The organism is Mesorhizobium sp. M0676, from assembly GCF_040320535.1.
GTDB lineage: Bacteria > Pseudomonadota > Alphaproteobacteria > Rhizobiales > Rhizobiaceae > Mesorhizobium.
The window spans coordinates 228,386-286,056 of sequence record NZ_JAMYPU010000003.1 but is presented as its reverse complement, the minus strand read 5'-3'; the positions used below and the strand labels follow the sequence as shown (position 1 = coordinate 286,056).

At 64.0% G+C, this 57,671-nt stretch carries 50 protein-coding genes and 2 pseudogenes (1 of these 52 cut by a window edge); 30 read left to right on the top strand and 22 right to left on the bottom strand.

Annotated elements, in window-relative coordinates; genetic code table 11:
- Positions 1-114 precede the first annotated feature (114 nt).
- From NKI35_RS05270 to NKI35_RS05245, 6 genes are all read left to right on the top strand, one after another.
- The gene (locus NKI35_RS05270) at positions 115-537 is read left to right on the top strand and encodes a PqqD family protein (protein ID WP_023725910.1); all 423 of its coding nucleotides are present in this window, start codon (positions 115-117) and stop codon (positions 535-537) included.
- 153 nt (positions 538-690) lie between these two features.
- Positions 691-1,740, top strand: coding sequence for a hypothetical protein (locus NKI35_RS05265; RefSeq protein WP_023703624.1), 1,050 nt, complete (start codon positions 691-693; stop codon positions 1,738-1,740).
- On the top strand, positions 1,737-2,480 hold the full coding sequence (locus tag NKI35_RS05260; RefSeq protein WP_023831249.1) for a glycosyltransferase family 2 protein: 744 nt from the start codon (positions 1,737-1,739) through the stop codon (positions 2,478-2,480). Before NKI35_RS05265 ends, NKI35_RS05260 begins: the two co-directional genes overlap by 4 nt.
- Before the next feature lie 33 nt (positions 2,481-2,513).
- On the top strand, positions 2,514-3,266 hold the full coding sequence (locus tag NKI35_RS05255; RefSeq protein WP_352738934.1) for a glycosyltransferase family 2 protein: 753 nt from the start codon (positions 2,514-2,516) through the stop codon (positions 3,264-3,266).
- Positions 3,251-3,943: a glycosyltransferase family 2 protein gene (locus tag NKI35_RS05250; protein WP_352738932.1), complete on the top strand. Its 693-nt coding sequence runs from the start codon at positions 3,251-3,253 to the stop codon at positions 3,941-3,943. Before NKI35_RS05255 ends, NKI35_RS05250 begins: the two co-directional genes overlap by 16 nt.
- Positions 3,943-5,409, top strand: coding sequence for a nucleotidyltransferase family protein (locus NKI35_RS05245; RefSeq protein WP_352738929.1), 1,467 nt, complete (start codon positions 3,943-3,945; stop codon positions 5,407-5,409). Before NKI35_RS05250 ends, NKI35_RS05245 begins: the two co-directional genes overlap by 1 nt.
- Positions 5,410-5,454: 45 nt before the next feature.
- Here NKI35_RS05245 and NKI35_RS05240 read toward each other — a convergent pair whose 3' ends face one another.
- The 6 genes and pseudogenes from NKI35_RS05240 to NKI35_RS05215 form a co-directional block, all read right to left on the bottom strand.
- Positions 5,455-6,195 carry an FAD-binding oxidoreductase gene (locus NKI35_RS05240; protein ID WP_352738927.1) on the bottom strand — a complete coding sequence of 247 codons (741 nt, stop codon included), beginning with the start codon at positions 6,193-6,195 and terminating at the stop codon, positions 5,455-5,457.
- A complete protein-coding gene (locus tag NKI35_RS05235) occupies positions 6,192-6,803 on the bottom strand; it encodes a sulfite oxidase-like oxidoreductase (RefSeq protein WP_023684287.1) in 612 nt (203 codons plus the stop codon). Before NKI35_RS05235 ends, NKI35_RS05240 begins: the two co-directional genes overlap by 4 nt.
- A gap of 130 nt (positions 6,804-6,933) precedes the next feature.
- Positions 6,934-7,152: pseudogene (locus tag NKI35_RS05230) on the bottom strand (PDZ domain-containing protein); the annotation flags it as partial.
- A 27-nt stretch (positions 7,153-7,179) separates the two neighbouring features.
- Entirely contained in the window at positions 7,180-7,944 is a 765-nt protein-coding gene (locus NKI35_RS05225; protein WP_352738925.1) for an MBL fold metallo-hydrolase, read from the bottom strand.
- Positions 7,944-9,110: a diphosphate--fructose-6-phosphate 1-phosphotransferase gene (locus NKI35_RS05220; protein WP_023756519.1), complete on the bottom strand. Its 1,167-nt coding sequence runs from the start codon at positions 9,108-9,110 to the stop codon at positions 7,944-7,946. Before NKI35_RS05220 ends, NKI35_RS05225 begins: the two co-directional genes overlap by 1 nt.
- Before the next feature lie 99 nt (positions 9,111-9,209).
- On the bottom strand, positions 9,210-9,977 hold the full coding sequence (locus tag NKI35_RS05215; protein WP_023668871.1) for a L,D-transpeptidase: 768 nt from the start codon (positions 9,975-9,977) through the stop codon (positions 9,210-9,212).
- A gap of 227 nt (positions 9,978-10,204) precedes the next feature.
- On the opposite strand from NKI35_RS05215, the gene NKI35_RS05210 reads away from it, so the two are divergent.
- From NKI35_RS05210 to xylB, 3 genes are all read left to right on the top strand, one after another.
- Positions 10,205-10,828, top strand: coding sequence for a LysE family translocator (locus NKI35_RS05210; RefSeq protein WP_352461847.1), 624 nt, complete (start codon positions 10,205-10,207; stop codon positions 10,826-10,828).
- A gap of 24 nt (positions 10,829-10,852) precedes the next feature.
- Complete coding sequence (locus NKI35_RS05205) at positions 10,853-12,178, top strand: tetratricopeptide repeat protein (protein ID WP_352738922.1); 1,326 nt, start codon at positions 10,853-10,855, stop codon at positions 12,176-12,178.
- A gap of 81 nt (positions 12,179-12,259) precedes the next feature.
- Positions 12,260-13,714, top strand: a complete 1,455-nt coding sequence (xylB, locus tag NKI35_RS05200; RefSeq protein WP_352461845.1) for a xylulokinase — start codon at positions 12,260-12,262, stop codon at positions 13,712-13,714.
- 221 nt (positions 13,715-13,935) lie between these two features.
- Here xylB and NKI35_RS05195 read toward each other — a convergent pair whose 3' ends face one another.
- Complete coding sequence (locus tag NKI35_RS05195; protein ID WP_023689938.1) at positions 13,936-14,298, bottom strand: nuclear transport factor 2 family protein; 363 nt, start codon at positions 14,296-14,298, stop codon at positions 13,936-13,938.
- A 112-nt stretch (positions 14,299-14,410) separates the two neighbouring features.
- Between NKI35_RS05195 and xylA the strand changes: the two genes are divergently transcribed.
- Together xylA and NKI35_RS05185 are read left to right on the top strand one after the other, a co-directional pair.
- Complete coding sequence (gene xylA, locus NKI35_RS05190; RefSeq protein ID WP_023684279.1) at positions 14,411-15,736, top strand: xylose isomerase; 1,326 nt, start codon at positions 14,411-14,413, stop codon at positions 15,734-15,736.
- A gap of 173 nt (positions 15,737-15,909) precedes the next feature.
- Positions 15,910-16,146: a hypothetical protein gene (locus NKI35_RS05185; RefSeq protein ID WP_352738918.1), complete on the top strand. Its 237-nt coding sequence runs from the start codon at positions 15,910-15,912 to the stop codon at positions 16,144-16,146.
- Positions 16,147-16,207: 61 nt separating this feature from the next.
- Here the strand turns inward: NKI35_RS05185 and NKI35_RS05180 are convergent, their stop codons facing one another.
- Positions 16,208-17,188 carry a GlxA family transcriptional regulator gene (locus NKI35_RS05180; RefSeq protein ID WP_023668864.1) on the bottom strand — a complete coding sequence of 327 codons (981 nt, stop codon included), beginning with the start codon at positions 17,186-17,188 and terminating at the stop codon, positions 16,208-16,210.
- A 78-nt stretch (positions 17,189-17,266) separates the two neighbouring features.
- Between NKI35_RS05180 and bcoG the strand changes: the two genes are divergently transcribed.
- The 7 genes from bcoG (at position 17,267) to NKI35_RS05145 (ending at position 25,121) form a co-directional block, all read left to right on the top strand.
- Positions 17,267-18,190, top strand: a complete 924-nt coding sequence (gene bcoG, locus NKI35_RS05175; RefSeq protein ID WP_023668863.1) for a 3-dehydrocarnitine:acetyl-CoA trimethylamine transferase BcoG — start codon at positions 17,267-17,269, stop codon at positions 18,188-18,190.
- Positions 18,191-18,203: 13 nt separating this feature from the next.
- Positions 18,204-18,827: an HD domain-containing protein gene (locus NKI35_RS05170; RefSeq protein ID WP_023831233.1), complete on the top strand. Its 624-nt coding sequence runs from the start codon at positions 18,204-18,206 to the stop codon at positions 18,825-18,827.
- Positions 18,828-18,829: 2 nt separating this feature from the next.
- Positions 18,830-19,924: a carnitine 3-dehydrogenase gene (locus NKI35_RS05165; protein WP_023831232.1), complete on the top strand. Its 1,095-nt coding sequence runs from the start codon at positions 18,830-18,832 to the stop codon at positions 19,922-19,924.
- 5 nt (positions 19,925-19,929) lie between these two features.
- A complete protein-coding gene (locus NKI35_RS05160; RefSeq protein ID WP_023684275.1) occupies positions 19,930-21,093 on the top strand; it encodes an acyl-CoA dehydrogenase family protein in 1,164 nt (387 codons plus the stop codon).
- Between the two features lie 18 nt (positions 21,094-21,111).
- On the top strand, positions 21,112-23,190 hold the full coding sequence (locus tag NKI35_RS05155) for an acetate--CoA ligase family protein (RefSeq protein ID WP_352738915.1): 2,079 nt from the start codon (positions 21,112-21,114) through the stop codon (positions 23,188-23,190).
- The gene (locus NKI35_RS05150; protein ID WP_352738913.1) at positions 23,183-23,965 is read left to right on the top strand and encodes a carnitinyl-CoA dehydratase; all 783 of its coding nucleotides are present in this window, start codon (positions 23,183-23,185) and stop codon (positions 23,963-23,965) included. The genes NKI35_RS05155 and NKI35_RS05150 overlap by 8 nt, the downstream gene beginning before the upstream one ends.
- Positions 23,966-24,179: 214 nt before the next feature.
- The gene (locus tag NKI35_RS05145) at positions 24,180-25,121 is read left to right on the top strand and encodes an alpha/beta hydrolase (protein WP_352738911.1); all 942 of its coding nucleotides are present in this window, start codon (positions 24,180-24,182) and stop codon (positions 25,119-25,121) included.
- 6 nt (positions 25,122-25,127) lie between these two features.
- Here NKI35_RS05145 and NKI35_RS05140 read toward each other — a convergent pair whose 3' ends face one another.
- Together NKI35_RS05140 and NKI35_RS05135 are read right to left on the bottom strand one after the other, a co-directional pair.
- On the bottom strand, positions 25,128-25,991 hold the full coding sequence (locus NKI35_RS05140; RefSeq protein WP_352738908.1) for a hypothetical protein: 864 nt from the start codon (positions 25,989-25,991) through the stop codon (positions 25,128-25,130).
- 6 nt (positions 25,992-25,997) lie between these two features.
- Entirely contained in the window at positions 25,998-27,590 is a 1,593-nt protein-coding gene (locus NKI35_RS05135) for an ABC transporter substrate-binding protein (RefSeq protein ID WP_352738906.1), read from the bottom strand.
- A 202-nt stretch (positions 27,591-27,792) separates the two neighbouring features.
- On the opposite strand from NKI35_RS05135, the gene NKI35_RS05130 reads away from it, so the two are divergent.
- The 5 genes from NKI35_RS05130 to NKI35_RS05110 all read left to right on the top strand — a co-directional run bounded on the left by NKI35_RS05130 (position 27,793) and on the right by NKI35_RS05110 (position 37,954).
- Positions 27,793-30,048: an NHL repeat-containing protein gene (locus NKI35_RS05130; protein WP_352738903.1), complete on the top strand. Its 2,256-nt coding sequence runs from the start codon at positions 27,793-27,795 to the stop codon at positions 30,046-30,048.
- Between the two features lie 10 nt (positions 30,049-30,058).
- Positions 30,059-33,916, top strand: coding sequence for a DUF7929 domain-containing protein (locus NKI35_RS05125; RefSeq protein WP_352738901.1), 3,858 nt, complete (start codon positions 30,059-30,061; stop codon positions 33,914-33,916).
- Positions 33,917-34,280: 364 nt separating this feature from the next.
- Entirely contained in the window at positions 34,281-34,958 is a 678-nt protein-coding gene (gene rpe / locus NKI35_RS05120; protein WP_023729671.1) for a ribulose-phosphate 3-epimerase, read from the top strand.
- Positions 34,959-35,452: 494 nt separating this feature from the next.
- Positions 35,453-36,190, top strand: a complete 738-nt coding sequence (locus tag NKI35_RS05115) for a GntR family transcriptional regulator (protein ID WP_023694237.1) — start codon at positions 35,453-35,455, stop codon at positions 36,188-36,190.
- Between the two features lie 252 nt (positions 36,191-36,442).
- Positions 36,443-37,954, top strand: coding sequence for a malonate--CoA ligase (locus NKI35_RS05110; RefSeq protein ID WP_352738899.1), 1,512 nt, complete (start codon positions 36,443-36,445; stop codon positions 37,952-37,954).
- A 74-nt stretch (positions 37,955-38,028) separates the two neighbouring features.
- On the opposite strand, the gene NKI35_RS05105 is transcribed toward NKI35_RS05110, so the two are convergent.
- From NKI35_RS05105 to NKI35_RS05080, 6 genes are all read right to left on the bottom strand, one after another.
- Positions 38,029-40,083 carry an ABC transporter ATP-binding protein/permease gene (locus NKI35_RS05105; protein ID WP_352738897.1) on the bottom strand — a complete coding sequence of 685 codons (2,055 nt, stop codon included), beginning with the start codon at positions 40,081-40,083 and terminating at the stop codon, positions 38,029-38,031.
- 72 nt (positions 40,084-40,155) lie between these two features.
- The gene (locus tag NKI35_RS05100; RefSeq protein WP_352738895.1) at positions 40,156-41,268 is read right to left on the bottom strand and encodes an NAD(P)/FAD-dependent oxidoreductase; all 1,113 of its coding nucleotides are present in this window, start codon (positions 41,266-41,268) and stop codon (positions 40,156-40,158) included.
- A 9-nt stretch (positions 41,269-41,277) separates the two neighbouring features.
- Positions 41,278-42,453 carry an N-acetylglucosamine-6-phosphate deacetylase gene (gene nagA, locus NKI35_RS05095; protein WP_352738893.1) on the bottom strand — a complete coding sequence of 392 codons (1,176 nt, stop codon included), beginning with the start codon at positions 42,451-42,453 and terminating at the stop codon, positions 41,278-41,280.
- Complete coding sequence (locus NKI35_RS05090; RefSeq protein ID WP_023668848.1) at positions 42,450-43,481, bottom strand: SIS domain-containing protein; 1,032 nt, start codon at positions 43,479-43,481, stop codon at positions 42,450-42,452. Before NKI35_RS05090 ends, nagA begins: the two co-directional genes overlap by 4 nt.
- A complete protein-coding gene (locus NKI35_RS05085) occupies positions 43,478-44,260 on the bottom strand; it encodes a GntR family transcriptional regulator (RefSeq protein WP_023668847.1) in 783 nt (260 codons plus the stop codon). Before NKI35_RS05085 ends, NKI35_RS05090 begins: the two co-directional genes overlap by 4 nt.
- The gene (locus NKI35_RS05080) at positions 44,257-45,135 is read right to left on the bottom strand and encodes a glucosamine kinase nucleotide-binding domain-containing protein (RefSeq protein ID WP_023668846.1); all 879 of its coding nucleotides are present in this window, start codon (positions 45,133-45,135) and stop codon (positions 44,257-44,259) included. The genes NKI35_RS05085 and NKI35_RS05080 overlap by 4 nt, the downstream gene beginning before the upstream one ends.
- A gap of 198 nt (positions 45,136-45,333) precedes the next feature.
- Between NKI35_RS05080 and NKI35_RS05075 the strand changes: the two genes are divergently transcribed.
- From NKI35_RS05075 to NKI35_RS05050, 6 genes are all read left to right on the top strand, one after another.
- Positions 45,334-46,290, top strand: coding sequence for an N-acetylmuramic acid 6-phosphate etherase (locus NKI35_RS05075; RefSeq protein ID WP_352738890.1), 957 nt, complete (start codon positions 45,334-45,336; stop codon positions 46,288-46,290).
- Between the two features lies 1 nt (position 46,291).
- A complete protein-coding gene (locus tag NKI35_RS05070) occupies positions 46,292-47,551 on the top strand; it encodes an ABC transporter substrate-binding protein (RefSeq protein ID WP_023715540.1) in 1,260 nt (419 codons plus the stop codon).
- Between the two features lie 238 nt (positions 47,552-47,789).
- Positions 47,790-48,719, top strand: a complete 930-nt coding sequence (locus NKI35_RS05065; RefSeq protein ID WP_023696936.1) for a carbohydrate ABC transporter permease — start codon at positions 47,790-47,792, stop codon at positions 48,717-48,719.
- Positions 48,720-48,946: 227 nt separating this feature from the next.
- Positions 48,947-49,786 (top strand): carbohydrate ABC transporter permease, encoded by an 840-nt coding sequence (locus NKI35_RS05060; protein WP_352738888.1) that lies wholly within the window; start codon positions 48,947-48,949, stop codon positions 49,784-49,786.
- Between the two features lie 250 nt (positions 49,787-50,036).
- On the top strand, positions 50,037-51,098 hold the full coding sequence (locus tag NKI35_RS05055; RefSeq protein ID WP_352738886.1) for a Gfo/Idh/MocA family protein: 1,062 nt from the start codon (positions 50,037-50,039) through the stop codon (positions 51,096-51,098).
- Positions 51,099-51,128: 30 nt separating this feature from the next.
- On the top strand, positions 51,129-52,127 hold the full coding sequence (locus NKI35_RS05050; RefSeq protein WP_352738884.1) for an ABC transporter ATP-binding protein: 999 nt from the start codon (positions 51,129-51,131) through the stop codon (positions 52,125-52,127).
- A gap of 26 nt (positions 52,128-52,153) precedes the next feature.
- On the opposite strand, the gene NKI35_RS05045 is transcribed toward NKI35_RS05050, so the two are convergent.
- The 5 genes from NKI35_RS05045 to NKI35_RS05025 are packed head-to-tail and all read right to left on the bottom strand — an operon-like array spanning position 52,154 to position 57,009.
- Positions 52,154-53,047, bottom strand: coding sequence for an ROK family protein (locus NKI35_RS05045; RefSeq protein WP_352738881.1), 894 nt, complete (start codon positions 53,045-53,047; stop codon positions 52,154-52,156).
- Positions 53,044-53,847, bottom strand: a complete 804-nt coding sequence (locus NKI35_RS05040; protein WP_023668838.1) for an alpha/beta fold hydrolase — start codon at positions 53,845-53,847, stop codon at positions 53,044-53,046. The genes NKI35_RS05045 and NKI35_RS05040 overlap by 4 nt, the downstream gene beginning before the upstream one ends.
- Complete coding sequence (locus NKI35_RS05035) at positions 53,844-54,680, bottom strand: sugar phosphate isomerase/epimerase family protein (RefSeq protein WP_352738878.1); 837 nt, start codon at positions 54,678-54,680, stop codon at positions 53,844-53,846. Before NKI35_RS05035 ends, NKI35_RS05040 begins: the two co-directional genes overlap by 4 nt.
- Complete coding sequence (locus NKI35_RS05030; protein ID WP_352738876.1) at positions 54,680-55,759, bottom strand: Gfo/Idh/MocA family protein; 1,080 nt, start codon at positions 55,757-55,759, stop codon at positions 54,680-54,682. Before NKI35_RS05030 ends, NKI35_RS05035 begins: the two co-directional genes overlap by 1 nt.
- A 14-nt stretch (positions 55,760-55,773) precedes the next feature.
- Positions 55,774-57,009 (bottom strand): ROK family transcriptional regulator, encoded by a 1,236-nt coding sequence (locus NKI35_RS05025; RefSeq protein ID WP_352738873.1) that lies wholly within the window; start codon positions 57,007-57,009, stop codon positions 55,774-55,776.
- 139 nt (positions 57,010-57,148) lie between these two features.
- On the opposite strand from NKI35_RS05025, the pseudogene NKI35_RS05020 reads away from it, so the two are divergent.
- A pseudogene (locus tag NKI35_RS05020) lies at positions 57,149-57,328 on the top strand (ATP-binding cassette domain-containing protein); the annotation flags it as partial.
- An 82-nt stretch (positions 57,329-57,410) separates the two neighbouring features.
- Here NKI35_RS05020 and NKI35_RS05015 read toward each other — a convergent pair.
- A protein-coding gene (locus NKI35_RS05015; protein WP_352738871.1) for a dipeptide ABC transporter ATP-binding protein crosses the window boundary here: on the bottom strand, positions 57,411-57,671 show its 3' end. The gene runs 1,542 nt beyond the window's last position; the window shows 261 of its 1,803 coding nt (coding positions 1,543-1,803); its start codon lies beyond the right edge, outside the window; the stop codon is at positions 57,411-57,413.

Below are 57,671 nucleotides of genomic sequence, written 5' to 3'. Positions count from 1 at the left end.
CGGGTCTTTGTCTTGCCAAGCATAGGCCGAGTGATTTAGACGCACTTAGGAAGGGCTGGCAGACCGTGAAACCGGCGCATCCCTTCATGGGCGCATGGAACGGGGGACAGAGCGATGCAACAGCGGGTCTACGCGGTCGCAAGCAAGGACATCGTTTTCGAATCATTCGATGGCGAAGCCGTCGTTCTCGATCTTTCGAACGGTAAGTATTTCGGCTTTTCCGATTCCGGCAGCCGGGTCTGGCAGGCTTTGTCGTCCGGCGTCGCCACTGAAGCGCTGGTCGGAGCTGCCGCGGCCGCCGCAAAAATAAGCCTGGCCGACCTCGAAAGCTTCGTTGCCCGACTGCTCGATTTCGGGTTGCTTGCGCCAGCCGAAACACCGGCACAACCGCTTTCGGGCGAGCTGTCGTCTGCGCTTGCTGCCAGCAATGAGCCGCTCAAGGTCGATGTCCACGACGACCTTGCCGATCTCATCATTGTCGACCCGATCCATGAGGTCGAGGAACCTCTCGGCTGGCCGGCGGTGAAACAGGCATAATCGTTTCCCTAAAGCGCGTCGCGTTTGAACGGACTCAGGCGACGCGGTTTAGATCTTTGATTTTATGCATGTCGTCGTCTCAAAACCGGGGCCACCCCGAGCGACATGCATCAGGCGACCCGGCGCAATTCTGGACGCTGGAACAACGAACACATGCCTTTGATCACGCTGCAAACCCTGCCGGATTATGCCCGCCATGTGCTGGCGGCCGCGGAAAGCGCCGCCGCCTTCTATCCCGTTACCGCCAGCGTGCGGTTGCCGGGACTGGACCTGAGTGTCCACCTCGACCATGGCACGCTGGCGGAAGCCATGAGCCATGCCTTCATACCGGCCCCGGAAAATCCGTCTGCATCTGACGGCTGCCGCATTTTCGTCGCCCACCCGGCCATCGATGGCGTCCCCGCCCCGGCCACCTGGGGCCGAGGCGATTACAACCATCATGCCTTTGCCAACCGGCTGGAAGAGGCCGGATTGCGCGGCAGCTACTATCATGACCTCGACTTTTGGCAGTTCCATGATCCGCAACGCCATGTCGGGGCGCAGCTGATGATGTCGGCCGACGCCTTTCCGCCATGGGAACAAGGGGCGCCGCTGCGCGCCTTCCTGCATTGGGAATATGCGGCGCGCGGCATGCGGCTCACCCATGCCGGCACGCTGGGCATCGATGGCAAGGGCGTCCTGCTGGCGGGCTCCGGCGGTGCCGGCAAATCGGGAACGGTCGTCGCCGGCCTGCTCAATGGGCTCGATAGCGTCGGCGACGACTATGTGCTGATCGACCGGACCGAGGGGGTGACGGCCTATCCGCTGTTTGCCACGCTCAAGCAGGATCCGGAGGGCTTCAAGCGGCTGAAGCTGGAGGGTCGGCTAAATTCGTACCAACCGCTGAACTGGCAAGGCAAGCATGCCTTTCACATCAACGAGGTCGCGCCTCGACCAACTCCTGCAAGTCTGGACATTATTGCTTTGATAGTGCCCCATATCAGGGGAGGTGCGAGAAGCTCGGTCATGCCCATATCGCGCAAGGATGCCATGATCGCCTTGGCGCCGTCAGGAATCGTGCAGATGCCGGGGGAGCGGGAAGCGGGCTTTCGCTTTTTCAGCGAGCTTACCCGCGATCTGCCATGCTACCGGCTGTCGCTGGGGACCGAGCCGCGCGAGATCGCCGGCACGATTGCGGATTTCGTCCTTCGGGGCGCTGCATGAAGTTGAGCGTCATCGTGCCGGTCTACAATCGGGAGATCTATGTCGTTTCGACGTTGCGGTCCCTGCTCAGGCAACGCGACGATGCCGATCTCGATATCATCGTTGTCGACGACGGCTCGACGGACAGCTCCGTTGAAGCCGTCCGCGCCATCATGCGGGAAGCATCGTGCATCCGCCTGTTCCAGCAGGCCAACCAGGGCGTGGCCAACGCGCGCAACACAGGGCTGAAGCAGTTGCTGCCGCAAACCGAACTGGTGTCGTTCCTGGATTCGGACGACGTCTCGCCGGCTGGACGATTCAAGGCTGGCCTACCCCTGTTCGCGGCCGACCCTGCGCTCGAGCTGACCTACTCGCTGATGACGCGCGTCGATCTCATGGACGACGAAACCCTGCAGCCGGCACGGGGCGGCGCAGGTCCCACCGTGCGTGGCGTCAGCCTTAGCGCCGGGATATTCCGCAGGGCACTCATCGACCGTACAGGTGCTTTCGACGAGGAGTTCCGGCAGGGCGAAGACGCTGACTATCTGCTGCGCATTTTCGAAACCAGCCCAAAGCACATTTTTCCCGACACCGTCGCGGTATACTACCGGCGCCACCCCGGCAATTTGACCAAGCAAAGGGATGTGGCGGTGCGCGAATATCTGCGTGTGATTCAGAAATCCTTGCGGCGGCGCAAGGCCGATCCGTCGCGGCGCCCGGTCGAGGGGCTTTTCGAGATCAAGCGTCCGGCAGAGTGGTGAAAGAATGAACAGATCACAGCCTGGAATGCGTGCGTGAAGCTGAGCGTGATCATGCCGGTCTACAACCGCGAACGCCATGTCGGCTCGGCGCTGCGCTCGCTGCTGAGGCAGCGCGATGCCGCCGATCTCGACATCATCGTTATCGACGACGGTTCGACCGACAGTTCGGCGGCGGTCGTGCGCTCGCTGATCGCGGAGGCGCCGTGCATTCGCCTTTTCCAGCAGGAGAATGCCGGGGTGACGCGGGCGCGCAACGCGGGCTTGCGGCAATTGCTGCCGCAGACCAGGCTGGTATCGTTTCTCGATTCGGACGACATTTCCCCGCCGGGCCGCTTCAAGGCGGATCTGGCCTGTTTCGACGCAGACCCCACCCTCGAGCTCACCTATTCGCGCATGACGCTGGTCGACGACATAGATGACGATACGCTGGAGCCGACAGCCGACAGCCACTCGGTGACGGTTCGCGGCATTCACCTGTCTCCCGCTATCTTCGTCCGGCGGTTGGTCGAACGCATCGGCAGCTTCGACGAGGATTTCCACCAGGCCGAGGACACCGACTATCTGCTGCGCACTTTCGAAAGCGGGCCGAAATTCACGATGCCCGACACTGTTGCGCTCTATTACCGGCGCCATCCCGGCAACATGACCAGGCAGGCCGATGTTCCTTTCCGCGAATTCATGCGCGCCGTCTACAAGTCGATGAAACGGCGCGAGGCCGACCGCTCCTTGCACCCTGTCGACGGCATCTTCGATTTCAAGGAACTTGCGAATTGGCGTTTCCTGTGATGGCCAGCTACGGCGTCGTCATTCCGGCCTTCAACGCGACCGCCACCATCGCCGAGACGCTGCGATCGGTCGCGGCCCAGACGGTCCAGCCCGACGCCATAATTGTCGTCGATGACGGCTCGACCGACGATACGGTCGCGGTGGTCAATGCGCTGGGCATGCCGGTGCGGGTGTTGCGCCAGGACAATGCCGGACCAGGCAGCGCCACCACCAGGGGCATCGCCGCGCTGGCGACGCCCTTCGTCGCCACGCTCGATGCGGACGATCTGTGGCTGCCGACCAAGATCGAAAGGCAGCTGGAGCATTTCGAGCGGTTTCCGGCGACGGCAGGCGTCTTTGCCCACTGGCGGACGTTTCGCGATGACAAGCCCGATGTGCAACAGGACGTGGCGGTGGCGGGCTGGTCGCGTACCACGATGATGATCCGCCGGGACGTAGCCGAGGCCGTCGGTCCGATCATCGACCCGCAAGGCGGTCGCGGCGACATGGTCGACTGGATCGCCCGTGCCCGTGAGGCGGGCTTTGCGCTTGCCATGCTCGACGATGTCCTGACCTTGCGCCGCATCCGGCCCGGCAGCATGTCCTATGGACGCGACCCCGTGCGCGACCGCGGTTATGTCGAAGTCGTAAGGCTGGCCATGCAAAGGCGAGCAGCGAAAAAGGCGAGCGCCCACTGATGGCCAATGCCATGCGCCGTATCGGCCGCCGGTTTCCGGACTATGGTTGGTCATGGCCCACTGGCGGCCTCGACCAGCTGCTGAAGGCCGCATTGCTGCCCGATGAAGAAGCGGCAGGGCGTTACGCGGCGCGCTGGCTCGACGAGAACGACATCGACCATGCTGCCTTCCGAGAGCATCGGCTGCTGGCCGCGATCTCCGACAAGTTCGGCCGCAAGCTCGCTGGGCATCCTGCCTATCCACGTCTTGTCGGCCTGCAAAAGATGCTGTGGACCAAATCGCGACTGGCTGCGCGCGAGGCCGAGCCGGCGCTACAGGCCATGATCGACGCCGGCTGCGCGGTGATGCTTATCAAAGGCGCCAGCCGCATCGCCGTCAACGCGTCGGCGCAGCGCGGCCGGGTGGCGCATGACATCGACATACTGGTGCGCCCGCAGGACATGATTGCCGCCTTCGATGTGCTTAGCGAACGCGACTGGCAGATCGCCACCGGCGTCAGTCCGCAATATCTGCGCACCAGGCTGGCGTCCTTGCGTTCGATGAATTTCTTCAAGGGCAGTTTCGGCGACATCGACCTGCACCAGCTCGCTTATGACGGGTCGCAGCAAAGCGCGAAAGATGATCTGGCGATCTGGCAGCGGGCGCTGTCAGCCGACTTCAATGGCGTCCGCGTGCTTGTTCCCTCTCCGGCCGACCGCATGGCGCTTGCCATCGCACATGGCGGCCTCGATGCCCACACCCACAGCGACTGGCTGGTCGACTGTGCGGTCGCCATCGAGAGTGGCGCAGTCGACTGGGGCGTGTTCGCCGACATCGTCGCCAGGCGCCACCTGGCCGTAGCCGCGGCGGTGGCGCTCTCCTATCTCTGCCTGGAGATCGGCATTGCGGTGCCGGAGGCTGAACTTGCAAAGACGATTGAGTTGGCCGACCGCGCCGGCCTGTCGCGCTGGTCCTCGGTGCTGCAGGCCAAGCCGCGCACCGATTTCGGCGGCCTCGTTTGGCTGTCGCGCGGCTTTGCCAAGCAGTTGCGCCTCAAACGCAAAAAGGGCCGCCTGCAGCAGCCGACGCCCGCCGTCTGGCGCGGCAGGCCGACATTGCGCAAGGCAAGAGCGACGTCGGCGCCGTTTGCACTTTCCCAGCCCCTGCCGCGTCCGGACAGGACTGGAGCGATGGTGCTGGACGTCACCGTCAGGATCGTCGTTCCACCAATCCGGCGCCGCATTGAGATGGAAATCAATGCCGGCGGCGGCCATGTCGCCCGCCTGCGTTCGATGGTGATCAGCCGCGCCGGCGGCGGACGTGTGCTGCGCTTTCGCGGCAAGGTAACGGTGGACGACACCGGCCGGCCTCTGGTGATCGAGGCACGGCCATCGCGCCAGTTCCGCAACTGGGACAATGAGGCCGAAGTCGCCGCCTATGGCGCGCTGCCGTTCCAATTGCTGTCGGCAAGGTTTTCACCCGCCTGAGAGCGGGTCGCTGTTTCCATGAAACATTGAACCACTGTGGCCCTCTCAGACGCCATAGCGCTCGGTGCGGATGATTTCCGCTGATATGCCGGCGTCGATCAGCGCCCGGGCAGCCGCCGAGACGAAGGCGTTCGACCCGCAGACGAAGGCGAGCGCCGGCGGCCGCGGCAGCCGCGTGAGCGCCTGCATAACCATTGCCGTGTCGATGCGCCTCGAATAGGCGGACGGGCGCCGTACGGCCTCGCGCGTCAGCGTCAGCACCAGCTCGAACCCGTCGCGGCGGTCACCGAGACCGATCAGCTCGTCGCGGCAGATCACCTCGTCCCAGACCCGCACCGAAAACATCAGCGCCACCGGCACCGCCGATTTGCGCAAGGTCCGGTGACGCACCATCGCCATCAGCGGCACGACGCCGGAGCCGCCGCCGACCAGAAGCAGCGGACCGCCATCCCCATCGGACCAGACGAAATGGCCGCCGAGCGGCCCGCGCAGTTCGATCTCGTCACCGACCGCGGCGATGTCGTGGAAGAAGGGCGAGACTTCACCGTCGTCGAACTTCTCGATCGCCAGCTCGATCGTGGCGCCGCTCTCCGGCGCCGAGGCGATGGAATAGGAGCGGCGTGCCTGGTAGCCGTCAGGCGCAGTCAGCCTGACATCGACATGCTGTCCGGCGCGATAGGCGAATGGCCGTGACAGCGCGAAAAAGAAACTGGCAACGCGTGCCGTCCGCTTTTCGATCCGGGTGATTTTCGCCGTCTGCCAGGGAGATTGCGGCGCTTCGCTCATGGATCGCCGCTATAGCGCTGCTCGCGCCACGGGTCGCCATAGATGTGATAGCCGCGCAATTCCCAGAAGCCCGGCTCGTCGCGCTCGGTGAACTGCAGCCCGTTCAGCCATTTGGCCGATTTCCAGAAATAGAGATGCGGCACCAGGAGCCGCGCCGGGCCGCCATGGTCGGCAGTGATCGGCTTGCCTTCATAAAGGAGCGCCACCATCGCCTTCCCCGCTGTGAGATCCTTGGCCGGCACGTTGGTGGTGTAGCCGTCATAGCCATGCGCCAGCAGGAAGCCGGTCGGCGCTTCGATACCGGCATCGGCAAGGATGTCGTCGACCAGCACGCCTTGCCAGGCGGTATCGAACTTGGTCCAGGCGGTAACGCAATGGATGTCGCGCGTCATCTTGGTCAAGGGCAGCGCGTTGAACTCGGCCCAGTTCCACTTCTTGATCGGGCGTGGCCCGTGCTTGAGCGTGAACGACCAGTCCTCGGTGCGCACGCGCGGCGTCGGCCCCGCCGACAGCACCGGAAAGCCCTGTTCGAGATACTGACCGGGCGGAATGCGCGCATCGGTCTCCGTAGGAGGCTTTCGACCGGAGGAAAAACCGCGAGTGACCATTTGACCGTCCGTTTTTAGCAGGCCATTGCCGGCCTGCCGTAATGTTCTCGAAGATGTCGCGGCGGGCAACAGGAATTTCGGCGGCCGTGCGGCAGGCCTGTCGGTGGTCCGGCGAGCCTGCCATGATGTCTCAACCGGCGGCGAAGGATACGGCGACGAAGATTTGCGCGTCGCTGCGATCGATCAAAAGCAGCACCGACTTCCGGCCCGATCTGCCGGGCTCGGCGATCGCCTGGTTGGCTTGCCGCGCATTCCGCACCGGCGACTGGTCGACGGCGACGATGACGTCGCCCGGCTGCAGGCCCGCATTGGCGGCTGCCTTGTCCGGATTGACGCGCTCGACCACGGCGCCACGCTGGTTCCGATCACAATGTCGTCAGCGGCCTTCGTTGCGCCTGAGATAGGCTGTGGCGATCTCGCGCATCCGGTTGCCGTCGAAGCTCGGCCCATGGCCGCCATGGCCGAGGCGAACAGGCAGATCGAGGAGCCGCTGCATGGCACGGCGATAATCAGGCCGGGAGGAATCCGGCAGGTCGTCGATCAGCGTGGAATCGTAGATGGCGTCGCCGGCAAAGAACAGGCCGTCCGCCTCGTCGAACAAAGCGATTGAATCCGGCGAATGTCCGGGCAGATGCAGGACGCGGAACTGCCGGTCGCCGAGGTCGACGATGTCGCCCTCGTCCAGCGTGCGCGTCAGCGGCGCCGGCAGGATCTTGTAGTCGGCCGCCGTCCAGCCCGGCGCCGGCAATTTCGAAACGGCGCCGTCGAGATTGCAAAACATGTAGGCGTAGGTCACTGCCTCATTCATGGTCTCGAAATGCTCGGCACTGTGCCGCGGCCCGGCGCGCAGCGGAAACTCGTGCAGCGAGCCAACATGGTCGAGATGGATGTGGGTGGCGACGACGATGAGCGGCTTGCCCTCGGGCGTGTCGATCTCAGGCGCCAGCGGGCAGATGCCCATGCCGGTGTCGACCAGCAGGTCGGCGTCGCGTCCCCTGAAATGCCAGATGTTGGCGCGCACGAAATCATGCACGAACGGCTCGGTCAGCATCGTCGTGCGGTCGTCGATGATCGTCTTGCCGAACCAGTCGCCGACAACGCGCTCGCCACCAAAACGGGCGCCGCCAAAACGGCCGCCCATCAGACGAAGGGCTTTCCCACCTTGTATTTTTCCGGCACCAGCCGCTTCAGGTAAGCCATGCCCGCTTCCGACAGCTGGTTGACATCGGGCTTCATGAAATCGTCGGGCATATGGCGTGTCTTGCCGGCGACATTCTTCAGCGGCACCTTCTTCAGCACGGTTTTCGTGCCGTCATATTGCAGCGCCACCGAGCCACCGCCTTCGCCGGCAACGGCAACCGCGAAGGCGCCGGCGTCGAAAGCCTCCCGCGCGTCGACGGCGCTGATCGCGCCGACATAGCCGCGCGGCATGTAGCCAAGCGCATCGACGCGGGCGCGCTTGCCCGGCAGGCCTTCGGCGAGCGCACGTTCCAGAGCTGACGGCAGGTCGCTGCCCGACAGTTTGACGTTGCCATGCGCGTCGCGCTCGAGCTTGTCCGGCGGCACCAGGCTTTCGACCAGCGCCTTGCCGTCGGCGGTGCTGACTCCTTCGGAGACGGCGACGATGCAACGCTTGTGGCGGTCGAGCGTGGCGCGCACGTCGTCGATGAAACCGGCGGCGGAGAACGGCCGTTCCGGCACGTAGACCAGATGCGGGCCGCTGTCGGGATCGAGCTGCCAGGCTGCAGCCGCCGCGGTGAGGAAGCCGGCATGCCGACCCATTACGATGCCGACATAGATGCCGGGCAATGCGCGGAAATCGAGATCGACGGACAGGAAGGCGCCGGCGACGAATTCGGCCGCCGAGATGAAGCCCGGCGTGTGGTCGTTTTCCTCGAGGTCGTTGTCGATGGTTTTTGGCGCATGGACGAAAGCAATGCTGCCGCCGGCGGCGTCGGTCAGAATCTGCTGCGTGCCCGACGTGTCGTTGCCACCGATGTAGATGAAAGCGTCGGCGCCGGCCTTCTTCAACCCGTTGAGGATGACTTCGCAATAGGCAGCGTCGGGCTTGTCGCGTGTCGAGCCGAGCGCGGCACTCGGCGTTCCGGCGATCAGCCGCAGCCGGTCCTCTGGGATGGCGGAGAGGTCGACATAGTTGCCGTCACGAATGCCGCGCACGCCGTGGAGCGAGCCCAGCACCTTGGCGCCGGGATGGCGCTTGCGGACTTCCAGCGTGGCCCCGACAACCGTCTGGTTGATGACGGCGGTCGGGCCGCCGCCCTGTGCGATGACAAACGTTCCAGCCATGCTCGATCTCTCCCGGCGCTGTGGTTTTCAAGGCACCTTGGCCTAGCTTGCCGCATCGCGCAACGGGAGTTTCCAGCGGCGCCAAACCGCCGCACAGGATCAGACGACCACGACCGGGTTCTTCTTGGAAACGCGGCTGTAGAGGTCGATGATATCCTGGTTGATCAGGCGCACGCAGCCCGACGACATCGCCTGGCCGATGCTCGCCCATTCCGGCGAACCGTGTATGCGGTAGCCGGTGTCCTTGCCGTCCTGGTAGATGTAAAGAGCGCGTGCGCCGAGCGGGTTGGTGAGGCCACCGGGCTGGCCGTTTTGCCACTTCACCAGTTCCGGCTTGCGCTGGATCATCTCCGGCGGCGGCGTCCAGGTCGGCCATTCCTTGCCGTACTGGATGTTGGCGCGGCCGGACCAGCGGAAGCCGTCCTTGCCGATGCCGACGCCGTAGCGAATGGCGTCGCCGCCCTCCTGCACCAGATAGAGCTTTCGCTCCTGCAGATGGACGACAATGGTGCCGGGCGCCTCGCCGGTCTCGTTGACGACGATCTGGCGGCGGAACTCCGGCTTGACCTTCTGATAGGGCACCGCCGGCACTTCGAAGCCGCCATCGTTGAGCGAAGCGTACATGACATCGGGGCCGGTGACGTTCTTGTCGACGCTGATCGCCGGACGGATCGGCCGCACCGAGCCGGTGACCGTGTCATCCAGCTGGAATTGCGGCAGCTCGAGCGTCGAAGTGCTGCAGCCGGCCATGCCGAGCAGCGTCATGGCGCCGGCCCCTGACAGGACGAAGCGGCGGGAATAGAGATGTTCGGTCTCGTTTGCGTCGCCATTTGCTGGCGGCGTCACATTCTGCGGCAACTCACGCATACCCAAACCCTACGCTGTCGGCGGGAAACACGGTCCGGCCGGATAGCAGGCAGTTTCGCCAAACATGGTTGAAAAAGGGTGAAGGCCCAACGACCGGTCTTAAGCCTGTGCCACCAATAGCGGCAGCGGTCGGGCGAAATGGTCCGCCGTGCATTTTTGGGAGAGGGCTCTTTACATTCCACCGCACACGAGGATTTATCCTTTTCTTTGCGCTCAAGGAGACAAAGATGTCGTTCGAAAACTGGGCCGCCTTCGCCGCCGCCTCCGCCGTGCTGCTCATCATTCCGGGCCCGACCATTCTTCTGGTCGTGTCCTATGCGCTGGGCCAGGGCTGGCGCACCGCCTTGCCGATGGCTGTCGGCGTGGCGCTGGGCGACTTCACCGCCATGACCCTGTCGATGCTGGGCATCGGCGCGCTGCTGGCCGCGTCGGCGACCGTGTTCACCATTCTGAAGCTGATCGGCGCCTGCTATCTGATCTATCTCGGGGTAAAACTGTTTCGCGCCGGCGGCGCGCTCAAAGCCGAACCACGCACAGATGCCGTCTCGGCCGCCAAGATGATGGCGCACGCCTGGCTGGTCACCGCACTCAACCCGAAGAGCATCACCTTCTTCGTCGCTTTCCTGCCGCAGTTCCTCAACCGGGAAGCCGATTTCTGGACACAGATGCTGATCTTCGAAGCGACCTTCCTGGCGCTCGCCTTCGCCAATGCCTTCGGCTACGCGCTGATTGCGGCGCGCGCCCGCAACGTCGTACGCAACCGCAAGGCGATCCGCATCTTCAACCGCACCGGCGGCACGCTGCTGGTCGGCGCCGGGATCGCCACGGTGGCGATGCGCTCGGGCAATTAGGAACTGCGGAGCATCAGGGCCGATATGGCAGTAAGAGATCCATTCGGCCTAATGTTTTCGGGCGCGACCGAGGCCGGGTTTTCACCCTACAGCCAGGCCGTTCATGAATTGCAATGCTTCGTCGGCGACCCGGTCGGCTCCGTTGACCGCGCCATATCGGCGGATCCCGGTTTCGTCATGGCGCGTGTCTTCAAGGGGTATCTGTTCGGCCTCGCCACCGAACGCGAGGCAACGGCGGTCGCCCAGGCATGCCATGCCGCGGCACTGCCGCTTGCCGCGACGCCGCGCGAACAGGCGCATGTGGCGGCCCTTGGCCATCTTGCCGAGGGACGCTGGCATGACGCCGCACGTGTTCTCGAGGATATCGCCATCGACAACCCGCTCGATGCGGTGGCGCTGCAGGTCGGCCACCAGATCGACTTCTTCACCGGCAATGCCCGCATGCTGCGCGACCGTATCGGCCGCGCGCTGCCGTCCTGGCAGAGCAGCATGCCAGGTTATCACGCCATTCTCGGTATGCAGGCCTTCGGGCTGGAGGAGATGGGCGATTATGTCAGGGCCGAAAGCTTTGGCCGGCAGGCGATCGAGATCGAGCCGCGCGACGGCTGGGCGCAGCACGCGGTCGCCCATGTCATGGAGATGCAGAGCCGGCAACGGGACGGCATTGCCTGGATGCGCGCCAACCCCGAGGCGTGGACCAAAGAAAGCTTCCTGCAGGTGCATAATTGGTGGCATCTGGCGCTGTTCCACTACGATCTCGGCGAGACCGACGAGGTGCTCAAGCTCTATGACGGGCCGATCTATGGCGAGCGTTCGACGCTGGCGCTGAACATGGTCGACGCCTCTGCGATCCTATGGCGGCTTTATCTCGGCGGTGTCGATGTCGGCGACCGCTGGGCAGCGCTCGCTGCCAACTGGGCGCCGAAGGCTGGAGCCGGCAATTACGCCTTCAACGATGCGCATGCGATGATGGCATTCGTCGGCGCCGGTCTCGAAGCGCCGGTCAACATCTTGCTCGAAGCCCAGCACGAGGCGATGCGCGGCAGCGACGACAACGCCGCCTTCACCCGGGATGTCGGCCAGCCACTGACGGAAGGCATCAAGGCATTCGGCGAGGGCAATTACAGCGAAGCGGTGCGCCTGATCCGACCGATCCGCGCCATTGCCCATCGCTTTGGCGGCAGCCACGCCCAGCGCGATGTGATTGATCTCACGCTGATCGAGGCGGCGTTGCGCGCCGGCGACACGGCGCTTGCCTGGGCGTTGACGGCCGAGCGCGCACTGGTCCGGCCGGACAGTCCGCTGTCGGCGCTGTTTTCGCAACGCGCCGCCAATTTGTCAGAGAATTGACCCGCGGCGGATCTTGTTTTAAAAACTGGCGAGCCAGATTTTTTCGAGACCCGAAAAAATTAATGGCAATGGGAGGAATGCATGTATCTCGGCCTCGATCTCGGCACGTCGGGCGTCAAGGCGCTGTTGATCGATGCCGGGCAGAAGATCATCGGCTCCGGCCATGCTTCGCTTGACGTATCGCGGCCGCATCCCGGCTGGTCCGAACAAAACCCCGCCGACTGGATCCGCGCCTGCGAGACCGCCATTGCCAAGCTGAAAGCCTCGCACCCGAAAGAGCTTGCCGCGGTCAAGGGCATCGGCCTTTCCGGCCATATGCATGGCGCCACCTTGCTCGATGCCGGCGACCAGGTGCTGCGCCCCTGCATCCTGTGGAACGACACGCGCAGCCACGCGGAGGCCGCCGCGCTCGATGCCGACCCGCACTTTCGCCAACTCACCGGCAACATCGTCTTCCCCGGTTTCACGGCGCCGAAACTCGCCTGGGTGAAGAACAACGAGCCCGCGGTTTTCGCCAAGGTTGCAAAAGTGCTTTTGCCGAAGGATTACCTTCGGTTCTGGCTGACCGGCGAGCATATCTCAGAAATGTCGGACTCCGCCGGCACCTCCTGGCTAGATGTCGGCAAACGGCGCTGGTCCCCCGAATTGCTTGCGGCGACATCGCTCGACGAAAGGCAGATGCCGTCGCTGGTCGAAGGCACGGAGAAGGCCGGAGCCTTGCGCGCCGAACTGGCCGCCAACTGGGGCATAGCATCAGGCGTCCCGGTGGCCGGTGGCGCGGGCGACAATGCGGCTTCAGCCTGCGGCATGGGCACGGTCGGCGCCGGCCACGCTTTTGTGTCGCTGGGCACATCTGGCGTGCTGTTTGCTGCCAACGCTTCCTACCTGCCCAATCCGGCAAGCGCGGTGCACACCTTCTGCCATGCCCTGCCCAACACCTGGCACCAGATGGGGGTCATCCTGTCTGCGACCGATTCGCTGAACTGGCTGTCGGAGATTTCAGGCAAGAAGGCCGGCGAATTGACCGCCGAACTTGGCGATGTGCTGAAAGCGCCGAGCGGGGTGTCGTTCCTGCCCTATCTCTCGGGCGAGCGCACGCCGCACAATGATTCCGCCATTCGTGGGTCCTTCACCGGACTGGCGCATGAGTCGAGCCGCGCGGTGCTGACGCAGGCCGTGCTTGAAGGCGTCGCCTTCGCCTTCCGCGACAGTCTCGAAGCCTTGAAGACCGCCGGCACGGATTTGACGCGGGTGACGGCAATCGGCGGCGGCTCGCGCTCGCGCTACTGGCTGAAGGCGATCGCTACGGCGCTGCAGGTGCCCGTGGACATTCCGGCCGACGGCGATTTCGGTGCTGCCTTTGGCGCCGCCCGGCTCGGGCTGATTGCGGCGACAGGGGCTGATCCGCTGGCGGTGTGCACGGCGCCGAGGACGGATGCGACGATCGAACCGGATGTCCCGCTTGGCGGGGCGTATGCCGATGCCTATCAGCGCTACCGGGCGCTGTATCCGGCGATCAAGGGCGCCATGGCGTGAGTGAGCGCGGGGCACCCGGCAATCACATGAGGGAGCGCGAGGCACCCCCCTCTGCCCTGCCGGGCATCTCCCCCTCAAGGGGGGAGATTGGCAGCTTGCGCGCCGACTCTTTTCTTTCGGCGTTATTGGTTGGCGAAGGTCCGCGTGACTATCAATCTCCCCCCTTGCGGGGGAGATGCCCGGCAGGGCAGAGGGGGGTGTCTCGCGCCACCCTTAATCGATCACTGCGCCGGCACCTTGTCCAGAAACCCGGTGACGCTCTTCAGGCGCCCATTTTCGATAACACCGATATCGGTGCCTTCGATAACCGACGGCACGCCTTCCGGCCCAAGATTCCACGAGAAGCGGATGCGGTCGCCAAACCCGTCCGGCGTACCCTTCAGCGAGAACCGGAAGCCGGCGAAGCGCTGCTGTACGCCGTCGATCAGCCCAGCAACGCCGGCGTGGCCGTCGCCCTGCATGAGCGGATCGCGGTAGCTGACGTCTTCGGTGAAGGTGGCCTTGAGCAGTTCGGCGCGGCGATCCGCATCGGCCTCGTTCCAGGCGGTGATGTAGTTCTGGGCGATCGTGTTGAGGTCGGTCATGGTCTGTCTCCTTCGTTGAGTGGCTTTGACACGAGCCTTTTCACCCCGAGCGAGAGCGAAACCAATTACGCCTGAGGTAATCAGGCGCGATTATTCGGAGAGGACAAAAAAGATGAGCAGCGGATTTTTCGGCGACATCAAAGCGATCAAGTATGAGGGGCCGGATTCGACCAATCCGCTGGCCTACCGCTTCTACAATCCCGACGAGGTGGTGGCCGGCAAACGGCTGGAAGACCATCTGCGCTTCGCCGTCGCCTACTGGCATTCTTTCGCCTGGCCGGGCGGCGATCCCTTTGGCGGCCAGACCTTCGACCGGCCCTGGTTTCCCAAGGCTGGCGGCGTCGACACGATGGAACTGGCCAAGCTGAAAGCCGACGTCGCCTTCGAGATGTTCTCGCTGCTCGGCGCGCCCTATTTCTGCTTCCACGACGCCGACGTGCGGCCGGAAGGCAAGGATTTCTCCGAAAGTGCCGCGCGGCTCGACGAGATCGCCGACTATTTTGCCGCCAAGATGAAGAAGACCGGCGTCAAACTGCTCTGGGGCACGGCCAACCTGTTCTCCAACCGCCGCTTCATGTCGGGCGCCGCCACCAATCCCGATCCGGATGTCTTCGCCTATGCGGCGGCGACGGTGAAAAGCTGCATCGACGTCACGAAGCGGCTGAAGGGCGAGAATTATGTACTGTGGGGCGGGCGCGAGGGCTATGAAACGCTGCTCAACACTGATCTTGCCCGCGAGCAGGAGCAGGCCGGGCGCTTCCTCAGTCTCGTCGTCGACTACAAGCACAAGATCGGCTTCAAAGGCACGATCCTGATCGAGCCGAAGCCGCAGGAGCCGACCAAGCATCAGTACGACTACGACGTTGCCACGGTCTACGGCTTCCTCAAGCGCTTCGGGCTGGAGAAGGAAGTGAAGCTGAACATCGAGCAGGGCCACGCGATTCTTGCCGGCCATTCCTTCGAGCACGAGCTGGCGCTGGCCAATGCGCTCGGCGTCTTCGGCTCGATCGACATGAACCGCAACGACTACCAGTCGGGCTGGGACACCGACCAGTTCCCCAACAATGTGCCGGAGATGGCGCTGGCCTATTACCAGGTGTTGCAGGCCGGCGGCTTCAAGACCGGCGGCACCAATTTCGACGCCAAGCTGCGCCGCCAGTCGCTCGACCCGCAGGACCTGCTGATCGGCCATATCGGCGGCATGGATTCCTGCGCACGAGGCCTCAAGGCAGCCGCCAAGATGGTCGAGGACAAGGCGCTGTCGGGTCCGCTGGCCGAGCGCTATGCCGGTTGGAACACGGCCGAGGGCAAGGCGATGCTGTCGGGCAAGCGCTCGCTGGAAGACATCGCCGAGCGCGTGGTGAAGAAGAAGATCGAGCCGCAGCCACGCTCCGGCCGCCAGGAGTTGCTGGAAAACATCGTCAACCGCTACGTCTGAGGGCGGAAAGCCGATTCGTTGTGCTCAAGGGTGGCTGGATAACATTCCGGCCGCCCCGGAATGGGGTTTGCGCAAGACCTTATCCGACGACAAGGGTTTGCCCTTTGGCGCCCCTCAATGACCTCGCTCTTGCCTTCAAACTGCCGTCACGTATCTCGTATAAGAGGTCCGTTGTGGCGGGTGAAAAGGAAGGAGGCGAACCGATAATGCAATACGAACGCGAAATCGACGCCCTGCTCTCATCCGGCGAGACCGGATCGATCATCGACCGGCTGATGGCGCTGCCGCGGCCGACCGACAGCGTGAAAAACGAATGGGATCGTGCTGTCAGCAGCCGATTTGAAGTCCGTCTGGCGAGGCAGATGCGCTCGCAGATGGACGCCGGCAGCGATCGACAGAACGCAGCCTGATCTCCCTTTGTCTGTGCATGTCGTAATCCCAAAACCGCGACACACTTTTGGGCGACATGCATCAACCTCGGCGCAGCCTGACCGGGGCTTCGCCGAACGCTCTTGAAAACGCTCTGGAAAATGCCGCGGCGGACGAGAACCCCGTCCGCCCGGCAATATCCGCCATGGCGATCCGCGTGTCGACCACCAGCCGCCGCGCCGCGCCCAGCCGCAGCCTGAGATAATATGCGCCCGGCGTCTCGCCGATCGACTTGCGAAAAATGCTCTCCAATGTCCGCGCCGTCACCCCGGCGCGTTTTGCCACCGCGTCGATGGTCAGCGGCTGGTCGACATGCGATTCCATCAGCCGGATAGCCTGCGCCAGACGCGGGTCGTAGCCGTCGAGCCGGCCGAGCGAGACCAGCGGCTGCGCGTCGGTCGCGGCGCGCGCCTGGTCGTAGATGAAGACGCTGGCGACATCGAGCGCGACGGCCATGCCGAGCCGGGTGCGGATCAGATGCAGCATCAGGTCGAAGGTCGGCGACGCCCCGCCCGAGGTGAACACCGGTCCGTCGATGACGTAGCGGTCCGGACGCACGTCGACGCCGGGAAAGGCGGAGGAAAAATCCTCCATGTCTTCCCAATGGGTGGTGGCGCTGCGGCCTTCGAGGAGGCCGGCGCGCGCCACCAGCCATGTGCCGGCCTCGACGCCGCCGCAGGCGCGAGCCGCGCGGGCCGCTCGCCGTAATCCGGAAAGCAGAGCCGATGTCGCGTAATTCTGGGTGCCGAAGCCGGCGACGACGACAAGCACGTCGGTCGGCTCGGCCGCATCGAAGCGGCCCCTGACCGCCACCGGCAGGCCGCATGTGGTGACCGGCGCCTCGCCGGTGACCGAGACCAGTTTGAAATCGAACAGCGTCTCGCCTGAGATGCGGTTGGCGGCGCGCAGCGGGTCGACGGTCGACGCCACGCACATGATGGACGAGCCTGAAAACACCAGCAGCGTCACCTTGAGCGGCGATCGCTCAGCGCGAAAGATGGTAGGTTTTTCGCTTTTGATCACGAGAGCTTCGTAAATTGCAAAACAGTTTCCGGCAAGTCGGTCATTGTTAGGGTCTGTTTCTATGGGGAGGAGATGTCCATGCCGCTCGCGATGAACCGTGAGGTTTTCATTACCTGTGCCGTGACCGGGTCCGGCGGCTCGCAGGACCGCTCCCCGCATGTGCCACGCTCGCCCAAGCAGATCGCCGATTCGGCGATCGATGCGGCCAAGGCCGGTGCCGCCATCGTCCACTGCCATGTCCGCGACCCCGAGACCGGCAAGCCGCGCCGCGATGTCCATCTCTACCGCGAAGTGACGGACCGCATCCGCGCGGCAGAAGTCGATGTGATCCTGAACCTGACCGCCGGGATGGGCGGCGACATGGTGTTCGGCTCACCGGAAGCGCCGCTGCCGCTCAATGAAAAAGGCACCGACATGGGCGGCGCCACCAACCGCATGGAACATGTGCGCCAGTGCCTGCCGGAAATCTGCACGCTGGATTGCGGCACCATGAACTTCGCCGAGGCCGATTATGTCATGACCAACACGCCCGGCATGCTGCGCGCAATGGGCGGCATGATGACGGCGCTCGGCGTCAAGCCGGAGATCGAAGCCTTCGATACCGGCCACCTCTGGTTCGCCAAGCAGCTGGTCGAAGAAAAGGTCTTGAATCCCGACGCGCTGGTGCAGCTCTGCATGGGTGTGCCGTGGGGGGCGCCGGACGACCTCAACACCTTCATGGCCATGGTTAACAACGTGCCGTCGACCTGGAACTGGTCGGCCTTCGCCATCGGCCGCAACCAGATGGCCTATGCAGCCGCTGCAGTGCTCGCCGGCGGCAATGTCCGCGTCGGTCTCGAAGACAATCTCTGGCTCGACAAGGGCGTGCTGGCCACCAATGCGCAGCTCGTCGAGCGCGCGGCCAGCATCGTCACCAATCTCGGCGCCAGGATCCTTGGGCCGGAGGAAGTGCGCAGGAAGCTCAACCTGACCAAGCGGGCGCCGATCGCAGCGGCGGCTTAAGCGGAGGTTGACGATGGCTACCGTCAAATTCACCGCGATGAAGGATGGCGACAGGCAAGACTACGAGTTCCTGACCGCCCATGAGATCGACTATGCCGCCAAGACCGGCGAGCGGCTGCTCGACGCACTGGTGCAACTCGACGAAGGCCTGTCGGGCTACAAGATCACCCGGCTCGGCCATTCGCTGCAGGCGGCGACTCGTGCCTGGCGCGACGGCGCCGACACCGACTGGATCACCTGCGCGCTGCTGCACGACATCGGCGACATCTACGCTCCCTACAATCACGACGAGTACGCCGCTTCGATCCTGAAACCTTTCGTGCGCGAGCAATGCACCTGGGTGGTGGAAAAGCATGGCGACTTCCAGCGGCTCTATTACGCGCATCATCTCGGCGGCAACCGCCACGCTCGCGACCGCTTCGCCGGCCATGCCTATTTCGACGATTGCGACCAGTTTTGCGAACGCTGGGACCAGTCGAGCTTCGACCCGGACTACGACACGCTGCCGATCGAATTCTTCTGGCCCTTCGTGCTCGAAGTCTTCGCCCGCAAGGCCTACGACCCCTTCGTGATCCGCTCCGGCGAGCGCGTGCCTCTCATCGACCCCGAAACCGCCAAGACAAGGACCGGAGCCTGACCATGAGCATCATCAACAAGGCAGCCGCCATTGGCGGCGGTGTCATTGGCGCCGGCTGGGTGGCGCGGCTGCTGCTCAACGGCATCGACGTGTCGATCTTCGATCCCGATCCGGAGGCATCGCGCAAGGTCTCGGAAGTGATGAAGGGCGCGCGCCGCGCCTACAAGCAGATGGTTCCAGGCGGCCTGCCCAGGGAAGGCAGACTGACCTTTGCCAAGACCATCGCCGAGGCGGTGGCCGACGCCGATTTCATCCAGGAGAGCGTGCCGGAGCGGCTCGACCTCAAACACCGCGTGCTGGCCGAGATCGACCTTTATGCGCCGGCGAACGCCATAGTCGGCTCGTCTACCTCCGGCATCAAGCCGACCGACATGCAGGTCGCGATGAAGAAGCATCCGGAGCGTCTGGTTGTCGGACATCCCTTCAACCCGGTCTACCTGCTGCCGCTGGTCGAGATCGTCGGCGGCGAGCAGACGTTCCCCGAAGCGATCGAGGTTGCCAAGGAAATCTATGCCTCGATCGGCATGAAGCCGGTGGTGATCCGCAAGGAAATCGAGGCCTTTGTCGGCGACCGCCTGCTCGAAGCGGCCTGGCGCGAGGCGCTGTGGCTGATCAAGGACGGTATCTGCACGGTCGAGGAACTCGACGACATCATGCGCTATGGCTTCGGCCTGCGCTGGGCGCAGATGGGCATGTTCCAGGTCTATCGCGTCGCCGGCGGCGAGGCAGGCATGCGCCACTTCATGGCGCAGTTCGGGCCGTGCCTGAAATGGCCGTGGACCAAGCTTATGGATGTGCCGGAGTTCAACGACGAGCTGGTCGATCTTATCGCCTCCCAGTCGGACGACCAGGCGCACGGCCTGTCGATCCGCGAGCTGGAAAAGATCCGCGACGACAATCTGGTCGCGATCATGGATGCTCTGTCGAAACAGAACAAAGGCAAGGGCTGGGGCGCCGGTGCCTTGCACAAGGACTATACCAGGCAGCTGGCCAAGCTGGCAGCGAAGAAGCCGGCCGCATCCAGGGCCGCCGAAAAGGCCAAGGCATCCAAGCCGGTGAAGAAGGCGGAAAAGCCGAAGAAAAAGAAGAAGGGCTGAGGACCATGGATTTCGGTCTTTCGGAGGAACAGAAGCTCATCGTCGAGACGACGCGCGCGTTCGTCGAGAATGAGCTTTACCCGCATGAACGCGAGGTCGAGCGCACCGGCGTGCTGCGCCGCGAGTTGATCGAGGAGATCAAGGTCAAGGCAATCGAAGCTGGGCTCTATGCGGCCAACATGCCGGCCGATGTCGGCGGCGCTGGCCTCGATACGGTGACCTGGCTGCTCTACGAGAAGGAACTCGGCCGCGCCAACTATGCGCTGCACTGGACCTGCGTCGCGCGCCCCTCCAACATCCTGCTCGCCGGCACGCCCGAGCAGCGCGAAAAATACCTGTTCCCGTGCATCCGCGGCGAGAAGTGGGACTGCCTGGCGATGACCGAGCCCGGCGCCGGCTCCGACCTGCGAGGCATGAAGGCGACCGCGGTGCAGGACGGCGACGACTGGGTCCTTAACGGCACCAAGCATTTCATCTCCCATGCCGATCTTGCCGATTTCGCGATTTGTTTTATGGCTTCGGGCGAGGAAGAAACGCCGCGCGGCAAGCGCAAGAAGATCACCGCCTTCTTCGTCGACAAGGGCACCAAGGGGTTCACCGTGCGCGACGGCTACCGCAACGTCTCGCATCGCGGCTACACCAACGCCATCCTCGAATTCGACGATTGCCGCCTGCCGGCAAGCCAGGTGCTGGGTGAGGTCCACAAGGGCTTCGACGTCGCCAATTCCTGGCTCGGCGCCACGCGCCTGCAGGTCGGCGCCACCTGTCTCGGCCGCGCCGAGCGGGCACTCGGCCACGCCATCGAATACTCGGCGCAACGCCAGCAGTTCGGCCAGCAGATCGGCAAGTTCCAGGGCGTGTCGTTCAAACTCGCCGACATGGCGACCGAATTGAAGGCGGCGGACCTGATGGTGTTCGAAGCCGGCTGGAAGTACGATCAGGGCACCGTCACCGATCAGGACATGGCCATGGCGAAGCTGAAGGCTACCGAAATGCTCGCCTTTGTTGCCGACGAAGCAATCCAGATCCATGGCGGCATGGGGCTGATGGATGACCTGCCGTTGGAACGCATCTGGCGCGACGCCCGCGTCGAGCGCATCTGGGAAGGCACGTCGGAAATCCAGCGCCACATCATTTCGCGGGCGCTGCTGCGCCCGTTCGGGGCTTAAAAAGAAGAGACGGGGAATATGCACAAGCTTGAACGTCTCCTGCGCCCAAAATCCATCGCCGTGTTCGGCGGGGCGCAGGCCGCTGCCGTCGTCGCGCAATCGATCAAGATGGGCTTTGCCGGCGAAATCTGGCCGGTGCATCCGAACAAGGACGAGGTCGCCGGCCGCAAGGCCTATCGCTCGGTCGCCGAATTGCCCGGGGCGCCCGACGCCGCCTTTGTCGGCGTAAACCGGCATCTCACCATCGAGGTGATCAAGGCGCTGGCCAAGCGTGGCGCCGGCGGCGCCGTCTGTTTTGCCGCGGGCTTTCTTGAGACCGAGGCCTATGACGATGACGGCGAGCGGCTGCAGGCCGAACTGGTGGCTGCCGCGGGCCAGATGCCGATCATCGGGCCGAACTGCTACGGCCTGATCAACTATGCCGATGGCGCGCTGCTATGGCCCGACCAGCATGGCGGCATCAGGCTGCCCGAAGGCGCCAAGGGCGTCGCCATCATCACCCAGTCCTCCAACATCGCCATCAACATGACGATGCAGAAGCGCGGCCTGCCGATCGCCTTCCTGATGACCGCTGGCAACCAGGCGCAGACCGGCCTCTCCGAAATGGCGCTCGGCCTGATCGAGGACGAGCGCGTCACCTCGCTCGGCCTGCACATCGAAGCCTTCGATTCGGTAGCCGGCTTCGAGAAGCTGGCGGCGCGGGCGCGCGAACTGAAGAAGCCGATCATCGCCATGAAGGTCGGTCGCTCCGAACAGGCGCGGCAGGCGACGGTCTCGCACACGGCATCGCTGGCTGGCTCGGACGCTGCCTCGGACGCTTTCCTGCGGCGGCTCGGCATTGCCCGCGTCGATTCCATCCCCGCCTTCATCGAGGCGCTGAAGCTGCTGCATGTCACCGGGCCGCTGCCCGGCTATCGTCTGTCGTCGATGAGCTGCTCCGGCGGCGAGGCCTCGGTGATGGCCGACAGCGCCGAAGGCCGCTGGGTCAACTTCCCGGAGCTCACCAGCAAGCACCGCGCCCATGTCAAATCGACGCTCGGGCCGCTGGTCGCGGTCGCCAACCCGTTGGACTATCACACCTTCATCTGGAACAACGAGCCGGCGATGACCGCAACCTTCACCGCCATGGTGTCGGGTGGCTTCGACCTCAACATGCTGGTGCTCGACTTTCCACGCCCCGACCGCTGCTCGGTCACCGACTGGTGGGCGACGCTGCGCGCCTTCGAATCGGCGCTGAAGACCAACAAGGCGCATGGTGCGATCGTCTCCTCGCTGCCTGAGAACCTGCCGGAGGAATACACCGCCGAACTGATGGCGCGCGGCATGGTGCCGTTGTTCGGCATCTCCGAGGCCATGGATGCCGCAGGTGCGGCAGCCTTCATCGGCTGGGCCTGGGCCGAGCCGCAGGCGCAGTCTATCGACACGTCGGCTGCAGGTGCGGCCGGAGGTGACCATGTCACCCCTGACGAGGCCGAAGCCAAGGCGCGGTTGATCAAGGCCGGCTTGCCTGTGCCGAAGGCAGAACGTGCCGCCAATGCTGTCGAGGCCGTCATCTCATCGATGGCGCTCGGCTTCCCGGTGGCGCTGAAGGCGCTCGGAGTCACCCACAAATCGGAAGTCGGCGCGGTCAGGCTGAACCTCAAGGACGCCGAATCCGTGAGCACGGCGGCGCATGATCTGCTGCCGCTCGGAACCGGCCTCTATGTCGAGCGCATGGTGCGCGACGGCGTTGCCGAACTGATCGTGGGCTTCACCCGCGACCCGATGTTCGGCGCCGTCATGACGCTGGGAACTGGCGGCGTGCTGGTCGAGCTGTTGCGCGACAGCGTGACCTTGATGCTGCCGGCAACGCGCGACGATATCGAGGCGGCGCTACGCGGCCTGAAACTGTTCCCTCTGCTTGAGGGCTATCGCGGCCGGCCGAAGGCCGATGTCGCCGCGGCCATCGACGCCATCGCAGGCATTGCCGGCTTCGTGCAGAAGAATGCCGGCGAGATCGAGGAACTCGACATCAACCCGCTGATCGTCTGCGCCGAAGGCAAGGGCGCCTGGATTGCCGACGCGCTGCTGGTGCTGGGAGAGAAGAAGAATGTCTGACGTCATTTCAACTCGCCGCAAAGGCACCATCCTCGAGGTCACGCTCGACCGGCCCAAGGCCAACGCCATCGACCTGAAAACGTCGCGGCTGATGGGCGAGACCTTCAAGGCGTTCCGCGACGATCCGGAACTGCGCGTCGCCATCGTCAAGACCGCCGGCGACAAGTTCTTCTGCGCCGGCTGGGATTTGAAGGCAGCCGCCGGTGGCGACGCGGTCGACGGCGACTATGGCGTCGGCGGTTTTGCCGGCCTGCAGGAGCTGCGCGACATGAACAAGCCGATCATTGCCTGCGTCAACGGCATGGCGGTGGGCGGCGGCTTCGAGCTAGCGCTGTCCTGCGACCTCATTTTCGCTTCCGACCATTCCTCCTTCGCGCTACCCGAGATCCGCGCCGGGACCTTGGCCGACGCCGCGACGATCAAGCTGCCCAAGCGCATTCCCTATCATGTCGCCATGGACCTTCTGCTCACCGGCCGCTGGATGGATGTGGCGGAAGCGCATCGCTGGGGGCTGGTCAACGAAGTGCTTCCCAAGGACAAGCTCGAGGAGCGCGTCTGGGAGATCGCAAGGCTGCTCGCCAGCGGCCCGCCGCTGGTGTTCGCCGCGATCAAGGAGACGGCGCGGGTGGCGGAGGCGCTGACCTTCCAGGACGCGATGAACCGCGTGAGGCGCCGGCAATTGGCGACGGTCGATGCGCTTTATGGCTCGGAGGACAATATGGAAGGGTTCCGGGCTTTTGCGGAAAAGCGCGACCCGGTGTGGAAGGGGAAGTAATTTTTCAGATGATGGCACGAGGCACCCCCCTCTGCCCTGCCGGGCATCTCCCCCTCAAGGGGGGAGATCGGCAGTTCGGACTTCACCGCTCATCCACCAACGTTGGTGATTGGCCAAAGCCTTCGCGACATCTGATCTCCCCCCTTGAGGGGGAGATGGCCGGCAGGCCAGAGGGGGGTGTCCGGGCTCGATCTATCCAGTCGGCGCAGCCAGCATGACCGACTACAAAACCCTCATCGACGCCGAGACCTGGGCCTTCATCGAGAAGACCAACTCCTACTATCCGCCCGACACGATCGACTACACCATCGCCCAGCAGCGTGCGATTTATGACCGGATGTGCCGCGAGTTCTTTGCCGGCTATCCCAATGGTGTGACGGCGGAAACGACTTTCATTGCCAACCGATCACACGACATCCCGATCCGCATCTATCGCAGCGCTACCCCGAACACGGCGGCGATGGTGCTCTACATCCATGGCGGGGGTTTCATCCTTGGCGGCCTAGACAGCCATGACGATGTCTGCGCCGAGCTCTGCGCCCGCACCGGTTACGAGGTGGGTTCCATCGATTACCGGCTGGCGCCGGAGCATTTGCACCCGGCCGCTTTCGACGATGCTTTACGTGCCTTCGAATGGGCAGCCAAAACCTACGACCGCCCTATTCTGCTGTGCGGCGACAGCGCCGGCGGCAATCTCTGCGCGGCTGTTGCTCACGCAACGCGTGGCCATGCCAAAAAGCCGATCGGTCAGGTGCTGATCTATCCGGGCCTCGGCGGCGACCGTTCGAAGGGCTCGTATGTCACGCACGCCGAAGCACCGATGTTGACCATGCGCGATCTCGAATTCTACAAGCACATCCGCACCGGCGGCGCTGACGGTACTGGTGACATCACCTTGTCGCCGCTCGCCGACACCGATTTCACCAAACTGCCGCCAACCGTGCTGATCACCGCGCAATGCGACCCGCTGTCGTCCGACGGCGAGGCCTACCGCGACCGCATCCTTACCGCAGGCGGACACGCCAGCTGGTCCGAGGAGCCGGGGCTGGTGCATGGCTATCTCCGGGCCAGGCACACGGTCGGCCGTGCCCGCGCCTCCTTCAGCCGCATTGTCGAGGCGGTTTCCGTGCTGGGCAAAGGCGACTGGATCTGGTGATCCGGCTCAACCGCGGACAAAGGCGATCAGTCCCTCAGCCATGCGATCGTTGAATTCCTGACGAAAGCGATTCTTCTTCAGCCATTCAGGGTTTGAGCCGACGGTCTTGTTGGCATCCACGACAACGCCTTTGCCATCGACAATGAAATAGTCGATGGCGCCGAAATCCAGATTGAGCCTTTGGCGCACCGCCAGCACCTCCGGCGGGACGGCGCCGCCCACCTCATTGCTCAGGATTTTTGAGCCGGCGCACAACACATCGTCGTAGACCTGCCGCATGTTGACCTCGGCACCGAGCAGGAACATGTAGCGGTGCTTGACGATGGGCAGGTCGAGCGTATCGAAAGCGAACTTTTCCACCATCAGGCGATTGTTGCGCCATACATCCCGCGGAACCTCGCCGATCGTCTGGTAGACCTTATAGGGCGGGCACAGGCGGTCCTTGTAGCCGGGTTCGAAGAGCTTGCGGATGGCATGCGCGCTCCTGGTCAGGCCGTTGCGATGCTGCCACCAGCGCTGCTCTGGTCGGCCCCTGGAGTTGAGGACCGTCTTGACGACAACCGGCCCCTCGTGGCTGTCGCCTGCCTCCAGCTTCAGTGTCGAATAAAGGTGCCGGTGGATGGACAGCGCGCGGCCATTGATGGTGCGGTCGTAGAGGTGGCCGAGCCCGCGGTACGTTGGCGGCACGACTGTCAGGTCGACATGCAGAAAGGCCACCGGCGCCCGATCTCGGCCGGCTGGCCGGTCGAGCAGGCGCACTTTCAATCCAGCCTGTTCCAGGTAAGGCAGCAACTGCGCGATGCTATAGCTCCGCACCAGTCGGAAATTGCGCAGGCTCTCTACATAGACATCGAGATCGGCGGCAGACACCGAACGCTATTCCTTTATATCGACGCCCGAGAAATCATGGTGATCAAAGGGGTCCATGACATAGCCCGTCACCTGTTCGCGCATCGGCATCGAGACCACGGAGTGGGCGATAGCGACCCACGGCATCTGCTCCCTGAAGATCGTTTGCGCCTGCGAATAGAGTTTTGCGCGGGCAGCGGGATCGACGATCCCGGCTGCCTGCTTGAGCAGATCGTCGAAGGCCGGAAAACACCAGTTGGCACGATTGGTGGTGCCGACGCCGGCACAGCCAAGCGGCACGGACAGGAAGTTGTCGGGGTCGCCATTGTCGCCGGTGAAGCCGAACAGCATGGCGCCGTCGCGGTCGCGTGACTTCGAGCGCGCAAGGTATTCTGTCCACTCATACGTCACGACTTCCACGTTGACACCGATCTTTGCCAGGTCGGACTGGATCATTTCGGCCATACGCTGCGCATTCGGGTTGTAGGGACGCTGCACCGGCATCGCCCAGATCTTCATGTGCAGGTCTTTTACGCCGGCATCGGCGAGCCCCTGCCTGGCGGCAGCGGGGTCGAAGACATGATCGGGGCTCGTCTTGTCATAGGCCCAGGAGGTCGGCGGCAGCGGATTGCGTGCGACTTCACCGGTGCCGCGGAACACGACGTCGACCAGCGCCTGGGTGTCGATGGCCATGGCGATCGCCTTCCTCACCCTTGGATCGTCGAAGGGCTTCTGCAAGGTGTTGAAGGCGAGGTATCCCGTATTGAGGCCCTCCTGCCGCATGACCTTGATGCCGGGTGTCGCCTTGATCGCCTCCAGGTCGGCCGGATTTGGATAGGGCATGAGATCGCATTCGCCGGCGCGCAGCTTTTCCATGCGAATGCTGGCATCGGTGGCAATGGCGAAGACGAGATCGTCGATCTTCGGCTTGCCGCGCCAGTAGTCCGGATTGGCCTTGTAGCGGATGACTGCATCCTGCTGGTAGTCGACAAGCTGGAATGGACCCGTCCCGACCGGCTTCAGCGCCAGATCGAGAAGCCGCTTCTCGGCGACGAGCTTGTCGGCATATTCCTTGGAAACGAGCGAAGCGAAATCCATCGCCAGGTCGGCAAGCATCGGCGAATGCGGCGCCTTCAGCGTCATCACCACAGTATGGTCGTCAAGCTTGCGCCAACCGGCGACAAGATCCGGCATGCCGATGCCGTCGAAGTAAATGTACTGGCGTTTGGCGTAATTGTTGAACGGGTTCTGCGCGTTGGCCTGCCGGTCGAAGGTAAACAGCACATCATCGGCGTTGAAGTCGCGGCTCGGCGTAAAACCCTCGACGCTGTGGAACTTCACGCCGTGCCGCAGGTGGAATGTGTAGGTGAGGCCGTCGTCGGAAATCTCCCAGCGTTCGGCAAGGCCGGGGCGCACCTTGGTGGTGCCGGGATCGAACTCGACCATGCGGTTGTAGAGAGCGGTGGCCGAGGCGTCGCGGGATCCGGAGGCGAGTGCGGGATCGAACGTATCGGGGCTAACCTCGGTGCAGTAGACCAAGGTCTTGGCTACGGATTGATGGACCGGCAACGCACATGGAAAAAGCGCCGCCAGCAAGAGAACGAAGTGCCTGCGTGTCATGATCCCCCCAGGGTTGGGAAGACGCTAGCAGAAGCCGGCACTGACGGTAAGTAAGCCGGCCGGTCTTTCGCGCGCCAAGACTGTTTTCCACCTTGAGTTGACACAAGGAATTAGCCGCGCCTCTGTGAAATGGCGGACAGACCCGGCCGCCGTTTTGCATGAACCTTTCCGCTTCAGCCTGCGACTGACGACCAGGCGCCGCATGGTGCGGGCCGGAAAGGATGCCCCCATGACTAGGACCCCAGAGGCTCCACGGTCTCCGGGACCAACGCAAGCTCAGCGCGACCACCGCCTTCGGGATGGAGTCGATGCGCTGGGCTTTCGGCTGATTCCGTTGACCCTGCGCAGGAGCAGGCGTATCGTGAAGATGAGGAAAGCAGACAATTCGATCAGGGACGAACGTGCCGGAACGCCGCGCCTTGCCCTGTTTCGCGCGGCCGGACCGGATGTTCCTCCCGAAAACTTCGGGGGGAGTTTTATGTCCTGCGATCGCGGCGCGTCCATGTCGTCTCCAAGCGGCGGTTTGCGCCGTTCGCTCCATCTGGCCGGCGGTTTGCTTGCCCTGGCGCTGAGCGCCGCGCTCTGGTTGGGCACAGCCGCCCAAGCGCAGGAAACCCAGATCATCTATCCCGGCTCGATGGCGGTCACCGGATTTTCCGGCACCGTCATTCCCAATTTCGACTCTGCCGATTCCGAAAGGGGGGGGCTGCCGCCCGGCGTCGACCCAGTCGACGAAACCTTCATCGACACGACGCGCGCCACCTTGCGCGTCTTCGACGTTTCGGCGCTCGGCGGACCGGCTTCCGGCCAGCTCGTCTACACGCCGCCGCCTTTCGAGGTGACGGCCGAACAGATCGGCCAGGTATTCGCCATCACCTATGATGACGGTGTGCGCGACGGCGTTCCCTCGGGCGTCCCCAACCTCTATGCCGGCGCTACCTCGCTGCACGGCATCCGTATCGTCACCCCGGACGAAGATGCCGACGGTCGGCCCGAGCGACAGCGCCGCGGAACCGCAGGCGCCGTCTTCATGGACGGCCAGTTCGGCACCGAAAGCGGTGGCGGTCCGGGCACGATCTGGAAGATCGACGGCATCACCGGCGCGGTCTCCAAATTCGCCGACATTGACACCAACAGCGGTTCCGGCATCGGCGACATCAGCTTCGACAGCAATCACCGCGAGTTCTTCGCCAGCGATCTCGACACCGGCCTCATCCACCGCCTCGACGCCAACGGCACGCTGATCGACACATTCGATCACGGCGTTGCCGGGCGGTCGGCGCATGGGCTGGCTCCCGTCGCCGATGACGGTGCGGTGATGGACATACAGGGTGCTGCCTTCGACTCGGAAGACCCCGACACATGGGGCTACACGCAGGACGAACGCCGCGTCTGGTCCGTCGCCTATCATGGCGGCCGGCTCTATTATTCGGTCGGCGAAAAGGCCGAGATCTGGTCGGTTGGCATTGCCCGCGATGGCAGCTTTGCCGGTGATCCGCGCTGGGAGCTGACGGTCAAGGCCGACAAGGACTACGCCGTCACCGACATCGCCTTCGACAACCAGGGCTTCATGTATCTGGCGCAGCGCGGCCCGGTCGAGAATCGCTACGATTACAGCCAGTTCGCCGATTCCGGCAAGGGCGAGGTCATCCGCTACTGGCGCGAAAACCCGGACGATCCGGCGACGGAATCGGTCTGGGTGGAAGAGCCGCAGGAATATGCAGTCGGCTTCCCGCAAGGCAACCGGCAGTCGGCCGGTGGGCTCGACCTGCAATATGGCTATGACGCCGACGGCAATCTCGACACCGGCGTGTGCACCGACACGCTGGTCAACACCGGCGACAAGCTGCGCGACAACCCGACACTTGCCGACCAGCTCGCCGCCGGCGGGCCGCTTGCCGTGCACGGCGTGCAGATCACGCCGACGCCGTTGGTCAAGCCGGCCAACGTGCCGCCTTTCGGCTCGTGGTTCGTCGACTTCGACGGCTATTTCGAAGACCCAGAAGTGGAAGGCCATGTCGGCGACGTCGAGGTCTGGCACCCCTGCGACGGCCGTGCCGGCTATTATGAAGAGATCCCAGGCGGTTATCTGCCGCCGTTCTATCCGCCGGGCTTCCCACCGCCCGGCGATCTGCCTCCGTGCATCGATGTCGAGGATGTTCAGTTCTACTGCACGCCTCGCGGCCTCCAGGCCGACCTCTATCTCCATGACCATGCCGGCTTTGGCGGCGATTCGATCAAGGTCCAGTCCATGACACCAGGCGTCGGGGTGACATCACCCCAGTCGCATGCTCCCGGTAAGCCTTACACGGTCGACATCACCGGCCATTCTCCGGGCGACAGAGTCGATGTTGGACTTTGCTTCTACAGGCAGTCCGACAAGGACAAGGGTGGCTACTACCCTTGCTGCAAGATGACTTTGCCGCTCAGAACCCCAGCCGTCAGCTGCGAACGTTGAGGAGGGGAAGATGAAAAATCTCGCACTTTCCCGGACCGCGAACAGCAGTCAATCCAACGTCATGGAGACCATCATGAAACCCCTGTCATATGCCAGGCGCGGCGCGCGCTGGCTGATGGCGGCCGGTATCGCGGTCGCCATGTTCACCCCTGTGGCAAGCCACGCCGAAGATGCAGTCCCGATCACTCCGGAACTGCGGCTCGACCTCGACAATTCAAAAATCGTCAATCCGAGGCCGGAACGGATCGTGCCGTTCTTCACCAAAACAGGCACACAGAGGAGCTGCGACTACGTCGTCTACTCCCTGAGCTTTGGCCTGCGCGGCGACTCGCAAGGCTTTGCCGACCCAAGCTTTTCGGCCAGGCTGAAGAAACTCCAACTCGACTTCAAGGATCAGCTTCCGCACGGTCTTGCGATCGTCAACGTCAACGTGTCCGGCGACGGCACGGATGCGTCTGGCGGACTGCTGCCGGGTGCGACAATCAGCACCTCGGCTAATCCGAACGATACGGCAACGGTTTCCGATTTCCGGATTTCCACCACCGATCTCGACGGCGCTGGGGCTGGCAATGAACGCGTCATCAATTTCAAGATCACCGCCAAGATCGACCATGCGGCGTTTCCTTCGCCGACCATCGTCGACAACCAGGGCATGATCAAGGTGACGCCGGGCGTCGGCACGGGGGCCATCATCCCGTCGCAGGATCCGGGCAAGCCCTACGATGGCGACTACAAGACCGGGGCCAAGACCTCGATCAAGATCGACCTCACCAACTGTGACAAGCGGCCTCCGCCTCCCGACCGGGAATGTTTCAAGGTGGAGCGCGGCACGGTCGATTGCGTGCAAGGCGGCGGCGCGTTCATCTACCACATGCCTGTCGGCCCGGAGATGGGCGGCAAATGGGTGCAGGTATCGACGACGACCCCAGGCATCACCATCATCCCCGACACGCAATTGGTGCCGGCGGGCGGCGGTGTGCTGAACTGGAAGATCGTCGGTGCATCGCCCGGCGACGTCATCCACCTCATCGTCACCGGCATCGAGACCTATGCCGGCCCGAAGGAGGGTTGGGGACTATGCTGCACGCAGACCATCGACATCGTCATCCCGCGTGACTTGAGATGTCCCCCCAAGGACAAGGAACCGGACCTCAAGGTCGAGAAACGCGCCGACGTGACGCGTTGCACGATGGGCGGCGGCTGCGACTTCACCATCAAGGTCACCAATGTCGGCGACGGGCCGTATCACGGCAAGATCGTGCTCGACGAGGTGACGCTGCCGGCCGGCTCGACTCTGGATTCAGGGCCCAACCCGCCCTGGGTATGCATGCCCGGCGTGACCCCGATGACGTGCACCTATCCGGTGACCACGCTCAATCCGGGGGCCTCCATCAACCTCAAGCTCGGCTTCAAGCCGGCGGGTGGTTGGCAAGGCAGCGCGTTGCGCAACTGCGCCACCTATAATTACGGCGCCAGCGGCAAGCCGCTGTTCGGCAGCCAGCAGAACGATCGCGGCTGTGCCTCGATCCCGATCTGCCGGCGTGGCGACCGCGACCGCGATTGCCGGCCCCCGGTCGACAAGAAGGTCGACTTGATCCTGAAGAAGCGTGCCCGCATCCCGGTCTGCACGCCCGACGGCATCTGCTACTTCGTGATCGACATCATCAACAATGGCAGCGTCCCCTATAATGGGCCGTTGACGGTTGTCGACAATTACCCGGGCGGCGCGCCGGCCTCTTCGACCTTCGGCCCGTCTCCGCCCTGGACATGCGGACCGAACGGTCCCGGCCAGTTCCGCTGCGACAATGCCGGCATCGTGCTGATGCCGGGCGCATCGACGCCGATCGTCGTCAGGGCGGTCATGCCGGCCGGCTACCAGTCGGATTCGGTCGAGAACTGCGCGGCGCTGAAGCCCGTCTCCGGTGAGGTCGACCTCACCAACAACAAGGCCTGCGCCAAGGAACGCTTCCGTCATCCCAATGGCGGCAAGCCGACCCTACGCATCACCAAGGTCTGCAATGGCTCGCTCGCCGGTGCGGCGGTGGTTTCCTGCCGCATCACCGTCATCAGCCTTGGCACCTCTGCCCCCACCGGTCCGGTGCGGGTCAACGATGCTGCCACGCTGATATCGGGTGGCGCGCCGGTCCAGATCCAGACCGTCACACCCGACGGTGCGGAATGGGCCTGCGGAGCGGTTCCGGCCAATGCGCTGTCATGCCAGATACCCGGCGCCGCGATGACGCCCGGAACCTCCAGGCACTTCGACGTGACGGTCTTGGCCAATGGCGCGTTCGAGAACTGCGCACGCGGCTCATACGGCCCGGCCCCTGGAGACGACGTCGTCTACCCGATCGGCCAGGCCTGCGCCAAGGGCGGCGGCACGTCCACCATTAGCGTCAAGAAGACCGGCGATGCCGAGTGCCAGCCGGGGCAACCCTGCTCGTTCGAGATCACCATCACCAATGATGGCCAGACCGCCTTCTCCGGTCCGGTCCGCATCGGCGATGCGATCGGGGTGGACGGGCTGGGGCGGCTGCAAGGCGTCGCGATCACCTCGATCGAACCGCCCTTCGGCTGCTCGCCCGAACCGACGACCTTGCCGTTGACCTGCATTGCCAATCTGACGCTCGGCGCCGGGGAAAGCCATGTGCACAAGGTCACCGTGGTCCTCCCGGATGCCCCCCTGGCCAATCTGCAGGGCAACGTCAGCGGCCAGAACTGCGTCGGCGTCTTGTCTCCCGACACCAGGGTGCAAGGCGGCGGCGACGTACTGCCCGGTGACCTGACCAACGTCCAGGGCGATCGCGGTAAGGCCTATGCCTGCCATCCGTTCACCATCAAGCGCGAGGTGAAGAAGGAATGCTCGCCAGGCTTCGTCATGAACGATGCCGGCCGGTGCGTGTGTCCGGAAGGCACGACGTTCCGCAACGGCCAGTGCTCGCCCGACGGCGGCGTCATCATCCAGCCGAAGGATCCGAGGCCCTGCGTGCTGCTCAAGGGCCAGATCCGCACCGAGGATGGACGCTGTGTCTGCCCGCGCGGAACCGAGCTTGAGAACGGCGCTTGCGTCAAGACCGACAAGCCTGGCTGCGCCATCCCCGGTTCGGTCCCGACGTCGGACGGCAATGGCTGCTACTGCCCGGAAGGTACGCATCTCGACCGACAGGCAAATGCCTGCGTGCGCGACAAGCAGAAGCCCGAGCAGTGTAACATACGCGGCCAGGTTCATGACGCCGATGGCGATTGTGTCTGCCCGCGTGGGACAGAGGTGCGCAACGGAGCCTGCCGGCCGATCCGGCCAAAGCCTGAACAGTGCTCGGTCCGTGGTCAGATCCACAACGCCAATGGCGATTGCGTCTGCCCGGGCGGCACAGAAGTCAGGGGCAAGGTCTGCCGGCCGATCCGGCCGAAGCCCGAGCAGTGCTCGATCCGCGGCCAGGTCCATGACGCCAATGGCAATTGTGTCTGCCCGCGGGGTACCGAGGTGCAAGGCAATGCCTGCCGGCAGAAGAAGCCTGTGCTGGAACAGTGCGACATACGCGGCCAGGTGCACAACAAGCGCGGCGAGTGTGTTTGCCCGCGCGGCACCCAGGTGATCGACGGCGCGTGCCGCAAGCCGAGGCCGCAGGTGGGAGACTGCGCCCCGGGCTCGCAGATGGTCGGCGGCCAGTGCGTGCCGATCATCAAGCGGCGCTGCCCCGAAGGCACGGTTGGTCGGTTCCCGAACTGCAGGGCGATCCGGCAGCAGCCGTCGCTCGATCCGACCCTGTTGCTCAATCCAGGTGTCCTTCAGCAGTTCATACCGAAGCGCACGCCGCAGACGCAGGTACAGCCGCAAAGGGATCCGGCGGCCAACTTCAAGCCATAGGATCTGGATACGAGTCAAAATTCAGAACCCCGCCGGAGCGATCCGGCGGGGTTTTTCTTTCAGCGCGATCGCGGTCCGCCGCATCTCGTCGTCGAAATGCCGGTGCAATCTTCCTCGGACACCGGCAAGCCGATGTCGCCCGACGGTCCTTCGATAAAGCCGTCCAGCGACGGAATAGACGGTCCTTCTCATCTGAGCTCTCGTTTCTGTTTTCGCCAATCAGGCCATACCGGAAGCGAGGCCGAGCAGGTAATGAGCCGGGCCCGCTCCTAGCCAGCAAATACCGACTTTCCCTTTTCGGGATCATGGTCTAGGCAGACGTTTGGATCGCGCCCGCAAACAGGGCGCCCAAAGGGGCCGCATCATGAGCAGGAAGACCCTGATCGCGCCATCGGTGCTGGCGTCGAATTTCTCGAAGCTCGGCGACGAGGTCGAGGCGGTGACGGCGGCCGGCGCCGACTGGATCCATCTCGACGTGATGGACGGGCATTTCGTGCCCAACATCACCTTCGGCCCGCCGGTGATCAAGGCCATCCGCAACCGCACCAAGGCCTTTTTCGACTGCCATTTGATGATTGCGCCGGCCGATCCTTATCTGGCCGCCTTTGCCGATGCCGGCTGCGACGGCATGACCGTGCATGCCGAGGCCGGACCGCATCTCGACCGCTCGCTTCAGACCATCAAGGGTCTCGGCAAGAAGGCCGGCGTATCGCTCAATCCGGCGACGCCGGAAAGTGCGATCGAATATGTGCTCGACCGGCTCGACCTGATCCTGATCATGACCGTCAATCCGGGCTTTGGCGGCCAGGCCTTCATCCCGGCCATGGTCGACAAGGTCAAGCGGGTGAAAGCGCTGATCGGCAACCGGCCGATTCGCATCGAGATCGACGGCGGCGTGTCGCCGGAAACCGCCCCCCTGGTCACATCAGCCGGCGCCGATGTGCTGGTGGCAGGCGCCGCCATCTTCAAGGGCGGCAGCGTCGAAGCCTACCGGGCCAATATAGAAGCCATCCGAACCGCGGCCGACCGGGCTGCCGGCTGACATCAGTTCCAGGGCAAGTTCCCGGCTGGTCGGTTCTCCTCGGCCTGATCTCCCTGCCTGATCCTTCGATCTCCCAAAAAGCCGTCAACGGGTGGCAGCCGCAAGGGCATCGCGGCAAGCGACAGGATCGCGGCATCCGCACTAGTTTTGGCCCATAAATCTAGTGGATAACTGCCGAAGGGATCTGCATGCGGGGAGAGGTCAATCCGGCGGCATGACGCGCGTTAAGAAAAAATTATCCGTATTCGGGATCTCGAAGCTGTTTCTCGAGGGCACCTGCCATGCTGGCAGACAAACTTTCTTCAGAAGAACAAGTTTTTCACGATTTTAGTTACTTCCGGCGGATAAGATGCGGTCAACCTTCCTCTTTAAGTCGAATATCGTGATCTTTCGCTTGAGGGGCGGATGCCTTAGGAGTTACAGTAAATTTACAGGGGAAAATCGTTTGCTTCGCGAACGGGCTAGCGGAGCATGGGAGAGCTACAGGAGTCATATTGACCTACGGATCTGCCGATGTGAGCGAAGGCGCGGGACCCAAGAGCACACTCGCTAGTACGGTCTATCAACAGCTTCGCGACGATCTCCTGCGCGGCGTGTTTGAAAGTGAAAGCAAGCTTCGTGTCGAATGGGTGGTTTCCCGTTACGGCGCCGGCGCCTCACCGGTTCGCGAGGCCCTCAACCGACTTGCTTCGGAAGGCCTGCTCGGCCGCCACGACCAGCGCGGTTTCTTCATCATGCCGGTCAGTGCCCCGGAACTCGAGGAATTGACGCGCACCCGCTGCTGGCTGGAAGAGCGGGCGCTGCGTGAATCCATTGCCAACCGCACCGGCGAATGGGAAGAGCAGCTCGTGCTGGCCTTGCATCGCCTGGCGCGTGCCCCGCGCCGCTTGCCGGAGGATCCGTCCTCGAACAATCCGGAATGGGAAAAGCTGCACCGCGCCTTCCATCGGGCACTGATCGCAGGCTGCCGCTCGCATTGGCTGACCGGCTTTTGCGACCAGCTTTCGGATCAGGCCTCCCGTTACCGGCTGATCTCCCAGGACGGCAGCGAGCGCGACGAAATCAGTGAACATCGGCTGATTGCGGAGCGCACGGTGGATGGCGATGCCGACGGCGCCGTTGAAGCCCTCCTCAACCACTACCGTCTGACGGCAGCCATGTGCATGGAGCGCTTCAACGACAGCGGCGATCCACGCGTGAGCGCCACCAAGGCGCTGCGCAGCCGCAGATAGAAGCGCTTCCGGTCTGCTATCCAAAATCCGCCCGCTATCCAAGTCCGGTTGCCTTCATCTGATCGGCGGCAAACCCGATTTCACGTTTTTGCCGGACGGAGGCGAAATCGTTTCCTTTGTTCCAAGGCCATGCGCTAGAGCCGGATGATTTCAGGCCGAATCGACCTGAAATCATCCGGCTAAATCAAAGGGTAGAGCATGTCCTCCGAAAACCGCTTCACACTTTTCGGCATCATGCTCTAGGGAAGGCGCATGACCAATCACCTGTTCGACGCGTTCCGCAGCCGGATTTCAGCCTCCGAGCGCATCCTGATGGCGACCGATGACGGACGCGCGATCGCCTATCGCGACATGCTGGCGCAATCGGCACAGCTGGCACATGCGCTGAGGCATTTCGGCGTCGAGCCTGGCGACCGCGTTGCCGTGCAGGTCGAAAAAAGCCCCGAATGCATTTTCCTTTACCTCGCCTGCCTGCGCGCCGGCGCGGTCTTCCTGCCGCTCAACACCGCCTACACGCTGGCCGAACTCGGCTATTTCTTCGGGGATGCCGAGCCGCGGCTGGTCGTCTGCGACCCGGCCCGCGCCGGCGCTATCGCGCCGTTGGCGCAGGCGTCGGGTGCTGCCACCGTCACGCTTGGCAGCAATGGTGAGGGCTCGCTGACCGCACTGGCGGCACAACAGCCCACGGATTTCGACGCCGTGGCGCGCGGGCCGGACGATCTGGCCGCAATCCTTTACACATCCGGCACCACCGGACGCTCCAAGGGCGCCATGCTCAGCCATGAAAACCTGGCCTCCAATGCGCGCGTGCTGGTCGAGCAATGGCGTTTCACCGGGGATGACGTGCTGATCCACGCGTTGCCGATCTTCCACACGCACGGCCTGTTCGTCGCCACCAACGTCACCCTGATGGCCGGAGCCTCGATGCTGTTCGAGCGGAAATTCGACGCCGGCCGCATCGTCTCGCTCTTGCCCCGCGCGACAGTGCTGATGGGGGTGCCGACCTTCTATACCAGGCTCCTGCAGCAGGATGGGCTGGATGCCCAGGCGGCGAAGAACATCCGCCTGTTCGTTTCCGGCTCGGCGCCGCTGCTCGCCGAAACGCACAAGGCCTGGCGCGAGCGCACCGGCCATGCCATTCTCGAGCGCTACGGCATGACCGAGACCAACATGAACACGTCGAACCCCTATGAGGGCGAGCGTCGGGCCGGCACGGTCGGCTTCCCGCTGCCCGGCGTTTCGCTGCGCATCGCCGACCCTGACAGCGGCGATGCGCTTGGCCAGGGTGAAGTCGGCATGATCGAGGTCAAAGGTCCGAATGTCTTTTCCGGCTATTGGCGCATGCCGGAAAAAACCAAGGCGGAGTTTCGCAAGGACGGCTTCTTCATCACCGGCGACCTCGGCATCATCGACGCGGACGGCTACGTCCACATCGTCGGCCGCGGCAAGGATCTCATTATCTCCGGCGGCTACAACATCTATCCCAAGGAGATCGAGAGCGAGATCGACGCCGTTGCTGGCGTCTTGGAAAGTGCCGTCATCGGAATTGCCCATCCCGATTTCGGCGAAGGCGTCACCGCTGTCGTGGTGCGGGCGCCGGCATCGCAGATCACCGGGGCCGAGATCGTTGGCGCCATTGCCGGCCAGCTGGCCAAATACAAGCACCCGAAGCAGGTGATCTTCGTCGACGAGCTGCCGCGCAACACGATGGGCAAGGTGCAGAAGAACCTGCTGCGCGAGACCTACAAGGGTCTCTACGGCTAATCCATAGCCGGCTAGTTTCTTTGCCCAAGCGCTTCGCCTGGACATCTCTGTTCGCGGTTCGGCAGTGGCGCCTTTTACGTGCGCGGCTTTTTCACCCGAGTGCTGGAACCCCACAAAGCGCGGTTCAGCAGGCTGCGTTTGCGCTTGCGCGGGATGAGGTCGACGTCGCTGACGAGCTTGGCGCCGCCCTCCCGCCGCTCCAGGGTGATCTTGCGGCTGTGGAAGGCTTCGAGCTCCGCACGATGCGCCACGCTGATGATGGTGACGTCAGGCAGTTCGCGGATCACCGTCAACATCATCGTGTCCTGGCTCTTCTCGTCGAGCGCCGAAGTCGCTTCATCCAGCACCACGATATCGGGGCGATGCAGCAGCAGGCGCGCGAAGGCGAGGCGTTGCTTTTCGCCGCCCGACAGCGTCTGGTCCCATGGCGCCTCTTCCTTGATCCTGCCGGTGAGATAGCCAAGCCCCACCTTGTCGAGGGCAGCCTTGATTTGCTTGATGGTCCACTTGTCCGCCGCCGCGGGATAGGCGACCGCGCGGCGAAGCGTTCCGGAAGGGATGTAGGGGCGTTGCGGCAGCATGAACAGGCGCCTGTCGGTGTGGAAATTGACGCTGCCGCCGCCCCATGGCCACAGGCCCGCGACGGCCCGCACCAGCGTCGACTTGCCTGAACCGGATTCGCCTGAAACCAGCACCCGCTCGCCCGGCTCGATCACGACCTCGGTTTCCTTGACCACGGAGGTGCCGTCGTCGAGTGTCACGGAAAGATTGTCGAGGCTGAGGATGGCGCCGTCTTCCGCTTCGCCCCGGTTGATGCGTCCGAGCGCATCGCTCTGCTCGGCGCGCTCGAGCCCGTCGAGCGACATCATCAGCGAGGCAATGCGCCGCGCGGAGGCGTTCCAGTCGGCTAGGCGCGGATAGTTGTCGACCAGCCAGCCGAACGCGCCTTGCACGATGCCAAAGGCAGACGCCGCCTGCATCACCTCGCCAAGCGTCATCGAGCCTTCGAGGAATTTTGGCGCGCACAAAAGGATCGGCACGACCGGCGCAAACAGGCTCGATCCCTGCGACACCGCCGCCGTGCGCATGTGCTGTCCGGTCAGCAGAGCCCATTGCCTCAGCACGTGGCCGAAATTTCTGTCGATGCCGCTGCGCTCCTCGTCCTCGCCGCCCAGCAAGGCGATGCTCTCGCCGTTTTCGCGCACACGCGTCAGCGTGTAGCGCAGTTCGGCCTCCGCCTGGTTCTTCCGCTCGGAGAGCTGGACGAAATCGCGGCCGATGACCACCATCGAGGTCGAGGTTATGGCGGCATAGATGATCGCGGTGATGACCAGAAAGCCGGGAATGGTGATGCTCTCGCCGCCGATCGGCAGGGTGAGCGCGCCGCCGATGGTCCACAGCACGACGATAAAGGTCGAGGCCGACAGGAACGCGTTGAGGACGCCGGCGGTGAAATCGACCGGCGACTCGGTGGCGATGCGCAGGTCCTCGGTCATGCGGGCCTCGGGGTTCTGGTGGTCGCCGCCCACGAGGTTCAGCTGGTAGTAGCGGCCGTTTGCCAGCCAGCGCGCGACGACCCCGGTGGTCAGCCAGGAACGCCAGCGGCGCTGGATCGTCATGCGCAGATAGACCTGCGCGACGACAAGGCTGCCGCTGCAGATCACCAGCGGCACGAATACGGCGCTGAGGAGATAGACCGTGCGGGCGTTGCGCTGCTCGAGGGCATCGAACATCGAGCGGTTCCAGACGTTGATGCCATACTGGAAACCGATGTTGATGCAGATCAGCAGCAGCACTCCGATCGTCAAAGGCCAGGCGAGCTTGTCGCCATGCCTCCCCCAATAGCCGCGCCCGCTGATCCAGAAACGCCGCAGCAGATATTTTTTGCGCGCCTGCTCGGCCTGCTCGGGCGTCAGCTTGGGATCGGGTTCGACGGCATCCGGCGGCGGCGCAGCCTCGCCAACGGGCTCGGACGCGGCTACGGCGGCCGATGCTTTTTTCTCGCGCGGCGTGTCCTCGCGCGGTCCATCTCCGCGCGTTTGCCGTGACGGCTTTTCCCGACGCGACTTCGTGGCATCGCGCGCTTCGATGCCGTCGGCCGGTTTCGATTTGGGTTTTGCCTCGGACATATGCCCCGACAACGACCTCCATATCAAAAGGTTTCATGGTATGCGCCTGCCCGACGTTTCAGGAAACGCCCGTCATTGCGGATATAAAAGCCCAACGACATGTTCTGCGATGGCGAGGCTGGCGGTAAGGCCAGGGCTCTCGATGCCGAACAGATTGACGATCTGGCCGTCCCTGTGGTCAGCCGGTCCCTGGATGACGAAGTCGGCGGCCGGCTGTCCCGGACCCGACAGTTTCGGCCTGACACCGGCATAGGCCGGTTGCAGGGCGCCATCCGCCAGGCCGGACCAGTAGCGCCTGATTTCGTCGTAGAAGGCAGCGCCTCGTGCGGGATCGACGGTATAGTCGACGCGATCGATCCATTCGACATCTGGGCCAAAGCGCGCGCTCCCCGACATGTCGAGGGTCAGGTGCACGCCGAGGCCGCCATGGACCGGCACCGGATAGATCAGCCGCGAAAAGGGCGAGCGGCCGGAAAGCGCGAAATAATTGCCGCGCGCCAGCCACAGCGGCGGAACACGGTCTTGCGGGAGGCCTTCGATGCGGCCGGCGAGCGCCTGCGCGTCGAGGCCGGCGGCGTTGATGAAGGCGCCGGTCTTCAAGGTGAAACCCTCGCCATCGGCGTCGCGCGTGTCGATCCGGATGCCATCGGCTTCGATGCTCGCGCCTGAGACAACGGTGAGCAAGGCGAAAGAGGCGCCGGCCGCTTCCGCGTCTCCACGCAATGACAGCATCTGCGCCTGGCTGTCGACGATGCCGGTCGACGGCGACAGCAGCGCGCCGGCGCAGCTCAGCGCCGGTTCCAGGCTTTCGGCCTCTGCGCGCGTCAAAAGCTTGAGGTCACCGACTCCGCATTGCGCCGCGTTGATCTGGATCGCCTGCAGTTTATCCAACTGGTCGGGTTCGACGGCAACGATCAGTTTGCCGGTGCGATGATGGGCGACGTCGTGCTCGCGGCAATAGGCATAGAGACGCTCGCGGCCGTTGACGCAGAGACGGGCCTTCAGGCTGCCCGGCGTATAATGAAGCCCGGCATGGATGACTTCCGAATTGCGCGAACTGGTGCCCGTGCCGATGGCTGCGGCCTTCTCGACCACCAGCACCTCGCGGCCCGACAGCGCCAGCGCGCGGGCAATGGCGAGGCCGACAACACCGGCTCCGGCGACAACGCAGTCGACATCATGCATAGGTGGACTTTAGCGCGGACTGTCCGCGCCTGCAAAAACCTTGTCGCCGCCGATCCAGACGCCGTTGACGTCGAGGGCGTCCGACAGGGCGACAATATCGGCAGCCGTGCCATTGGCGAAGCGGCCGAGCCGGTGGGCCTGGCCGACCGCCTGCGCCGGATAGAGCGAGGCCATGCGCAACGCTTCCGACAGGTCCAGCCCGACAATCCGGTGGACGTAGCGAACCGCCGAGATCATATCGAGATCGGCGCCGGCCAGCGTGCCGTCGGCCAGCCTCAGGCTGCCATCCTTGCGATAGATGATGCGGCCGTTGAGGGTGAACGATGTCATGTCGGTGCCGATCGTCGCCATGGCGTCTGTAACCAGCACGATCTTGCCCGGTCCCTGCTTGGCGCGCAGCGCGATTGCCATGGTGGCGGGATCGACATGGATGCCGTCGGCGATGATCCCGGCCGACAGACTGCCTATGTCGATGGCCGCACCCGCCAGCCCCGGCTCACGGTTGCCGATCTGGCTCATGGCGTTGAACAGATGTGTGACCACGCTGGCGCCGGCATCGGCAAAGGCTCTGGCCGTGGCGTAGCCGGTGTCGGAATGGCCGAGGCTGACAATCACACCGGCCTTGGCCAAGGCCGCAACGCGGGCAGGCTCGACGGATTCAGGCGCTATCGTCGTCAGCAGCACCGGCAGGTTTTTGCGTGCCGCGACCAGCGCCGCTTCATCCGCATCCGTCATCGGCCGGATCAGCGCCGGTTCATGCGCGCCCTTGCGGGCGACGGAGAGATGCGGCCCTTCGAGATGCAGGCCGAGAAATCCCGGCAGTTTTTGCCGTGCCGCCCCGGTGCCGGCGGCAATGGCCGCGGCGATGATGTCAGGCGTATCTGTGATCAGCGTCGGCAGCAGTGCGGTCGTGCCGAACGGCGCATGCGCCCGGCAGATTGTTGCCAGCGAGGCGACATCGGGATGGTCGTTGAGCATGACGCCGCCGCCGCCATTGACCTGCAGGTCGACAAAACCCGGCACCAGCATGCCGCCCCCGGCGTCGATGCGGGCAACGCCCGACGGAATGGCGCCGACGGGATGAATGCCTTCGACCACATTGCCGTGCACGACAAGGGCGGCGTTGTCATGCCAGTCGTCGCCATCGAAAATTCGGGCGCCAGTCAGGGCAAAACGGTCGCTCATACGGTTTCCGTCACCTTGCGCAGATTGCGCGGTACATCCGGATCGAGGCCGCGATGGCGGGCGAAGGCTTCGACGAAGCCGTAGAAGGAGACGATCAGCGTCAGCGGGTCGGTCAAGGGATGACCGGTGGCGACATGCGGCAGCCGCGCCGCGCTCTTGGCTTTGTCCGAGGTTACAAAAACTGCTGCACCCTTGCCGGCAAGGTTGTCGGCAGCCTCTGCCACGGACGGCTCGGAGGCATCGCGGGCGGCGAGCGCCAGCACCGGGAAGCCTGGCCCGACCAGCGCCAGCGGGCCGTGCATGACTTCGGCTGCACTGTAGGCCTCGGCATGCATGCCGCAGGTCTCTTTGAATTTCAGCGCCGCCTCGTCGGCCATCGCCGCCGACGGGCCACGGCCGAGGATGAACAGCGATTGCGGCGTCTCCAATGCGCCGGCCAGCGCCATCCAGTCGCAGGCGATCGCCTTGCTGAAATGCTCGGGCAGGCGGGCAAGGGCGGCCAGCAGTCTGTCGTCGCCGGTGCAATGCGCCATCAGCGCCAGGCCGGCGACCGCCGAATTGACGAATGTCTTGGTCGCCGCGACGCTGCGCTCGGGGCCGGCCAGAATGTCGATGGCAAAATCCGAAGCCCGCGCCAGCGGCGAATCGGCGGTGTTGGTGATGGCGACGGTGAGCGCACCGCCGGCCCGTGCCGTCTCGGCCATGGCGACGATGTCAGGGCTCTTGCCGGATTGCGAGATGGCGAGGCAAGCGGAACCGGCGAGCTTAAGCTTGGCGCCGTAGATCGAGGCGATCGACGGACCGACCGATGCCACGGCCAGGCCGGCGGTCAGTTCGACGGCATATTTCATGAAGGTGGCGGCATGGTCGGACGAACCGCGCGCGACGGTAACGACGAAGCTCGGATCGCGCTCGCGAATGCCGCGTCCGGCCTCGGTCAGCACCGCCGCCGAGCCATCGAGCAGACGCGCGACGGCTTGCGGAATTTCGTCGATCTCGCGCCGCATATGGGTGGTCTTGGGGATCATGGTCGGCCCTCTTCGCTCGGCCCTGTCAGGCGCAGTTCGGCGACGAAATCATAGGCGTCGCCGCGGTAGATGGAGCGGGTGAACTCGATCACCTTGCCGCTCGCGAGATAGGAAATGCGTTCGATGTGCAGGCCGGCAATGCCGGATGGCACTTCGAGCAGACGCGCATCGGCGTCGCCGAGATTGGCGGCGGAAATGCGCTGCACCGCCCGCACCGGCCGGTTGCCGGTCAGTTGCAGCGCCGCATAGAGTGACGAGCCTATCCCGGCCGGATCCGGCAGCACGCTGGCCGACAACGAGGCGCGCTCGATGGCCAGCGGCGTGTCGTTTGCGATGCGCAGGCGCGCCACGCGCGCCACCAGCTCGTTCGAGGACAGGCCGAGCACCATCATCTCGTCGGGCGAGGGCGGGTAGAGGTCGCGGTCGAGCCAGGCTGAACGCACCGCCATGCCGCGCCTTGCCATGTCCTCGGTGAATGAAGTGAGCCTGGACAGCGACTGCTCGACGCGCTCCATGCGCGGCGCCACGAAGGTGCCGGAGCCGTGGCGCTGCACGAGGATGCCGCCCTTGACTAGGTCCTGCACCGCCTTGCGGACGGTGACGCGCGAAATGTCGGCCTTGGTGGCGATGTCGCGCTCGGAAGGCAGCGCATCGCCCGGCCCGATCAGGCCGCGATTGACGGCGTCCTCGATGCTTTTCCTGAGCTGCAGGTAGAGCGGGGCGCCGCTCTGCGACGACTGCCTCAGCGTGGCGAAGATCTGGTCGGCGGCATCGCTCATCGCGTCGCCTCCGCTTTGACGAAGATGCGGGCCGCCATCTGCACGGCGCCGCCCAGCGCATCGTCGAGCGGCGCTTTCAGCAGCGCCTGGTAGCGCTGGGAAAGGCGCGGCCCATAGAGCGGCGCCAGCCCGCCGAGCAGGCAGAGCGGGGCGTCATCAGAGAGGTCGAGCGCGTGGAGCGACGCCTCGACATCGGCAACCGACTTGTCCACGATCCAGTTGGCGACGCTGTCGCCCTTCTCGGCATGCTCGAAAACCTTGGGCGCGAAGCCGCCGAAATCGCCGGGCTTGGCATTGGTGGTGAACTCGACCACGTCTTCGGGATTGTTGCGGAAAATGGCCATCATGCTGTCGGTCAGGGCTGAGCGCGGCCGGACGCCGTCATGGGCGAGCAGCGTCTGCTCCAGCAGGTCGCGGCCGATGCGGGCGCCGCTGCCTTGATCACCGACCTGAAAGCCCCAGCCGCCGATGGCGCGCGACGTGCCGCCCTTGCGCGCCATATAGGCGGTGCCGGTGCCGAGGATGGCCATGGCGCCGTCACCAGAGCCGACTGCCCCTTCGAGCGCGATCTCGGCGTCCGTCTCGACGCGGCTGATGCTGAACGGCAGGATTGCTTCAAGCTGCTGGCGGTAGGTGCCGACATTGGCGCCGGCAAGGCCGAGAATGGCTGGTGTCTGCGGGATCAGGTCCGGATCTTGCCCGGCGGCGATGAAGGCCTGACGAGCAGCCTCGACGATGTGGGTGCGGGCGCCGGTGAGATCGGTGCGGATGTTGGCGGCGCCGCTTTTGGCACGGCCAATGACAACGCCATCGCCTGTCGCAAGGGCTGCCCTGCAGCTGGTGCCGCCGCCGTCGATACCGAGCACGAATTTCACACGATGTCTCCTCCGGGCGGATAATACCAATAAAATACCAATAGCCAAGGGATTAATTTCCGTTTCAAAAAGATTAAGGCGTATCACGTTGAAAACCCGGGAATTCTGCCGGCTCAACGCTTTCCAGTTCGCAATTTCGTTAATGCGTGTGGACAAGTGGTATTTTTTTGGTATTGTTCTTCCATCGGAGGGACAGGGATGGCCGAACCGCGCACCGAAGCGCTTCACAGCAATGCCGAGGGACTGGACATCCAGGCCCCGGACGCCATCCTTTCTTCTTTGGTCAATGCGCAGATCGAGGCCGCCAAGGCTGTGCGCGACGCCATTCCCGCCATCGCCGCCGCAGCCGAAATCATCGCCGGGCGGCTGAACGGCGGCGGCAAGCTCGCCTATGCTGCGGCCGGCAGCTCCGGCCTGATGGCGCTGGCCGACGCGCTGGAGTTGCCCGGCACCTTCGGCATCAAGCGCGAACGCATCGCCATCCTCATCGCCGGTGGCGACGACGCTTTCAAGACCCTGGCCGGCGGACCGGAAGACGACACCGACGAAGCCTCGACGGCAATTGCCGGCGCCGGCATCGGCAAGGGCGACTGCCTGATCGCGATTTCGGCCAGCGGCTTGACGCCCTATGCGGTGCAGGCGCTGAAGGATGCGCGCAGCCGGGGCGCGGCAACCATCGCCATTGCCAACAACAAGGACACGCCCCTGCTCAGGCTGGCCGACGTCGCCATCCTGCTCGAGACGCCACCGGAGGTGATTGCCGGCTCGACGCGCATGGGCGCCGGCACTGCCCAGAAGATCGCGCTCAACATGCTGTCGACGCTTACCGCCATTCATCTCGGCCATGTCCATGACGGCTACATGGTCAATCTCACCGCCGACAACATCAAGCTGCGCGACCGCGCGGCTCGCATCGTCGCCGCTATCAGCGGCCGCGACCGGCAAGACGCCGTGCGGCTGCTCGAAGCGAGCGGCGGCGTCGTCAAGACAGCCATTCTGCTCGCCGCCGGCGCTGCCAACGCCGTTGCGGCCGAGAAGATACTGGAAGGGACCGGCCAGAAGCTGCGGCCAGCCCTTTCCGCGATCGAGGGGAACAAGGGCGCGAAGGCCCCTGTTCTCAAAACCGAACCTGAAAAAGGTCAACAGGGAGACTAGCATGACAACGAAATTACTGACGGCACTGCTTCTCGGCACCGGCATTCTCGGCACCGCCGGGTTGGCTCACGCCGATGACGTAACGCTCAATATCGAAAGCTGGCGCGGCGACGACCTTGCCATCTGGAAGGACAAGCTGATCCCGGCTTTTGAGGCCAAGAACCCGGGCATCAAAGTGGTGTTCGCACCGTCGGCGCCGACCGAGTATGACGCCGCACTCGGCGCCAAGCTCGCCGCCGGCTCGGCTGGCGACCTGATCACCTGCCGCCCGTTCGACAAATCGCTCGAACTGTTCAAGAAGGGCAACCTTGCCGACCTGTCGGCGCTGCCCGGCATGGAAAACTTTTCGCCCGTTGCCAAGGCCGCCTGGCAGACCGACGACGGCAAGGCGAGCTTCTGCGTGCCGATGGCCTCGGTCATTCACGGCTTCATCTACAACAAGGACGCCTTCGACAAGCTCGGCCTCAAGGTGCCGACGACGCGTGACGAGTTCTTCGCCGCGCTCGACAAGATCAAGGCCGACGGCACCTACATCCCGATGGCCATGGGCACCAAGGACCTCTGGGAAGCCGCGACCATGGGCTATCAGAACATCGGTCCGAACTACTGGAAGGGCGAAGAGGGCCGCGCAGCGCTGATCAAGGGCGACCAGAAGCTGACCGACAAGGACTGGGTTGCTCCCTATGAGGAACTGGCCAGGTGGAAGCCTTATCTCGGCGACGGCTTCGAGGCCCAGACCTATCCGGACAGCCAGAACCTGTTCACGCTTGGCCGCGCCGCCATCTACCCGGCGGGATCGTGGGAGATCGGCCTGTTCAACACCCAGGCGCAGTTCAAGATGGGCGCCTTCCCGCCGCCGGTCGAGAAGGCCGGCGACACCTGCTACATCTCCGACCATACCGATATCGGCATGGGCCTGAATGCGGCGTCGAAGAATGCCGACGCGGCCAAGACCTTCCTGTCCTGGGTCGCCTCGCCGGACTTCGCCACCATCTACGCCAACGCACTGCCGGGCTTCTTCAGCCTGAATTCCACCCCGGTGAAGATGGAAGACCCGCTGGCGCAGGAATTCGTCTCCTGGCGCGACAAGTGCAAGTCGACGATCCGCTCGACCTACCAGATCCTGTCGCGCGGCACGCCGAACCTCGAGAACGAAACCTGGGTTGAATCGGCCAACGTCATCAATGGCACCGACACGCCGGAAGCTGCCGCCAAGAAGCTGCAGGACGGCCTCGACAGCTGGTACAAGCCGGGCAAATAAGAGCTCAGACAACAGACAGGGCCCCAAGTGGACGGCCCTGCGTTTTTCGACAGCATCATCGACTGCGAACGACGGCGCCGCCCCTCATCCGCCTGCCGGCACCTTCTCCCCGTATAGTGACGGGGAGAAGGATCAGCGAAACGCAGGCGCCCCCTCTCCCCGTCCTTCACGGGGAGAGCGTGAGGGTGAGCGCTGCCGTCGAAGGCATTGCTAAACCTGATCGGCGGGGACCGCACTCATGGCCGCACAAACACGACCGAAACGACCGTTCCGCTGGCATATCGGCGTCTTCCTGGCGCCGGCGCTGCTGGTCTATACGGCGATCATGATCCTGCCGCTGGCCGGCACCTTGCAGCTGTCGCTGTTCCGCAATGTCGATCAGCATCAGGTGTTCGTCGGTTTCACTAATTTCCGTACGTTGTTCGGCGACCCCAACTGGTCGGTCGGCTTCTGGAACGCGCTGCGGAACAATACCTGGTTCTTCATCATCCACATGGTGGTGCAGAACCCGATCGGTGTCATGCTGGCGGCATTGCTGTCCAGCCCGAGGCTGAGATTCGCCGCCTTCTACCGCACCGCGATCTTCGTGCCGACCATCCTGTCCTTCGTCATCGTCGGTTTCGCCTGGAAACTGATCCTGTCGCCGTTGTGGGGCGTGGCGCCGCATCTGATGGATCTGGTCGGCCTGAAAAGCCTGTTCACGCCGTGGCTCGGCAAAGAACAATATGCCCTGACCGCGCTCAGCCTGATCTCGGTCTGGCAGTTCGTCGGCATTCCGATGATGCTGATCTATGCGGCGCTGCTGTCGATCCCCGAAGAGGTGATCGAGGCGGCCGAATGCGACGGCATCACCGGCATGTCGCAGTTCTGGAAGATCAAGCTGCCGCTGATCCTGCCCTCGATCGGCATCATCTCGATCCTGACCTTCGTCGGCAATTTCAACGCCTTCGACCTGATCTACACCGCGCAAGGGGCGCTGGCCGGCCCGAACTATTCGACCGATATTCTGGGCACCTTCCTCTACCGCGCCTTCTTCGGCTTCCAACTGCAGACCGGCGACCCCAATATGGGCGCGGCAATCGCCACGATGATGTTCCTGATCATCCTCGGCGGCGTCTGCGTCTACCTGTTCCTCGTCCAGACGCGCCTGCGTCGCTACCAGTTTTAGAGGGGCGAAATGTCGAGCTTGAACACCCCCCTCTGGCCTGCCGGCCATCTCCCCCGCAAGGGGGGAGATTGGCAGCTCTGGCCTTGCCGCTCGTCTTGCAACGTTGGCGATTGGCGAAAGCAGTCGCGGCATCTGATCTCCCCCCTTGCGGGGGAGATGTCCGGCAGGACAGAGGGGGGTGCCTTGGTGCCGACCTCCACAGTCATCGCTCGTCAGGAGACCTTCCAATGAGCACCGCCGCTCGTTCGGCGCCCCGCACCATCGGCGCCCACGCGATCCTGCTGACCTACACGGCGATCGCGCTGTTTCCGGTGATCCTGGTCATCATGAATTCGTTCAAGTCCCGCGCCGGCATCTTCAGCGAACCGCTGACGCCGCCGACGCCAAAGACCTTCGACCTGATCGGCTATACCACCGTGATCGGGCAGGGCGACTTCATCCACTATTTTCAGAACAGCCTCGTCGTCACCGTCGCCTCGCTGTTCTTCGTGCTTCTGTTCGGCGCGATGGCGGCGTTCGCGCTGTCGGAATACCGCTTTCGCGGCAACACGCTGATGGGGCTGTATCTCGCGCTCGGCATCATGATCCCGATCCGGTTGGGCACCGTCGCCATCCTGCAATTGATGGTGGCGAGCGGGCTGGTCAACACGCTGACGGCGCTGATCCTTGTCTACACCGCGCAAGGCCTGCCGCTCGCCGTCTTCATCCTGTCAGAATTCATGAAGCAGGTGTCGGACGATCTGAAGAATGCCGGCCGCATCGACGGGCTGTCGGAATACACGATCTTCTTTCGGCTGGTGCTGCCGCTGGTGCGGCCGTCGATGGCGACGGTCGCCGTCTTCACCATGATCCCGATCTGGAACGATCTGTGGTTCCCGCTGATCCTGGCGCCGTCAGAAGAGACCAAGACGGTGACGCTCGGCGCGCAGTTGTTCCTCGGCCAGTTCGTCACCAACTGGAACGCCATCCTGGCCGCACTCTCGCTGGCGATCATGCCGGTGCTGACCCTCTACGTCATCTTCTCGCGGCAGCTGATCCGCGGCATCACATCCGGAGCCGTCAAGTGAGCGGAGCCCTACAAATCTCTGCTGGAGCCTTCACCCCACCCGGCGCTGCGCGCCGACCTCCCCATCAAGGGGAGGTAAAAGGTCGTGGCTTCATTCACGACCGCAAAAGGGCGACTTTCGGAGAAGCTTCTTTGGCAGTGAGGGTGTTCGCGCCAACGTCCTACCTCCCCTCGATGGGGAGGTCGGCGCGAAGCGCCGGGTGGGGTGACACCCTCTCAGAAGGAACAACTGGAACATCTGGAGTAGTTAGGTGACCTCTAAATCGCCCCTTCGCGTCGTCGTCGCAGGCCTCGGTAATATGGGGCGTAGCCATGCGCTGGCCTACCACACTAATCCGGGCTTCGAGATCGCGGCCCTGATCAACCGCTCCGACGTGCCGTTACCGGACGGGCTGTCGGGCTATGGCATCAGGCGCTCCTTCGACGACGCGTTGCGCGATGAAAAGCCGGATGTCGCCTGCATCGCCACCTATTCCGACAGCCATGCCGACTATGCGGTGAAGGCATTCGAGGCGGGCTGCCATGTCTTTGTCGAAAAGCCGCTGGCAACGACGGTCGCCGACGCCAAGCGCGTCGTCGCCGCGGCCAAGGCCAACGGCAGGAAACTGGTGATCGGCTATATCCTTCGCCATCACCCGTCCTGGGTCCGGCTGATCGCCAAGGCGCGCAAGCTCGGTGGCCCTTACGTTTTCCGCATGAACCTCAACCAGCAATCGTCAGGCCCGACCTGGCAGACGCACAAGCAGTTGATGCAGACGACGTCGCCGATCGTCGATTGCGGCGTGCACTATCTCGACGTGATGCTGCAGATCACCGACGCCAGGCCGGTCGAGGTGCGCGGCATGGGGCTGCGGCTGACCGAGGAAATCGCGCCGACAATGTACAATTACGGCCATCTCCAGGTGCTGTTCGACGACGGCTCGGTCGGCTGGTACGAGGCGGCTTGGGGCCCGATGATCTCGGAGACAGCGTTCTTCGTGAAGGACGTGATTTCGCCCAATGGCTGCGTGTCGATCGTCATGAAGGAAGGTGTGAAGTCGGACGACATCGACACCCACACCAAGACCTCGACCATCCGCCTGCACAGTGCGGCGACCGGCGCGGACGGCAAGTTCGCCAGGCCGGACGAGATGCTGTCCATGGAAGGCGAACCCGGCCACCAGGACCTCTGTGACCTCGAACAGGCCTTCGTGCTGAAGGCGATCCGGGAAGACATTGACCTGACCCGCCACATGGACGACGCGGTGAAATCGCTCGCCGTCTGCCTTGCCGCCGATGAGAGCGTGCGCAGCGGCGCCCCAGTTAAGCTCTAGTAGGGCAAACTCTAGAACAAGGACGAAGCCGTGGGCTCGCTGGTAATCGAGAATGTGAAGAAGGCCTTCGGGCCGGTCGAGGTGCTGAAAGGCATCAACCTCGAAGTGACCGACGGCGAATTCGTCGTCTTCGTCGGCCCATCTGGCTGCGGCAAGTCAACCTTGCTCAGGGTCATCGCCGGGCTGGAGGTTTCGACCTCCGGCAGGGTGGTGATCGACGGCGCCGATGTCTCGGCCACGCCGCCGGCAAAACGCGGCATCGCCATGGTGTTCCAGACCTATGCCTTGTACCCGCATCTGACGGTGAAGAACAATATGGGCCTTGGCCTCAAGCAGGCCGGCACACCCGCCCCGGAGATCGAACGCCGCATCGGCGTCGCCTCGTCGATGCTGTCGCTCGAACCCTATCTCGAGCGGCGGCCGGCGGAGCTGTCGGGCGGCCAGCGTCAGCGCGTCGCCATCGGCCGCGCCGTGGTGCGCGAACCAAAACTGTTTCTGTTCGACGAGCCGCTATCGAACCTCGATGCAGCACTGCGCGTCAACACGCGGCTGGAGATCGCGCAGCTGCACCGGCGGTTGAAGGCGACGATGATCTATGTCACCCACGACCAGGTCGAGGCGATGACGCTGGCCGACAAGATAGTGGTGCTCAACGCCGGCCAGATCGAGCAGATCGGCGGGCCGATGGAGCTCTACAATTCGCCGGCAAACGAATTCGTCGCCGGCTTCATCGGCTCACCGAAGATGAACTTCATCGACGGCGCGCGGCTGGGCGAGACCGCCAAGACCATTGGCGTGCGGCCGGAGCATCTGACCGTCGATCCGAAGTCCGGCGCCTGGAAGGGAACGGTGGTGCACGCCGAGCATCTCGGCGCCGACACCAACCTCTATCTCGACTGCGAAAAGGCCGGGCTGATCACGGTGCGCATTTTCGGTGTCTACGACGCCGAGCCCGGTGCGACGCTGTATGCAACGCCCGAGCCGGGTAAGACATACCGGTTTGGGGCGGACGGCAAGACGATCAAGTAATCCTTCGGCGATAGCAACCACGGCGATCACACCTCGCCGAGCAGCACCGCGCCATGGATCGCCGCCTGCCAGCCCAGGGCCGCCCAGCGTATGTCCAGAGGCTCTACAACAAGCGAATGCGGCAGGCTGTCCGCGATGCGCTGCTTGAGCGTCTGGCGGGGATAGGACTTCATGTCGACGATACCGCCGCCGATCAGGATCGTCTGCGGGGAAAACAGGGCGGCTGCGGTTGCGACGGCCACCGCCTGCTGCCAGACGATTTTGTCGAGCCATTCGCGCAGCGATGGCGGCTGCCCGGCCGCCGAAAACAGATCGGCCACCGGGATATCGTAGTCTGTCGCGAGTTCGACAAGCGTTGCCCCTGAGGCGTAGGTCTCGACCCGGTTTGGCGGTCCGCTTTCGTCAGGCCGGTAGATCGGCATATGGCCGATTTCCAGCGCCCAGCCGCCGCCCCTGAAAATGCCGTCCTTGCCGAGATAGGCCGCACCGATGCCGGTGCCGAGATAGACCGCCAGCACCTCCTTTTGCCGCTTCACCGCGCCGGCAACGCTTTCGCCCAGCAATTGCAGCACGACGTCGCGTTCGAGCCGCACGGGAACGCGGAGCCGCGATGCCAGTTCCGTACCCAGCCGGATACCGTTCAGTTCGGGAATGTTGGCCGTGTGCAGCACCGTGTCGAAGTCGCGGTCGATGAACCCAGGCACCGTCGCAACGACCCGTGCAGGTTTGAGCCCGGCATCGCGGCAGGCTGCGGTGACCGCATCGGCCAACCCCGCCACAGGCGCGCCCTTGCGCAGTTGCGCGGTCGGGTAGGTGCGGGCGAAATCCACCGGGTGGCCGCGATCGGCAAAGCCAACCTTGACCGACGTGCCGCCGATCTCGACCACGGCGATGGTCTCATCCGTCGTTTTGTCGGTCATGCGAGCGGTTCCAGGAATTCCGAAAGACAGGCGCGGAATTCCAGCCGGTAGGCGGCGCGATCCTGCGATTTGGCTGTGATGGTGCAAAGCCGGGCCGACGGAATGAGTCCGGCCAGCGTCTGTGCGTCGTCCAGTCGATGGACGAGGTCATGGTCATGGCCGATGACAAGAGTCGGCACCGCGATAGCGCGGATGTCCGCCTCGCTCACGCCGGGACCATCGCCGGCGATCGCCGAAAGCAGCCTGCCGAACAGAACCGGGTCCGGGCGAGTGAAGAAGCCTTGCAGGCTGCCGAGATTGTCCGGCGCCAATCTGGCCAGTTCGCCGGCAACAGCGCTGTCATCGAACAGACGCCTGGCGTCTTGGGGCGAATGCCGCATCAAGAGATCGCCGACCACGGCATAGGGCCTCATATTGGCCGGTGCAGCCTGGGATACCCACGCAGGCCGGGCGAGCACCAGCGCCCGCACCCGCGCCGGCCTGTGCACCGCCAGGCGAAGCGCCAGCGCCGCGCCCATCGAGATGCCGCCGACGACGGCCGGGCCGAGGCCGAGATCGTCGGCCAGTGCATCGACGTCCTCGGCAAACGTCGCGATCGAAAGCTGCTCGACAGGCCCGTAGCCGGATCCGCCCTGGCCACGGCATTCGAGCGTCACGCGCCGCGTCACCGGCAGATCGGGAAACACGTCGGCCACCTGCGCCTCATCGCCGCCCAGCCCATGCTGGAAGATGACGGGAAGGCCCGTGCCGACCTCCCGGTAGGCAAGGTCGACGCCATCTCGGCTGAAGGTCTTTTTCACGTGTCGTCGCTCGCTTCCAGGACATTGCGCAGGAACGCGCCGACGCCGGGCGCCTCGGCCTCTGTCAGGCCATGCGTGATCAGGGGGCCGTCGAACCCGGCGGCTCTTAGGCAGCCGATGAAATGCGGGAAATCGACGACGCCCTGTCCGGCGGCGACAAAACTGCCATCGGCATTGCGGTCCTTGGCATGGGCCATGCCGATCTCCGCAGCCAGCAGATCGACGGCCTCGTCGATCAGGCGGTGACGCTCCGCGTTGTCCGCCACTTCGAATAGATTGGCCGGGTCGAGCACAATGCGCAGCCGCGCGCTGTTCATCTCGTCGAGCAGCCGGCGTGCGGCCCGGGCGCTGGAGAGGACATTGGCCAGTTCCGGTTCGATGCCAAGCTCGATGTCGAAGCGCTCGGCAATCGCGATCGCCGCTTCCATCTCCGTCCGCAGATCGCTCCATGCCGCCTCGCTTGCATTGTCGGGATGCCAGCGCCACTGATCCTGCGCATCCCTTGTGCCGGTGCACAGCGTAATCAGTCGCGTGCCCATATCGGCGCATGAGGCGGCGAGCACCTCGAGCCGGGCAAGACCTGACACACGAACCGTGCGATCCGGGTGGATCATGTTGTAGGTTCCCGAAACCGCCGCAATCGAAACGCCGGTTTCACCGCTCGCCTCAGCGACGGACCGGGCCGCGCCGAGCTCAATGCTGTCCGGCATCGACGGCAGTCCAAGGCACGCCATGTTGAACTGCGCCGCCGTGTAGCCGCCGTCCGCGACCGCGCGCAGCACCGGCAAGGCGCCGGTGGTGGCGAAGGTCTTGGCGAAAATCCCAAGCTGCATCACACCACCCCGTCGACATCGGCGAGCCGGACGGCGCGGCCGCCGGCAGCGGCCGAGCGGGCGATGGCAGCCATGCCCCTGACCGATGCGATGCCGTCCTCGATGCCGGCGCCGATCATCGGCGCGCCATTCAGCACGACATCGGCAAAGCCTTCGAGCTGCCGGCGATAGAAGTGGCCATCCGCGCCAAGCGTGCGGTGCCAACTGCCATCGGCCTCGCGGAAAATGTCGACCTCGCTGCTCTTGTAGTACCAGGGGTTATGGGTCTTCGCGAGAACGCTGCCGTTCTGGCCATAGATCTGGAACCCTTCGTGCCAGTCCATGCGCACGGCGACCGTCAGGTCCAGATGGCCGATCGTGCCGTCGGCGAAGATGGTGGTGATGAACCAGCAATAGGCGCCATAGCGCTCGGTGAGCCGGGCCTCCACCGCTTCGATCGGCCCATGCAGATGGCGCGCCGTATCGAGGAGATGGCTGCCATGCGCCAGCATATAATACTGGCGCAGATCCGCCTTGGGATTGACGGCAGGCTTGCGCGCCTTGGCGCTGGTGATGATCAGCGGCTGCACCGCATCGGTCATCGGGTAGCGGTGAGTGCTGTCGCAGTACCAGCCCTTGAACGCCAGCCGCTCGCCCATCTCGTCGTTGACGAAAGCTTTGGCCGCCTCGATGCCGGGATCGAAGCGTTTCATATGGCCGACCTGGAGCACCTTGCCGCTCTTGTCGAGCGCGGCCCGCAAACCTTCGACCTCCTCGACCGAAACGCCCAGCGGCTTTTCGCAAAGCACATGCTTGCCGGCATCGAGCGCCAGTTCCGCGGCCTTGACGTGAAAAATGTCCGATGTCGCGATGATGACGGCATCGAGATCGGGATCGGCCAGCATCAGGCCGTAGTCGGCATATGATTTTTCGGGCGCGTAGGTCGCGGCCATCCTGTCGCGCAGATCGTCGGCGACATCGCAGATGGCATGGAGATCGGCATTGCGTGCCTTGGTGCAGGATTCGAAATGCGCCGCCTGCGCAATCGGACCGCAGCCGAGCACGCCGACACGCAGCCGCTCTTCGTCTTTGCGAGGCATGGAATCTCTCCTGATTAGCGCGCGGCGAGGCCGCGAAGTTGAAATTGCGGATCGCCCGACAAAGCTGCCTGATGCAGCAGACAGGCAGCGCCCAATGCCGGACCGTCGGCGCCGACGCGCGACAGTTCGACTGTGGGAACCGGATAACCTTCAGCCAGGAAGTCCGAGAGGAAAGCTTCCACCTGTTTGGCTACAAAGGGATAAACCGCATTGACCGAGCCGGAGAGGATGATGCGCTCCGGCTGCAAGGTGCAGGCAAGTGTCGCCAGCCCGCGACCGAACCAGAGCGCCCAGTCGCGCGCCGTGGCAACGGCTGGCGGATCGCCGTCGGCCAATGCCGCCACAAACTCATGCAGGCCGACGCGCAGTCCGCTTATGTGCAAATAGCGAGCCAGCAACGCATCCTTGCCGACATAGGATTCCAGCCGCCCCGGGCGCTTCGCGTCGAAGACAAAACCTTCGTCGCCAATGCGAAGATGACCGATTTCGCCGGCGCCGCCGAGCTGGCCGCGATGCAGCCTGCCGGCATTGATGATGCCGCCGCCAACGCCGTTCTCGATCAGGATGACCAGAGCATCCTCGTCGTCGTTTCCTGGCCGCGACCGGTATGTCTCGGCCACCGCCACGGCATTGGCATCGTTTTCCAAGAGGATTGGAAAGTCCGCGCCAAAGGCAGTGCGCAAAAGCTCCGCCAGATTGACCCCGTGCCAGCCAAGAATGGTGGCATGGTATGAAATCCCGTCGGCGGCGGGGAAGCCGGGCACGGCGACATTGAGCCCGTAGGGGCGCGTGCCCGCAGGCAATTGTGAGCGGATCTCGGCGACGAGTTCCCCGATGATGTCGACCGCGGCTTCGGGCGTGCTACCGGGGCCGGCAAATGCCCTAGAGGCGCTCGCACGCCGCGCGCCGGCAAGGTCGACAGTCACGACTGCGATCCAGTTGACGCCGATATAAGCGCCAAGGAAGAAGCCGCCATTGCCGTCGATCTCGACCAGGATACCGGGACGGCCGACCCGACCCTCGCTATCCTGCTCGTCATCCGCTCCATCCGACCGCTCGCGCGCCAGACCGGCTTCCGTCAGCCCCAGCACCAGGGCGCCGGTGGTCGACCGGGTCAGGCCGAGATCGCGTGCGAGCGCCGCTCGGCTCAACGCGCCGGCACGAAACAGCGCCGCAAGTGCCCGCGTTTCGTTCGGCCGAAGATCGGTCGACACCAGCACGTCGTTCTCCACAATTTGTTTGATTGGCATACTAATAGAATATCTAGGCGGTTTGAAAGGCCTAACGTTGGGTGTATTGCACCAAATTATTTAGCATCCGCAAGCCATTGACCCAAGTTTCAAACGATGATTTGTATCAGAAACTGACAAATTGGCATGGGAGGATGCGATGCCGGTTCTAGCGCGTTTCGAACACATCGTGAAGGATTTCGGCGCCGTCCGCGCGCTGGACAACCTCTCGCTCGACATCAATGAGGGCCAGGTTCTCGGCCTGATGGGCGACAATGGCGCCGGCAAATCGACGCTGGTCAAAACCATCGCCGGAAATTTTCAGCCGACGTCCGGCACCCCCCAAGCCTGTCCTCCGGCCGGATCGGCCGGGGGACATCTCTTCGAAGGCAGGCTTGCAGTTGGGCCGGCCCGCTTCGCAATCAGAGACTGCCTGTGTCCCTCCAGCAGGCGATCAGATGACCGTCGCCGGCCTGCCTGACGGGTGGTTGCGCCTTTCGGCAATCGGGCAGCGCGACAGGACAGCGGGCGGCAAAGGAGCATCCGGAGGTCTCGGCATCGTGTGCCGCGACGTCGAGCTGAGCCGGAGCCTTCGGCGCCGTCTCATCCGAGGACGCGGCCAGAAGCAGCTTCGTGTAGGGGTGGTTGGGGCCACGGAAAATCTGCTCGGATGAGCCGGTCTC

Excerpts from the sequence above, each read along its gene's own strand:
- NKI35_RS05270 (WP_023725910.1), top strand. The coding sequence starts at position 115 with ATGCAACAGCGGGTCTACGCGGTCGCAAGCAAGGACATCGTTTTCGAA.
- NKI35_RS05265 (WP_023703624.1), top strand. The coding sequence starts at position 691 with ATGCCTTTGATCACGCTGCAAACCCTGCCGGATTATGCCCGCCATGTG.
- NKI35_RS05260 (WP_023831249.1), top strand. The coding sequence starts at position 1,737 with ATGAAGTTGAGCGTCATCGTGCCGGTCTACAATCGGGAGATCTATGTC.
- NKI35_RS05245 (WP_352738929.1), top strand. The coding sequence starts at position 3,943 with ATGGCCAATGCCATGCGCCGTATCGGCCGCCGGTTTCCGGACTATGGT.
- NKI35_RS05240 (WP_352738927.1), bottom strand. The coding sequence starts at position 6,195 with ATGAGCGAAGCGCCGCAATCTCCCTGGCAGACGGCGAAAATCACCCGG.
- NKI35_RS05235 (WP_023684287.1), bottom strand. The coding sequence starts at position 6,803 with ATGGTCACTCGCGGTTTTTCCTCCGGTCGAAAGCCTCCTACGGAGACC.
- NKI35_RS05225 (WP_352738925.1), bottom strand. The coding sequence starts at position 7,944 with ATGGGCGGCCGTTTTGGCGGCGCCCGTTTTGGTGGCGAGCGCGTTGTC.
- NKI35_RS05220 (WP_023756519.1), bottom strand. The coding sequence starts at position 9,110 with ATGGCTGGAACGTTTGTCATCGCACAGGGCGGCGGCCCGACCGCCGTC.
- NKI35_RS05215 (WP_023668871.1), bottom strand. The coding sequence starts at position 9,977 with ATGCGTGAGTTGCCGCAGAATGTGACGCCGCCAGCAAATGGCGACGCA.
- NKI35_RS05210 (WP_352461847.1), top strand. The coding sequence starts at position 10,205 with ATGTCGTTCGAAAACTGGGCCGCCTTCGCCGCCGCCTCCGCCGTGCTG.
- NKI35_RS05205 (WP_352738922.1), top strand. The coding sequence starts at position 10,853 with ATGGCAGTAAGAGATCCATTCGGCCTAATGTTTTCGGGCGCGACCGAG.
- xylB (WP_352461845.1), top strand. The coding sequence starts at position 12,260 with ATGTATCTCGGCCTCGATCTCGGCACGTCGGGCGTCAAGGCGCTGTTG.
- NKI35_RS05195 (WP_023689938.1), bottom strand. The coding sequence starts at position 14,298 with ATGACCGACCTCAACACGATCGCCCAGAACTACATCACCGCCTGGAAC.
- xylA (WP_023684279.1), top strand. The coding sequence starts at position 14,411 with ATGAGCAGCGGATTTTTCGGCGACATCAAAGCGATCAAGTATGAGGGG.
- bcoG (WP_023668863.1), top strand. The coding sequence starts at position 17,267 with ATGCCGCTCGCGATGAACCGTGAGGTTTTCATTACCTGTGCCGTGACC.
- NKI35_RS05170 (WP_023831233.1), top strand. The coding sequence starts at position 18,204 with ATGGCTACCGTCAAATTCACCGCGATGAAGGATGGCGACAGGCAAGAC.
- NKI35_RS05165 (WP_023831232.1), top strand. The coding sequence starts at position 18,830 with ATGAGCATCATCAACAAGGCAGCCGCCATTGGCGGCGGTGTCATTGGC.
- NKI35_RS05160 (WP_023684275.1), top strand. The coding sequence starts at position 19,930 with ATGGATTTCGGTCTTTCGGAGGAACAGAAGCTCATCGTCGAGACGACG.
- NKI35_RS05155 (WP_352738915.1), top strand. The coding sequence starts at position 21,112 with ATGCACAAGCTTGAACGTCTCCTGCGCCCAAAATCCATCGCCGTGTTC.
- NKI35_RS05150 (WP_352738913.1), top strand. The coding sequence starts at position 23,183 with ATGTCTGACGTCATTTCAACTCGCCGCAAAGGCACCATCCTCGAGGTC.
- NKI35_RS05145 (WP_352738911.1), top strand. The coding sequence starts at position 24,180 with ATGACCGACTACAAAACCCTCATCGACGCCGAGACCTGGGCCTTCATC.
- NKI35_RS05135 (WP_352738906.1), bottom strand. The coding sequence starts at position 27,590 with ATGACACGCAGGCACTTCGTTCTCTTGCTGGCGGCGCTTTTTCCATGT.
- NKI35_RS05130 (WP_352738903.1), top strand. The coding sequence starts at position 27,793 with ATGGTGCGGGCCGGAAAGGATGCCCCCATGACTAGGACCCCAGAGGCT.
- NKI35_RS05125 (WP_352738901.1), top strand. The coding sequence starts at position 30,059 with ATGAAAAATCTCGCACTTTCCCGGACCGCGAACAGCAGTCAATCCAAC.
- rpe (WP_023729671.1), top strand. The coding sequence starts at position 34,281 with ATGAGCAGGAAGACCCTGATCGCGCCATCGGTGCTGGCGTCGAATTTC.
- NKI35_RS05110 (WP_352738899.1), top strand. The coding sequence starts at position 36,443 with ATGACCAATCACCTGTTCGACGCGTTCCGCAGCCGGATTTCAGCCTCC.
- NKI35_RS05105 (WP_352738897.1), bottom strand. The coding sequence starts at position 40,083 with ATGTCCGAGGCAAAACCCAAATCGAAACCGGCCGACGGCATCGAAGCG.
- NKI35_RS05100 (WP_352738895.1), bottom strand. The coding sequence starts at position 41,268 with ATGCATGATGTCGACTGCGTTGTCGCCGGAGCCGGTGTTGTCGGCCTC.
- nagA (WP_352738893.1), bottom strand. The coding sequence starts at position 42,453 with ATGAGCGACCGTTTTGCCCTGACTGGCGCCCGAATTTTCGATGGCGAC.
- NKI35_RS05090 (WP_023668848.1), bottom strand. The coding sequence starts at position 43,481 with ATGATCCCCAAGACCACCCATATGCGGCGCGAGATCGACGAAATTCCG.
- NKI35_RS05085 (WP_023668847.1), bottom strand. The coding sequence starts at position 44,260 with ATGAGCGATGCCGCCGACCAGATCTTCGCCACGCTGAGGCAGTCGTCG.
- NKI35_RS05075 (WP_352738890.1), top strand. The coding sequence starts at position 45,334 with ATGGCCGAACCGCGCACCGAAGCGCTTCACAGCAATGCCGAGGGACTG.
- NKI35_RS05070 (WP_023715540.1), top strand. The coding sequence starts at position 46,292 with ATGACAACGAAATTACTGACGGCACTGCTTCTCGGCACCGGCATTCTC.
- NKI35_RS05065 (WP_023696936.1), top strand. The coding sequence starts at position 47,790 with ATGGCCGCACAAACACGACCGAAACGACCGTTCCGCTGGCATATCGGC.
- NKI35_RS05060 (WP_352738888.1), top strand. The coding sequence starts at position 48,947 with ATGAGCACCGCCGCTCGTTCGGCGCCCCGCACCATCGGCGCCCACGCG.
- NKI35_RS05045 (WP_352738881.1), bottom strand. The coding sequence starts at position 53,047 with ATGACCGACAAAACGACGGATGAGACCATCGCCGTGGTCGAGATCGGC.
- NKI35_RS05035 (WP_352738878.1), bottom strand. The coding sequence starts at position 54,680 with ATGCAGCTTGGGATTTTCGCCAAGACCTTCGCCACCACCGGCGCCTTG.
- NKI35_RS05030 (WP_352738876.1), bottom strand. The coding sequence starts at position 55,759 with ATGCCTCGCAAAGACGAAGAGCGGCTGCGTGTCGGCGTGCTCGGCTGC.
- NKI35_RS05025 (WP_352738873.1), bottom strand. The coding sequence starts at position 57,009 with ATGCCAATCAAACAAATTGTGGAGAACGACGTGCTGGTGTCGACCGAT.